General features: G+C 61.7%; 36 protein-coding genes and 2 pseudogenes. 17 read left to right on the top strand and 21 right to left on the bottom strand.

The window, feature by feature from the left end; all coding sequences use genetic code 11:
• Positions 1-232 precede the first annotated feature (232 nt).
• A complete protein-coding gene (locus MOV63_RS22135; RefSeq protein WP_247036833.1) occupies positions 233-1,789 on the bottom strand; it encodes a VOC family protein in 1,557 nt (518 codons plus the stop codon).
• Between the two features lie 341 nt (positions 1,790-2,130).
• Here MOV63_RS22135 and MOV63_RS22130 point away from each other — a divergent pair, with 341 nt between their 5' ends.
• Positions 2,131-3,984 (top strand): ABC transporter ATP-binding protein, encoded by a 1,854-nt coding sequence (locus MOV63_RS22130; protein ID WP_173426749.1) that lies wholly within the window; start codon positions 2,131-2,133, stop codon positions 3,982-3,984.
• 10 nt (positions 3,985-3,994) lie between these two features.
• Complete coding sequence (locus MOV63_RS22125; RefSeq protein ID WP_247036832.1) at positions 3,995-5,893, top strand: ABC transporter ATP-binding protein; 1,899 nt, start codon at positions 3,995-3,997, stop codon at positions 5,891-5,893.
• A 136-nt stretch (positions 5,894-6,029) separates the two neighbouring features.
• Here the strand turns inward: MOV63_RS22125 and mmsB are convergent, their stop codons facing one another.
• From mmsB to araD1, 6 genes are all read right to left on the bottom strand, one after another.
• On the bottom strand, positions 6,030-7,220 hold the full coding sequence (mmsB, locus tag MOV63_RS22120) for a multiple monosaccharide ABC transporter permease (RefSeq protein ID WP_038543709.1): 1,191 nt from the start codon (positions 7,218-7,220) through the stop codon (positions 6,030-6,032).
• The gene (mmsA, locus tag MOV63_RS22115) at positions 7,217-8,779 is read right to left on the bottom strand and encodes a multiple monosaccharide ABC transporter ATP-binding protein (RefSeq protein ID WP_038543711.1); all 1,563 of its coding nucleotides are present in this window, start codon (positions 8,777-8,779) and stop codon (positions 7,217-7,219) included. Before mmsA ends, mmsB begins: the two co-directional genes overlap by 4 nt.
• A 57-nt stretch (positions 8,780-8,836) precedes the next feature.
• The gene (chvE, locus tag MOV63_RS22110; protein ID WP_244446674.1) at positions 8,837-9,868 is read right to left on the bottom strand and encodes a multiple monosaccharide ABC transporter substrate-binding protein; all 1,032 of its coding nucleotides are present in this window, start codon (positions 9,866-9,868) and stop codon (positions 8,837-8,839) included.
• A 118-nt stretch (positions 9,869-9,986) separates the two neighbouring features.
• Positions 9,987-11,831 (bottom strand): IlvD/Edd family dehydratase, encoded by a 1,845-nt coding sequence (locus MOV63_RS22105; protein ID WP_157885240.1) that lies wholly within the window; start codon positions 11,829-11,831, stop codon positions 9,987-9,989.
• Between the two features lie 2 nt (positions 11,832-11,833).
• A complete protein-coding gene (locus MOV63_RS22100; RefSeq protein WP_038543715.1) occupies positions 11,834-12,760 on the bottom strand; it encodes a Gfo/Idh/MocA family protein in 927 nt (308 codons plus the stop codon).
• 7 nt (positions 12,761-12,767) lie between these two features.
• The gene (gene araD1, locus MOV63_RS22095) at positions 12,768-13,760 is read right to left on the bottom strand and encodes an AraD1 family protein (protein WP_247036835.1); all 993 of its coding nucleotides are present in this window, start codon (positions 13,758-13,760) and stop codon (positions 12,768-12,770) included.
• A 330-nt stretch (positions 13,761-14,090) separates the two neighbouring features.
• On the opposite strand from araD1, the gene ytfQ reads away from it, so the two are divergent.
• The 5 genes from ytfQ (at position 14,091) to MOV63_RS22070 (ending at position 19,457) form a co-directional block, all read left to right on the top strand.
• A complete protein-coding gene (ytfQ, locus tag MOV63_RS22090; RefSeq protein WP_038543717.1) occupies positions 14,091-15,050 on the top strand; it encodes a galactofuranose ABC transporter, galactofuranose-binding protein YtfQ in 960 nt (319 codons plus the stop codon).
• A 107-nt stretch (positions 15,051-15,157) separates the two neighbouring features.
• The gene (locus MOV63_RS22085; protein ID WP_247036831.1) at positions 15,158-16,684 is read left to right on the top strand and encodes a sugar ABC transporter ATP-binding protein; all 1,527 of its coding nucleotides are present in this window, start codon (positions 15,158-15,160) and stop codon (positions 16,682-16,684) included.
• Positions 16,681-17,730: an ABC transporter permease gene (locus tag MOV63_RS22080; RefSeq protein WP_247036829.1), complete on the top strand. Its 1,050-nt coding sequence runs from the start codon at positions 16,681-16,683 to the stop codon at positions 17,728-17,730. The genes MOV63_RS22085 and MOV63_RS22080 overlap by 4 nt, the downstream gene beginning before the upstream one ends.
• Positions 17,727-18,713, top strand: coding sequence for a galactofuranose ABC transporter, permease protein YjfF (gene yjfF, locus MOV63_RS22075; protein WP_247036828.1), 987 nt, complete (start codon positions 17,727-17,729; stop codon positions 18,711-18,713). Before MOV63_RS22080 ends, yjfF begins: the two co-directional genes overlap by 4 nt.
• Positions 18,714-19,457 (top strand): FadR/GntR family transcriptional regulator, encoded by a 744-nt coding sequence (locus MOV63_RS22070; RefSeq protein WP_038543725.1) that lies wholly within the window; start codon positions 18,714-18,716, stop codon positions 19,455-19,457.
• Positions 19,458-19,463: 6 nt separating this feature from the next.
• Here MOV63_RS22070 and MOV63_RS22065 read toward each other — a convergent pair whose 3' ends face one another.
• The 5 genes from MOV63_RS22065 to MOV63_RS22045 form a co-directional block, all read right to left on the bottom strand.
• On the bottom strand, positions 19,464-20,612 hold the full coding sequence (locus MOV63_RS22065) for a M20 family metallopeptidase (protein ID WP_247036826.1): 1,149 nt from the start codon (positions 20,610-20,612) through the stop codon (positions 19,464-19,466).
• Positions 20,613-20,830: 218 nt separating this feature from the next.
• The gene (locus MOV63_RS22060) at positions 20,831-21,691 is read right to left on the bottom strand and encodes a shikimate dehydrogenase (protein ID WP_247036823.1); all 861 of its coding nucleotides are present in this window, start codon (positions 21,689-21,691) and stop codon (positions 20,831-20,833) included.
• A 61-nt stretch (positions 21,692-21,752) separates the two neighbouring features.
• Positions 21,753-22,766 carry a TRAP transporter substrate-binding protein gene (locus MOV63_RS22055; RefSeq protein ID WP_038543732.1) on the bottom strand — a complete coding sequence of 338 codons (1,014 nt, stop codon included), beginning with the start codon at positions 22,764-22,766 and terminating at the stop codon, positions 21,753-21,755.
• 70 nt (positions 22,767-22,836) lie between these two features.
• Positions 22,837-24,117 carry a TRAP transporter large permease gene (locus tag MOV63_RS22050; protein WP_247036821.1) on the bottom strand — a complete coding sequence of 427 codons (1,281 nt, stop codon included), beginning with the start codon at positions 24,115-24,117 and terminating at the stop codon, positions 22,837-22,839.
• A 10-nt stretch (positions 24,118-24,127) separates the two neighbouring features.
• Complete coding sequence (locus MOV63_RS22045) at positions 24,128-24,691, bottom strand: TRAP transporter small permease (protein ID WP_247036820.1); 564 nt, start codon at positions 24,689-24,691, stop codon at positions 24,128-24,130.
• Positions 24,692-24,987: 296 nt separating this feature from the next.
• On the opposite strand from MOV63_RS22045, the gene MOV63_RS22040 reads away from it, so the two are divergent.
• A complete protein-coding gene (locus MOV63_RS22040) occupies positions 24,988-25,626 on the top strand; it encodes a TetR family transcriptional regulator (protein WP_247036819.1) in 639 nt (212 codons plus the stop codon).
• On the opposite strand, the gene maiA is transcribed toward MOV63_RS22040, so the two are convergent.
• From maiA to hmgA, 3 genes are all read right to left on the bottom strand, one after another.
• Positions 25,607-26,251, bottom strand: a complete 645-nt coding sequence (maiA, locus tag MOV63_RS22035) for a maleylacetoacetate isomerase (RefSeq protein ID WP_247036817.1) — start codon at positions 26,249-26,251, stop codon at positions 25,607-25,609. The genes MOV63_RS22040 and maiA overlap by 20 nt on opposite strands.
• The gene (locus MOV63_RS22030) at positions 26,248-27,267 is read right to left on the bottom strand and encodes a fumarylacetoacetate hydrolase family protein (RefSeq protein WP_247036814.1); all 1,020 of its coding nucleotides are present in this window, start codon (positions 27,265-27,267) and stop codon (positions 26,248-26,250) included. The genes maiA and MOV63_RS22030 overlap by 4 nt, the downstream gene beginning before the upstream one ends.
• 86 nt (positions 27,268-27,353) lie before the next feature.
• Positions 27,354-28,718 (bottom strand): homogentisate 1,2-dioxygenase, encoded by a 1,365-nt coding sequence (gene hmgA / locus MOV63_RS22025; protein ID WP_405029364.1) that lies wholly within the window; start codon positions 28,716-28,718, stop codon positions 27,354-27,356.
• A 79-nt stretch (positions 28,719-28,797) separates the two neighbouring features.
• Here hmgA and MOV63_RS22020 point away from each other — a divergent pair, with 79 nt between their 5' ends.
• Entirely contained in the window at positions 28,798-29,274 is a 477-nt protein-coding gene (locus MOV63_RS22020) for a MarR family winged helix-turn-helix transcriptional regulator (protein ID WP_038543747.1), read from the top strand.
• Here MOV63_RS22020 and MOV63_RS22015 read toward each other — a convergent pair.
• Positions 29,271-29,750 (bottom strand): Lrp/AsnC family transcriptional regulator, encoded by a 480-nt coding sequence (locus MOV63_RS22015; protein WP_038543748.1) that lies wholly within the window; start codon positions 29,748-29,750, stop codon positions 29,271-29,273. The two genes, MOV63_RS22020 and MOV63_RS22015, sit on opposite strands and share 4 nt — an antisense overlap.
• Positions 29,751-29,874: 124 nt before the next feature.
• On the opposite strand from MOV63_RS22015, the gene hppD reads away from it, so the two are divergent.
• Positions 29,875-30,990: a 4-hydroxyphenylpyruvate dioxygenase gene (gene hppD, locus MOV63_RS22010; protein WP_038543750.1), complete on the top strand. Its 1,116-nt coding sequence runs from the start codon at positions 29,875-29,877 to the stop codon at positions 30,988-30,990.
• Positions 30,991-31,064: 74 nt separating this feature from the next.
• Here the strand turns inward: hppD and MOV63_RS22005 are convergent, their stop codons facing one another.
• The 3 genes from MOV63_RS22005 to MOV63_RS21995 form a co-directional block, all read right to left on the bottom strand.
• Complete coding sequence (locus MOV63_RS22005) at positions 31,065-32,015, bottom strand: isoaspartyl peptidase/L-asparaginase family protein (RefSeq protein WP_247036812.1); 951 nt, start codon at positions 32,013-32,015, stop codon at positions 31,065-31,067.
• 86 nt (positions 32,016-32,101) lie between these two features.
• Positions 32,102-33,694 carry an ABC transporter substrate-binding protein gene (locus tag MOV63_RS22000; protein WP_247036811.1) on the bottom strand — a complete coding sequence of 531 codons (1,593 nt, stop codon included), beginning with the start codon at positions 33,692-33,694 and terminating at the stop codon, positions 32,102-32,104.
• Complete coding sequence (locus MOV63_RS21995; RefSeq protein WP_247036810.1) at positions 33,691-34,251, bottom strand: MarR family winged helix-turn-helix transcriptional regulator; 561 nt, start codon at positions 34,249-34,251, stop codon at positions 33,691-33,693. Before MOV63_RS21995 ends, MOV63_RS22000 begins: the two co-directional genes overlap by 4 nt.
• Before the next feature lie 202 nt (positions 34,252-34,453).
• On the opposite strand from MOV63_RS21995, the gene MOV63_RS21990 reads away from it, so the two are divergent.
• The 6 genes from MOV63_RS21990 (at position 34,454) to MOV63_RS21965 (ending at position 40,435) form a co-directional block, all read left to right on the top strand.
• The gene (locus tag MOV63_RS21990; RefSeq protein ID WP_247036808.1) at positions 34,454-35,155 is read left to right on the top strand and encodes a creatininase family protein; all 702 of its coding nucleotides are present in this window, start codon (positions 34,454-34,456) and stop codon (positions 35,153-35,155) included.
• Positions 35,156-35,227: 72 nt separating this feature from the next.
• Positions 35,228-36,199 carry an ABC transporter permease gene (locus tag MOV63_RS21985; RefSeq protein WP_247036806.1) on the top strand — a complete coding sequence of 324 codons (972 nt, stop codon included), beginning with the start codon at positions 35,228-35,230 and terminating at the stop codon, positions 36,197-36,199.
• Positions 36,199-37,074 (top strand): ABC transporter permease, encoded by an 876-nt coding sequence (locus MOV63_RS21980; RefSeq protein ID WP_247036804.1) that lies wholly within the window; start codon positions 36,199-36,201, stop codon positions 37,072-37,074. The genes MOV63_RS21985 and MOV63_RS21980 overlap by 1 nt, the downstream gene beginning before the upstream one ends.
• Positions 37,071-38,786: an ABC transporter ATP-binding protein gene (locus MOV63_RS21975; RefSeq protein WP_247036802.1), complete on the top strand. Its 1,716-nt coding sequence runs from the start codon at positions 37,071-37,073 to the stop codon at positions 38,784-38,786. The genes MOV63_RS21980 and MOV63_RS21975 overlap by 4 nt, the downstream gene beginning before the upstream one ends.
• 16 nt (positions 38,787-38,802) lie before the next feature.
• Positions 38,803-39,687 (top strand): polysaccharide deacetylase, encoded by an 885-nt coding sequence (locus MOV63_RS21970; protein WP_247036800.1) that lies wholly within the window; start codon positions 38,803-38,805, stop codon positions 39,685-39,687.
• Positions 39,680-40,435, top strand: coding sequence for an SDR family NAD(P)-dependent oxidoreductase (locus MOV63_RS21965; protein WP_247036799.1), 756 nt, complete (start codon positions 39,680-39,682; stop codon positions 40,433-40,435). The genes MOV63_RS21970 and MOV63_RS21965 overlap by 8 nt, the downstream gene beginning before the upstream one ends.
• Positions 40,436-40,439: 4 nt before the next feature.
• On the opposite strand, the gene MOV63_RS21960 is transcribed toward MOV63_RS21965, so the two are convergent.
• Together MOV63_RS21960 and MOV63_RS21955 are read right to left on the bottom strand one after the other, a co-directional pair.
• Entirely contained in the window at positions 40,440-40,757 is a 318-nt protein-coding gene (locus MOV63_RS21960; protein ID WP_247036798.1) for a hypothetical protein, read from the bottom strand.
• An 85-nt stretch (positions 40,758-40,842) separates the two neighbouring features.
• Positions 40,843-41,409: pseudogene (locus MOV63_RS21955) on the bottom strand (LysR substrate-binding domain-containing protein); the annotation flags it as partial.
• Between the two features lie 59 nt (positions 41,410-41,468).
• Here MOV63_RS21955 and MOV63_RS21950 point away from each other — a divergent pair.
• A pseudogene (locus tag MOV63_RS21950) lies at positions 41,469-41,585 on the top strand (IS481 family transposase); the annotation flags it as partial.

Genomic DNA, 41,585 nt, shown 5'->3' with positions numbered 1-41,585 from the left:
GCGCAACATTGTGAGAAGCTGGTTGAGGCGAACCTCATTTTTTAGTCTTTGAACACGTCTTTGAACCTTTCCGGACCTGACGAGCGCTTGAGGCACCCATACAGGCCAGCGCGCCCGTTTCGATATCGTGCTCGGCAACCTGACGGCCTATGGCATGGCGCTTCGAAGGCGTGGGTTCAAGGCAGACATATCCGCCGCCGTCGATGTCATCGCTCTGCATTACGGCGACTAGTTAGAAGCCATTTTCGATCAGCCAGTCACGGGCGATCATCTCGTCCTCGGTGCCGATCCCGTGGTTGGCATCGAGCGTCCTGGCGGTAAGTTCCGCTCCGTCAGCGATAAGCCGCTCTTCGAGTTCCCGGGCCAGCGAACCGTAAAAATCGTCGGTCGCGCTGAGCGACAGGACATGCGTACCGGAAAGATCGACTGCCGGCCGAGCTTCCAGGCAGTTCATCGACCGCAGCAGCACCGCTTTGCGGATCAGGTCCGGATGAAGCTGCATCACCGCGCCGATCATGTTGCCGCCGTTGGACCAGCCGGCAAATGCCGTCCGCGCCGGATCGACGCCATAGGCCGGACCAAGTTCCTCCACGAAGGCGACGAAGGCCTCCGCTTCCGAGACGATCTCCTTCTGATCGAACGTCATCTCCGTGAAACGACGAAAATATCGCGGATGCCCCTCGTCCGTGGACCGCCCGCGCACCCCGATCAGCATGGCGTTCGGAGCCGCCTTGCGGCCGAAGGGCAGCATGGTCGTCTCATTGCCGCCGCTGCCGTGCAGCAGCACTAGCGTCGAACCGTCCCAACTCTCCGGCATGTGGATGCGGTGCACGAAAGGCAGGTCGCGATAGATGATGCGCTCCTCTCCCGGCAGGCCGAACTGCGGCAGCATGACCCGCAGGACATCGTGGTCTTCCTTGAAATGCGTCGGGATAAACAGCTCGGACCCCAGCGTTTCAATCGGCTCGTCCGCCATGAAACCCGGCCCGTCCGTCGCCAGTTCGATCAGCGTACCGGACGGCTCGCGGACGTAGAGCGAGTGGAAATAATGCCGGTCATGCATGTTCATCTCGCCGGCGTCTTCCGCCAACAATCCCGCATGCACCGCCTCGACCTCGGGCCGATCGACGGCGCGAAACGCGATATGGTCGATCGTGCCGGTGCCGGGTGCCGCAGTCCAGAAACCGCCCGCATCGTGGACGTCGACGATATCTCGCGCATCAGACACCAGCCGCTGGATATTGCCGTCCTTCGGCCCGAGCCGAAGCCCCATATGCCGTGTCAGAAACGCCGCGGTCTGCTCCGGCTTTTCGGAAAGGATCGTCGCCCCATGGAGTTTTCGGATCGCATCCGCCTCGCTTATGCCGCCGCCGCTCCACCAGACCCAGGGCGTCGTCTCCTCGACGCCGACGAGCTTGACGATGATCCCGTCCGGGTCGGTCAGCCGCAGCACCGGCTCGCCGAACTCCTGGGCCGGGCCGGCAAGCTTGACATTGAACTGTAGCGCCCGCGTCAACCAGAAGCCGATTGCCTCGGGCGCAATCGCAAAACTGATCTCGCTCGGCGCACCATGCCCAACGCGCCCAAGCGAGCCATCTTCCCAGGCGAGGAAAGTCACCAGCGAGCCCGGTGTCGCCGCACCGTCTCCATAGAACAGATGCAGCTGGCGAGCGTCCTCGAAGCCGGCCGTCCGCTTGACGAGCCGCAGGCCCAGAAAGCCCGTGTAGAAATCGACATTCGCCTGGATCTTGCGGGTGATGGCGGTGATGTGATGCAGGCCGCTGGTCATGCGAAAGCCAAACCTTTCTTGTCAGTTATGGCGCGACGATATCAGGCAGGAACTGACCTTGCGATATGCACGGAGACAAAAGAAAGCGCGGTCAACATCCTGATGGGCATTCTCCCTCCCGCATCCGCATGCTCAGGCATTGGAATACCGACAGGCTCGTTGCCGAAAATTCAGGCGACACACAGGTCAAAAAATCATCACAGGCGGCTCCGTTTTCGGTCCAAATCGGTTGACTGATCAGCGTCAGTATGCAGGCTAGATAAAGGTCCCGAATCTTCATCTCATAATGGCCGTCTTTCCGGATATTTTTCCGGCTCTGTAATTCATTTTGGAATAAAACCGTGAGCAGCGATGCAACAGTTCGCGCTGCGAAGCCGTCGGCTTCGTTGGCGCTGGTGAATGCGGCAGGTTGGGGCAAAGGCTTCTCGATACTGACCCGCATTACCGTCATGGCCTTCCGTCATCCGTGGCAATCGAGCTTCGCGATCGGCGCGACCCTGATCGCCTCCAGCTTTCAGCTGATGATCCCGCGGCTGCTCGGTCAGGCGGTGGACCACACGCAGGTGGCGCTGACCGGCGGCGATGCCGGCCAGGCGGCACAGGATGCGCTGTTGACGACAGCACTGCTCCTGCTCGGCGCCAGCGTGCTGCGCGGCATCTTCACCCTGTTCCAGAACTATTTCAGCGAGGCGGTCGGCCATCATATGGGCTACCGCCTCCGGCTGGCCTGTTACGAGAAGATCCAGCGGCTCTCCTTCAGCTTTCACGACAGCATGCATTCGGGCGACCTGATCACCGTCGGGCTTCTCGATCTCGAAGGCGTGCGCATGTATTTCTCGACCGCGCTGGTGCGCATGGTTCTCCTGACCGTGCTGATCGGTATCGGTGCCTATCTTCTGCTGTCGACCGACGTGGTGCTCGGCCTGCTGGCCTTGAGCTTCGTGCCGTTCGTCGGCTGGCGGTCGTCGGTGACGCAACTGCGGCTGCGCGCCACCTGGCTCGACCTCCAGGAACGGCTTTCGGTTCTGACCCGCGTGATGGAGGAAAACCTCGGCGGCATCCGCGTCGTGCGCGCCTTTGCCGCGCAGGATCACGAGCTCGACAAGTTCGAGGTGGCGTCGAAGAGCGCCGTATCCCTGGCACATCAGCGCGTCGGCATCCGGGTCGCAAATACCAGCGCCATGACACTGTCCTTCTTCGCCTCCATGGGCCTGGTTCTCTGGGTCGGCGGCACCAAGGTGATGGCCGGTGAGATGACCGTCGGCACGCTCACCTCCTTCCTCACCTTCATGACCATCCTGCAGATGCCGGTTCGCCAGCTCGGCCTGATGGTCAACGCCTTTGCCCGCGCCTCCACCTGCGGCGCGCGCCTGTTCGAACTGCTCGACCTCGATATTGCCATCAAGGACGAGAAGGGCGCCAAGGAGCTGAAGGTCACCGACGGCACGCTGCGGTTCGAAAATGTCGACTTCGCCTATCCCGGAGCAGAGAAACATCAGGTCCTGACCGGCGTTTCCTTCGAGGCCAAGCGCGGCGAAACGATCGGCATCGTTGGCCCGCCCGGCAGCGGCAAATCGACCATGGCCCACCTGATACCGCGTTTCTATGATGCGACGGGCGGCAGGATCACAATCGACGGCCAGGATATCCACAGCGCCACGCTGCAATCGCTGCGCCGGTCGGTGGCCGTGGTCCAGCAGGACAGTTTTCTGTTCACGACGACGATCGAAAACAACATCGCCTATGGCGACCCGTGGGCCAAGGAAGGCCGCATCGAGCGTGCCAGCGAAAGCGCCCAGCTGCATAACTACGTGCTCGGCCTGCCGACCGGTTACGGCACGGTCGTCGGCGAACGCGGCGTCTCGCTCTCCGGCGGCCAGCGGCAGCGCCTGTCGATCGCCCGCGCGCTGATGTTGCGCCCGGCAGTGATGGTGTTCGACGATTCGACCGCGGCGATCGATGCCGGCACCGAACAGCGCATTCGTACTGCCATGCGCAGATATGCAGCCGACCGGGTGACGATCATCGTCGCCCATCGCCTGAGCTCGCTGATGCATGCCGACCGGATCCTGTTCATGGAAGAGGGCCGCATCGTCGAAAGCGGCACGCATGACGAGCTGCTGGCGCTCGGCGGCCGCTACAAGGCGCTTTACGATCTGCAGGTACGTCCGGGCGACGACGCGCTCAGCGCCTGAGGGAGGATACATGGCCGAGGAACTGGAAACCGAACGCTCCGACGTTCGTGACGACGGCAGGCGCCCGCCCCGCGCGGTGGTCGGCTCGCATCGCATCGAAGAGGAAATCTTCGGTAAGGTCTTCGACAGCGACATCGTCAGGCGCATCTGGGGCTTCGTGCGGCCTTATCGCACCAAGATCTATTGGGCCGTGCTTGCGGTGCTGACCTTCACGGCCATGCAGCTCCTCATCCCGCTGATCATCCGCTACGCGATCGACCATGGCATGCAGGCTGGCAGCGACAGCCAGTCGATCTTAATCTGGTCGATGGTTGCCTTTCTTGTGGCGATCCTCATCAATTTCGGGGCCAGCTATGCGCAGGAAACGCTGGTTGGCGGCGTGGCCGAAGACGTGCTCTTCGATATCCGCAGGGCGATGTTCACCCATCTGCAACGCGTCTCGCTCTCCTGGATGGACAAGACGGAGGTTGGCCGCCTAATGTCGCGCCTGCAGGGCGACGTCAATTCCATGCAGGAATTCCTCGAAACCTCAGTTCTCTCGGTCGGCGATATCACGCTGCTGTTCGGTATCGTCTTCGTGATGCTGACGCTCGATTTCAAGCTCGGCCTGCTGACGCTCTGCGCCCTGCCCGTCCTCTTCGTCGTCCGCCTGTTCTGGCTGCCACGGGCGCGAAAATCGTTCATGGCCGCGCATGAGACCAACTCGATCGCCAACGGCGCGCTTGCCGAAGCCATCCACGGCGTGCGCGCCGTCCAGAGCATGGACCGCCAGAGCGTCAACTTCACACTCTATGACGACAAGGCCCGCGCCAACCTCAACACGCATCTGAATGCGGCCAAATACGCCCAGGTCATGGTGCCGATCGTCGACTCGTTGACCGGCCTTGCGATGGCGCTGGTCGTCGTGGTCGGCGGCGCCCGCGTGCTCAACCAGGCGCTCGACGTCGGCGTCATGGTCGCCTTCCTGTTCTACATCCAGCGCTTCTTCGACCCGATTCGGTCGCTGACGCTGCAATATTCGGTGATGCAGCGCGCCATGGCATCCGGCCAGCGCCTGACCGAAGTGCTGGATGTACCGGTCGATGTCCAGGATGCGCCGAACGCCAATGTCCTCACATCGGACATGGACGGCTCGGTCGAATTCAAGGACGTGGTGTTCGGCTACAATCCCAAGCACCCGGTCCTGAAACATGTGAGCTTCAAGGTGAACCCGGGCGAAACGGTCGCGCTGGTCGGCCCAACGGGCTCGGGCAAATCCAGCTGTATGTCGCTGATCCATCGTTTCTACGACGTGCAGCAGGGCCAGGTTCTGGTCGGCGGTCACGACGTGCGCGACCTGACCCAGGAATCGCTCGGCCGGCAGATCGCCATGGTATTGCAGGAGCCGTTCCTGTTCACCGGAACGGTGTTCGAGAACATCCGCTACCACAAGACGGACGCGACCCGCGAACAGGTGATCGAGGCGGCCAAGGCAGTCGGCGCCCATGATTTCATCATGCGCATGCAGGATGGTTACGAAAGCATTCTCGGCCAGCGCGGCGGCAATCTCTCGCTCGGCCAGCGCCAACTTCTGAGCTTTGCCCGCGCGCTTGTGGCGGATGCGAAAATCCTGGTGCTCGACGAGGCGACCGCCAATATAGACAGCTATACCGAAATGCTGATCCAGAAGGCTTTGGTGAAGCTGCTCGAAGGCCGCACCGGCCTCGTCATCGCCCATCGCCTGGCAACGATCCGAGAGGCCGACCGCATCATCGTGCTGCAGAACGGCGAGCTGATCGAGAGCGGCAATCACCGCGAGCTGATGAAGAACAAAAAGCTCTATTCGAAACTCTACAATCTTAACTACTCGTCCTTCGATGATATCCCCGAGGATGTGATCGAAGAGGCGGTGACCGAGCAGGCGACGTGAAGCCGGTTTGGACCGTTCCACCCGTCGCGCCTGAAGCCGACGCGACACCAGAGCAGCCCACAAAAAAGCCCGGAGGCGTCTGACGCCTCCGGGCTTTTCAAAGTTTCATCAGGCAATCTTGAAGGAAAGCGGCGCCTCAGCGGCGCTGGTTATAGACATCGACGCAGACGGCGCCGAGTAGGACCAGGCCCTTGATCACCTGCTGGTAGTCGATGCCGATGCCGAGGATCGACATGCCGTTGTTCATCACGCCCATGATGAAGGCGCCGATGACGGCACCCGTCACCTTGCCGACGCCGCCATAGGCCGAGGCGCCGCCGATGAAGCAGGCGGCGATGACGTCGAGTTCGAAGCCGATGCCTGCCTTTGGTTGCGCCGTGTTGAGACGGGCTGCGACGATGAGACCGCCCAGCGCCGCCAGAACGCCCATGTTGACAAATGTCCAGAAGGTCAGCCGCGTCGTCTTGATGCCCGAAAGTTCGGCGGCGCGGATATTGCCGCCGACGGCATAGATCTGCCGGCCGATGATCGTGCGGTTGGTCAGGAAGCCGTAGGCCGCAATGAGCACCGCCATGATGATCAGCACGTTCGGCATGCCGCGATGCGAGGAGATCAGGAAGGCGACGTAGCCGACGCCGGCGAAGATCAGCAGGTTCTTGGCGATGAAGAAACCGAAGGGCTCCGTCTCGACGCCATGCGAAATGCGGCGCTTGCGGCTCGCGATATTCTGCACGATGAGGATCACCGCAAGAACGAGGCCGAGCAGGAGCGAAGTGATGTAGAGACCGCCGGCCGAAGAGATGAGCTCGACGATATAGCCGGACGACAGCTTCTGGAAGATCGGCGGGAACGGCCCGATCGAGCGTCCGTCAAGCACCGAAATCATCAGGCCCTTGAACACGAGCATGCCCGCAAGCGTTACGATGAAGGACGGGATCTTGAAATACGCGACCCAATATCCCTGAACGGCTCCGATCAACCCACCGAGTGCCAGGCACAGGATTGTCGCGACAATGAAGTTGACGTCATACTGAACCATCAGCACCGCGGCGACCGCCCCGATGAAGCCGGCCACCGAACCGACCGACAGGTCGATATGGCCGGTGACGATCACCATCAGCATGCCAAGCGCCATGATGACGATATAGCTGTTCTGCAGCACCACGTTGGTGATGTTGAGCGGCATCAGAAGAACGCCGCCGGTGGCGACCTGGAAGAAGATGACGATGACGACCAGCGAGATCAGCATGCCGAAATCGCGCAGGTTGTCCTTCAGAAAACCGGCCGCGCTCTGCGGCACCGCGATTGTTTCCTGGGGGGTGCTCATACTTCTCTCCCTTTGCGCCGCATGATGGCGCGCATGATATTTTCCTGCGTGGCCTCTTCGCCGGCGACTTCGCCGACGAACGCACCTTCGTGCATGACCACGATACGGTCGCAAATGCCGATCAGCTCAGGCATTTCCGACGAGATGACGATCACAGCCTTGCCCGCATTGGCGAGCTCGTTGATGATCGTATAGATTTCGTATTTCGCGCCGACATCGATGCCGCGCGTCGGTTCGTCGAGGATCAGCACGTCAGGCTCGGTGAACAGCCACTTCGACAATACCACTTTCTGCTGGTTGCCGCCCGAGAGCTTTCCGGTTTCCTGATAGACGTTATGGCTGCGGATGCGCATGCGGGTGCGGAATTCCTGAGCCACCTTCATCTCGGCGATGTCGTCGATCACCCCGCGCGAGGAAACCCCGCCGAGATGGGCGAGCGAGACGTTCTTGCGGATGTCCTCCGGCAGGATGAGGCCGAGCTGCTTGCGGTCTTCGGTGACATACGCAAGTTTGGCCTTGATCGCGCGATGCACGTTGGAAAGGTCCACTTCCTTGCCGTGCAGTTTTGCGGTGCCGGTGATGTCGCGACCCCAGGAGCGGCCAAAAACACTCATCGCGAACTCGGTGCGGCCTGCGCCCATCAGGCCCGAAATGCCGACGATCTCGCCAGCGCGGGCCTTCAGCGACACGTTCTTGACCACCTGACGATCCGAATGCAGCGGGTGGTAGACCGACCAGTTGTCGATCTCGAAAATCACCTCGCCGATCTTCGGCTCGCGCTTCGGATAGCGGCTTTCAAGGTCGCGATCGACCATGCGGCGGATGATCTCGTCTTCTTCGACGGGCCCGGCATGGCAATCGAGGGTGCCCACCGTACGGCCGTCGCGCAGCACCGTGATGCGGTCGGCGACGGCGGAGATTTCGTTGAGCTTGTGGGAAATCAGGATCGACGTGATGCCATGCGCACGAAACTCCTTCAGGAGTTCGAGGAGCGCGGCACTGTCCGTCTCGTTGAGCGACGCGGTCGGCTCGTCGAGAATGAGCAGCCGCACATCCTTCGAAAGCGCCTTGGCGATCTCGACGAGCTGCTGCTTGCCGACGCCGATATTGGTGATCAGCGTATCTGGCCGTTCGGTAAGGCCCACCTTGGCGAGCAGCGTCTTGGTGCGCTCGTGCCGCTCATGCCGCTCGATGACGCCGTAACGCGCCGGCGGATTGGTGAGGAAAATGTTCTCCGCGATCGACATCAGCGGAATAAGCGCCAGTTCCTGATGGATGATGATGATGCCGAGCTTCTCGGAACCGTTGATGTCGCGGAAGTGGCGTTCTTCACCCGCGAAAAGGATCGAGCCTTCATAGGAGCCGTGCGGATACACACCCGACAGGACCTTCATCAGCGTCGACTTGCCGGCACCGTTTTCGCCGACGAGCGCGTGGATCTCACCTTCCTTGACGGTGAAGCTGACATCGGAAAGCGCCTTGATGGCGCCAAAGCTCTTCGAAATGCCCCGCATTTCTAGAATGGGCGGCTTTTCGGGAAGAGAGACAGGATCGAGCATAATGACTCCGGATAACAGGACCGCGCGGCGGGGTTGCCGCCGCGCGGGTGGAAAGACTTACTTGATCTGCGATTCCTTGTAGTAACCGCTGTCGACCAGAACCTGTTTCCAGTTGGACTTGTCAACCACGACTGGCTTCAGCAGGTAGGAAGGAACGACCTTCTTGCCGTTATCATAGGTCTTGGTATCGTTCACGGTCGGCTCCTTGCCGCTCATGGCCGCATCAACCATATCGACAGTCACCTTGGCAAGATCACGAGTATCCTTGAAGATGGTGGAATACTGTTCGCCGGCAAGGATCGACTTGACCGAAGGCACTTCGGCATCCTGGCCGCTCACGAGCGGCATCGCCATGTTGCCGCTTCCGTAGCCGACGCCCTTCAGGGACGAAAGGATACCGATCGAGATGCCGTCATAAGGCGACAGGACTGCATCCAGCTTCTTGTTGGAATAGGTGGAGGAGAGGATCGCGTCCATACGGGCCTGGGCGGTTGCGCCGTCCCAGCGAAGCGTTGCGACCTTGTCCATGCCGACCTGTCCGCTGCCGACCTTCAGCACGCCCTTGTCGATCAGCGGCTGCAGAACGCTCATCGCGCCGTTGTAGAAGAAGAAGGCGTTGTTGTCGTCCGGCGAGCCGCCGAAGAGCTCGATGTTGAACGGGCCCTTCTCGGTGTCTGCCTTGAGGCCCTTCACCAGCGAGGTAGCCTGCTGGACGCCGACCTGGAAGTTGTCGAACGTGGCGTAGTAGTCGACGTTGGCGCTGTTGCGGATCAGGCGGTCATAGGCGATGACCTTGATCTTCTTGTCGGCAGCCTGCTGCAGCACGTCGGTCAGCGTCGTGCCGTCGATCGAGGCAATCACCAGCACCTTGGCGCCCTTGGTGATCATGTTCTCGATCTGCGAGAGCTGGTTCGGGATATCGTCTTCAGCGTACTGAAGATCGGTCTTGTAACCGCGCTCTTTCAGAACCTTGACCATGTTGTCGCCGTCGGCGATCCAGCGGGCGGAAGACTTGGTCGGCATGGCGACGCCGACGAGGCCCTTTTCCTGGGCACTGGCCGGAGCCGCGACGACCAGACCGGCCAACATGGCCGCTGTCGCGAGATATTTGAACATTCGCATGGATTACTCCTCCTTTGGAGCGGCTCCCTTCGAGCCGCCAATCTTGTTGAAGGGCGGCCCCTCGCCGCCCTGAGAACCGAAACGGTCAGTGATTGTCGCGCGGAATGCCATTGGTCTGGGCAATCCGCTGGTATTTGACGGCCGGCTCCAGCACTGCGCCGGTTTCGAGCTGGCCGACATAGTGGCGCTGGATTTCCTGCCAGGGCGTCTGATGCTCCGGATAACGGTATCCCCCGTCGGCTTCCAAAGCCTTGCGGCGCTCGGCCATCTCCTCGTCGGAGATCAGAATGTCCGCGGTGCCGCGACCGACGTCGATGCGCACGCGATCGCCGGTCCGCAGGATCGCGAGACCACCACCGGCGGCGGCTTCCGGCGAGGCATTGAGGATCGACGGGCTGCCCGAGGTTCCCGACTGGCGGCCGTCGCCGATGCAGGCGAGCGACGAGATGCCCTGCTTCAGAAGATAATCCGGAGCGCGCATGTTGACGACTTCCGCCGCACCCGGATACCCGATCGGGCCGGCGCCGCGCATGAACAGGACCGTATGCGCGTCGATCTTGAGGGACGGATCGTCGATCCGGTGATGATAATCCTCCGGCCCGTCGAACACGACCGCCCTGCCTTCGAAGGCTTCCGGATCGTTCGGGTTGGAGAGATAACGCTGACGGAATTCCGGCGAGATGACGCTGGTCTTCATGATCGCCGAAGAGAACAGATTGCCGCGCAGCACCCGGAAACCGGCATGGGGCTTCAAAGGCTCGTCATAGCGGCGGATGACCTTCTCGTCCTCGATGATCGCGCCACGGCAGTTCTCGCCGATCGTCTTGCCGTTGACCGTCATGGCATCCTCATGGATGAGGCCCTGGGTCATCAGCTGGTTGACAACCGCCGGGACGCCACCTGCATGATAATAGTCCTCGCCGAGATATTCGCCGGCCGGCTGCAGGTTGACGAGCAGCGGCACTTCCTCGCCATAGGTCTGCCAGTCGTCGACGGTGAGCTCCACGCCGATATGCCGGGCGAGCGCGTTCAGATGGATCGGCGCGTTGGTCGAGCCGCCGATCGCCGAATTGACGCGAATGGCGTTGATGAAGGCTTCCTTGGTCAGGATTTCGGAAGGCTTCAGGTCTTCCTTGACCATCTCGACGATGCGAAGCCCGGTCAGATAGGAGACCTCCTGCCGGTCGCGATAAGGCGCCGGGATCGCGGCAGAGCCCGGAAGCTGCATGCCGAGCGCTTCGGCGAGCGAATTCATCGTCGTCGCGGTGCCCATCGTGTTGCAATAGCCGGTGGACGGCGCCGAGGAGGCAACGAGCTTCACGAAGCCCGCATAATCGATCTCGCCCTTGGCCAGCAGTTCGCGTGCCTTCCAGACGATGGTACCGGAGCCCGTGCGCTCGCCGCGGAACCAGCCGTTCAGCATCGGGCCGACGGAGAGCGCGATCGCTGGAATGTTGACGGTTGCCGCCGCCATGAGACAGGCCGGGGTGGTCTTGTCACAGCCGATCGTCAGCACGACGCCATCGAGCGGATAACCGTAAAGCACTTCCACGAGGCCAAGATAGGCAAGGTTGCGGTCAAGGCCGGCGGTCGGGCGCTTGCCCGTTTCTTGGATGGGATGGACCGGGAATTCGATGGCAATCCCGCCTGCTTCGCGAATGCCCTCGCGCAGACGATGTGCCAGCTCCAGATGGTGCCGATTGCACGGCGAAAGGTCGGAACCCGTCTGGGCGATACCGATGATCGGTCGGTCGGACTGCAGTTCCGCCTGGCTGAGACCGAAATTCATGTAGCGCTCAAGATAGAGCGCCGTCATATCGACATTCGACGGGTTGTCGAACCACGCGCGAGAGCGGAGCTTTCTGGCCACCTGGCCACCCTTGCCGGTTTCGGCGATCTCGTTCGAAGTTACGTTTTCCGAATTGGTCATCATCAGTCCTCAAATACGTCTGTTTCAATGCGCCGGCCCAGCATAAAGGCATCGGCGACATGCACCAGCGGCGAGAAATCGGCATCGCTGCGGCTTTCGGCCACCAGCGCGACGAAATCACGATAGAGATTGCGGTATTCACGGTCTTCTTCAACGATCGCGCTTTTGCCATCGACGAAAAGACGACTGCCGCCATGGGTCAGAACGATCGGACCCTCGTCGGTCTCCGCACGGATATCCCAGGTCTGCGGTCCGGTCTGGCGCCAGTCGAATTCAGCCGAAACCGGCACGCCGCCATCCGTTTCGAAAGACAGGCTTGCCGCAATCGGCGCCGCCCTGTTGGCCGGGAAGGTCAATTCGGAACGGGTGAGATGAAAGCTCTCCGGCAGGATGCGCGTGACGATCGACAGCGCGTTGATGCCGGGGTCGAAGACGCCGAGGCCGCCCGGCTCCCAGATCCAGGCCTGGCCCGGATGCCAGTGGCGGACATCTTCCTTCCATTCCACCGCAACGCTGCGAATCCTGCGTTTGGCAAGCAGCGCCCGTGCCGGCTCGACAGCTGCGGCCGCGCGCGAATGCCAGGTCGAGAACAGCGAAACACCCTTCGCCTTAGCGAGTTTTTCCAGCGCGTAGACCTCAGAAAGCGTCGCACCCGGCGGCTTTTCGAGCATCACATGCTTGCCGGCATCGAGTGCTGCCTTTGCCTGCTCGAAACGGCCCACGGGCGGCGTACAGAGAGAGACGGCATCGAACTCGACGTCCGAGGCGAGCAGGTCGCCGATTTCGTGGAAACAGGCGATGTCATCGAGTTTTGCGTGACGGCTGGCGACGGCGACGAGCTCGATGCCGTCGGTCGCTTCGATCGCGCCGAGATGCTGATCCCTTGCGATCTTTCCAAGCCCGACAATGGCGACGCGAATGGGAGCCATGGCCGCCTCAGAGCTTCTTGATCGTCACGGGCGCATCCGCCGCGACGGTCAGCCGGTTGACGACCGGCAGCTTGAAGGGAGCAGCGGAAATCTCGAAAACGTCGCCGGGCTCCGTCTTGATCCCTTCCGAGAACGACAGCGTCGCCGTGCCGAAGAAATGCACATGCAGATCGCCCGGCTGACGGAAGATGTCGTATTTGAAATTATGATGCTCAAGATTGGCGATCGTGTGCGACATGTTCGCCTCGCCGGACAGGAACGGCTTTTCGAAGATCACCTCGTCGCCGCGCCGCACGCGTGATGTGCCTTCCACGTGGTCCGGCAGGTCGCCGACCAGAAGTTCCGCGCCGAGGGCCGCCTGGCGCAGCTTGGAATGGGCGAGCCAGAGATAGTTGCCCTTCTCGGTCACATGGTCGGAAAATTCGTTGGCGAGACAGAAGCCCAGCCGGAAGGGCGTGCCGTCCGGGCCGATCAGATAGATGCCCGCCAGTTCCGGCTCCTCGCCGCCGTCGAGCGCGAAGGCCGGCGACACGAGATCGCTGCCGGTGGCGCGAAGCTGTGAGCCGTTGCCCTTATAGAACCATTCCGGCTGCACGCCGGCCTCGCCGGGTTTCGGCTTGCCGCCTTCGACGCCCATCAGGAACATGCGCATGGAATCGGTCGGCTTTTCCGACGCCTGCGCCGCCTTGTGCATCTTGTCACGACCATCGGCCGAGCCGAGATGGGTCAATCCGGTGCCGGCAACGATGAAATGCGCCGGGTCCGGATGGGTGATCGGCAGGCCAAGGCGACCTTCGCCCGCAGCCTTTTCAAGATCGACGACATCGCCGAGACCGACCGCGTCGATACGCTGAGCCAAGGTCTGGCCGGCGGCAATCGCCTGGGAGGCGAGGTCATAGGTTGACGAAACGCCGTTGACCGCACGGGCAGCACCTTCGCCATCCCATGCGACGACAATAGACGCACCAGCGCCATTCACGACCTGAAGAACCCGCAACATCGATTTCATCACCCAAATGCTTCCAATATCAACATGGCGTCTCCTGTCGCCATGCCACTCCTCCCATCAGAACCGTCTGGCCCGATGTAGTCATTAATACGACTATTGGATTGGCGGCGGGCTTGTCAAGGATAAGAAAAAGCGCGTTCGCCAATTCCGATATTTTTCAGAAACCCCATTTATCCTGCAGATTCAAACGATTGTTTCCCTCAAAGGTAGAGGGGACGTCGCTCTTTTCAAAATTCGTTCGAAAATAGCGCTTGAAAAAGTAATATTATATGCCAAACCTTGCAGCGTCAGTTCGCTTTCTCATCTCTGGGAGGATTTAAGATGAAAAGAGCTCTCGCGGCAGCTGCAGCCGCTCTCACCCTGTCTTTGGCATCCGGCGTTTCCGCCGCGTCTCTAACGATCGGTTTCTCGCAAATCGGTTCGGAGTCCGGCTGGCGTGCCGCCGAAACCACGGTCACCAAGCAGGAAGCCGAAAAACGCGGCGTCACCCTGAAATTCGCCGACGCCCAGCAGAAGCAGGAAAACCAGATCAAGGCGATCCGTGGCTTCATCGCCCAAAAGGTCGACGCGATCTTCATCGCACCGGTGGTCGCCACCGGCTGGGATGCGGTTCTCAAGGAAGCCAAGGAAGAGAAAATCCCGGTCATCCTGCTCGACCGCGACATCGAATCGCCGAAGGACCTCTATCTGACCGCCGTCACGTCCGACCAGGTGTTCGAAGGCAAGGTCGCCGGCGATTGGCTGGTCAAGGAAATCGGTTCCAAGAACTGCAAGGTCGTGGAACTTCAGGGCACGACCGGCTCTTCGCCCGCCATCAACCGCAAGAAGGGTTTTGAACAGGCGATCGCCGGACATTCCAACATCAAGATCGCCCGCTCGCAGACCGGCGACTTCACCCGCACCAAGGGCAAGGAAGTCATGGAAAGCTTCATCAAGGCCGAGGGCGGCGGCAAGGACATCTGCGCGGTCTATGCCCATAACGACGACATGGCGGTCGGCGCCATCCAGGCGATCAAGGAAGCCGGCTTGAAGCCCGGTTCCGACATCAAGGTCGTCTCGATCGACGCCGTGCCGGACATCTTCCAGGCGATGGCCAAGGGCGAAGCCAATGCGACGGTCGAGCTGACCCCGAACATGGCCGGCCCCGCCTTCGAAGCCCTCAATGCCTATCTCAAGGATAAGAAGGCTCCGCCGAAGTGGATTCAGACGGAATCGAAACTCTATACCGCCAAGGATGACCCGATGAAGGTCTACGAAGCCAAGAAGGGCCTCGGTTACTGACCTCCCGCCGCCCGGCTCTACCCTTACCCCTTAGAGCCGGGCGACTGCAGCAACCGGAGCGGTGCACCTCGCCGCTCCGGTTCTTCGATAGATGCGGGACTTTAGGCATGTCGGATACGAATTCACTTTTGGAAGCCCGGGGCATCGGCAAGGCCTTCCTCGGCATCACGGCGCTCGAGGGCGTGGATTTCACCCTCGAACGCGGCGAGATTCATGCTCTCCTCGGCGAAAACGGCGCCGGTAAATCAACGTTGATCAAGATTCTGACCGGGGTCTATAGCCGCGATCACGGCACCATGCGCCTCGATGGCGCCGAGGTGACCCCGTCGAGCGTCGCGGAAGCACAAGGCCTCGGTATCGGCACCGTTTATCAGGAAGTCAACCTCCTCGAAAACCTGACGGTCGCGGAGAACCTTTTCCTGGGCCGCCAGCCGCGCCGGTTCGGTCTGATCGACCGCCGCGAAATGCGCCGCCGGTCGAAGGCGCTTCTGGAGCGTTACGGCCTCGACATCGATGTCGACGCCCTGCTCTCGTCCTATTCCGTTGCCATCCGCCAGCTTGTCGCCATCGCCCGCGCCGTCGACCTGTCAGGCAAGGTTCTGGTGCTCGACGAACCGACCGCCAGCCTCGATGGCCACGAGGTGGAGATGCTGTTTACCGTCCTTCGCCGGCTGCGCGAGGAAGGCCTCGGCATCATCATCATCACCCATTTTCTCAACCAGGTTTATGCGGTCGCCGACCGTGTCACGGTCTTGCGCAACGGCCGGCTCGTCGGTACCCGCAAGCTCGCCGAACTGCCGCGGCTGGAGCTGATCTCGATGATGCTCGGCCGCGAGCTGCAGCACATCACCCGCGAGCATCAGGCGCAGGAAGAAACCATCGCCTCGACCGCCGAAGCGCCGATCCGCTTCTCGGGCTACGGCAAGCGCGGCAGCGTCGCACCTTTCGATCTGGACATCCGACCCGGCGAAGTGGTCGGCGTCGCGGGCCTGCTCGGCTCCGGCCGCACCGAGACCGCCTTCCTGCTTTTCGGCATCGACCGTGCCGACAGCGGCACCGCGACCGTCGACAACCAGCAGGTCGCCCTCTCCTCCCCGGAAGCGGCGATTGCCAGCGGCTTCGGCTTCTGCCCGGAAGAACGCAAGACCGACGGCATTATCGGCGATTTTTCGGTCGCCGATAACATCGCGCTCGCCGTCCAGGCCCGGCAGGGCTGGGCAAAGCCGATCTCCTCGCGGGAAAAGGCAGCGCTCGCGGAAAACTTCATCAAGTCGCTGGACATCCGGCCGGCCGACCCCAACAGGCAGATGAAATTCCTCTCCGGCGGCAATCAGCAGAAGGCGATCCTCGCCCGCTGGCTGGCGACCGAACCCCGTCTGCTGATATTAGACGAACCGACGCGCGGCATCGATATTGGCGCGCATGCGGAAATCCTGAAAATGATCGAAAAACTCTGTGCCGAAGGCATGTCGCTGGTGGTCATCTCCTCGGAACTGGAGGAACTGACCGCCATCGCCCATCGCGTCATCGTGCTCTCCGATCGCAAACATATCGCCGAACTCAAGGGCGATCGGGTGACTGCCGACAACATCATGCAGGCGATCGCAGCGCCGGCCCACACGGAGGCCGCATGATGGACCGCTTCACCCGCCGGCTGAAACGGCTGGCACCCCAGATCGTCGCGCTTGCAGTCATCCTTGCCCTTATCACGGCAGTCGCACCCGGCTTCCTCAACGTTTCGTTCCAGAACGGCCGGCTCTACGGCAGTTTGATCGATATCCTGGTGCGCGCCGCCCCCGTCGCGCTGCTGACGATTGGCATGACGCTGGTCATCGCCACTCGCGGCATCGATCTCTCGATCGGTGCGGTGATCGCCATCTGCGGTGCAGTCGCCGCGACGCTGATCGCACACGAATATCCGCTGCCGGTCGTGATCCTGATCTCGCTCGGCGTCGGCCTCGCCTGCGGCCTCTGGAACGGCGTGCTGGTCGCCCTGCTCGACATCCAGCCGATCATCGCCACGCTGATCCTGATGGTCGCCGGCCGCGGCATCGCCCAGCTGATCACCGAAGGCGTCATCCTCACCTTCAACAATGACAGCTTTGCAGCGCTCGGTTCCGGTTCGCTCGGCGGCATTCCGATCCCGATCCTTATCTGGGTCTGCGCCGCCCTGATCATCGGTCTGCTGGTCCGCCGCTCGGCGCTCGGCTTCCTGATCGAGGCAACCGGCATCAACCGCCGCGCTGCGACCCTTGCCGGCGTACGCGCCCGCTTCCTGCTGTTCTTCGTCTATGCGATCTCCGGCCTCTGCGCCGCCATCGCCGGCCTGATCGTCACCGCCGATATCCGCGGCGCAGATGCCAACAACGCCGGCCTCTGGCTTGAACTCGACGCCATCCTCGCCGTCGTCATCGGCGGCACCTCGCTGAACGGCGGGCGTTTCTCGATCACCGCATCGCTGATCGGCGCGCTGATCATCCAGTCGATCAACACCGGAATCCTCGTTTCCGGCTTCCCGCCGGAATTCAACCTGATCATCAAGGCCGGCATCATCATGATCGTTCTGACCCTGCAGTCGCCGGCGATCATGGCGTTGCTCGGCTTCGTCAAGGCTCCACGGCGCCGCGACGAAACTGCATCCCGCGAGACATCCCACAAGGCGGAGGGAACGGTCCGATGATCCACACCCGCAACCTGCCCTTCGTCACCACGCTCGGCATCTTCGTCATCGCCTATGCCCTCTGCGTTCTGCAGTTCCCGAACATGCTGTCGACCCGGGTGATCGGCAACCTTTTGACCGACAACGCCTTTCTCGGCATCGCCGCGGTCGGCATGACCTTCGTCATCCTGTCGGGTGGTATCGACCTGTCGATCGGCTCGGTGATCGCCTTTACCAGCGTCTTCGTCGCCGTCCTGGTCGGCTCGCTCGGTATCCACCCGCTCGTCGCTTTCGCTGCAGTGCTGGTCGTCTCGACATTGTTCGGCAGTCTGATGGGCGCCATGATCCGCTATCTGGGCATACCGCCCTTCGTGGTGACGCTTGCCGGCATGTTCCTGGCCCGAGGCGCTGCCTATCTGATCTCGACGGAATCCGTGCCGATCAGCCACCAGATGATCGACACGATCCAGGGCTTCTATTTCCGCTTCCCGGGTGGCGGCAGGCTGACCGCGCTTGCCCTGCTGATGCTGCTGGTGTTCATCGTCGGAGCTTTCATCGCTGGCCGCACCCGCTTCGGCGCCAATGTCTATGCCATCGGCGGCAGCCAGCAATCCGCCGAGCTGATGGGGGTTCCGGTCGGCTCCACGACGGTCGGCATCTATGCGCTGTCCGGCTTCCTCTCGGGCCTCGCGGGCATTGCCTACACGCTCTACACCTCGTCCGGCTATTCGCTGGCGACGGTCGGCGTCGAGCTCGATGCGATCGCAGCCGTCGTCATCGGCGGCACGCTGCTCACCGGCGGCGTCGGCCTGGTCGCGGGAACGTTCATCGGCATTTTGATCCAGGGGCTGATCCAGACCTACATCGTCTTCGACGGTACGCTGTCGTCCTGGTGGACGAAAATCGTCATCGGCATCCTGCTCTTCGTCTTCATTGTATTGCAGCGCGGAATCATCTGGTATTCAAACCGGCGACTGGCCGAGAGCCGGCTGAAGGAGATCTGAGTGGGACTTCTGGAAACGACGATCAGTGGGCGAAAGCGCCGCAGCAACCACGCGCATGTGGTGGCGGAGCTCGGCCGGGGGATCGTTTCCGGCAAGATCCCGGAAGGTTCCCTGCTGCCTGGCGATACCGAGCTCTCCGCCCGTTTCGGCGTCTCCCGCACGGTGTTGCGCGAATCCATGAAGACGCTCTCGGCCAAGAGACTGGTCGAAGCCAAGGCCAAAGTCGGCACCCGCGTGCTCGACAAGGCCAGCTGGAACTTCTTCGATTCGGACGTGCTCGGCTGGCGCTTCGAATCAGGGCTGGATTACGAATTCATCGAGCATCTGGCGGAAATGCGCATGGCGTTGGAACCGGCAGCAGCAGCCGCCGCCGCGCTACGTGCCTCCAGCGATGATATCGTCGCGCTCTACGCGATCGCCGCGAAATTCGACGACCTGTCCCACACGCCGGAAACCATCGCCAAGGTGGACCTGGAATTCCACCTTGCTATCGCCCGGATGTCGGGCAATCCGTTCATGCGCTCGGCAAGCGCGCTGATCGAGGCGGCGCTTGCCATCTCCTTCCAGCTCTCCTCGCCCGCCGCCTCGCCGGAAAAGATCGATGAGGTCGCCACCAACCACCTGCGGATCGCCCATGCGGTCGCCTCGCGTGATCCTGACAGGGCGATCTCCGCCATGCGGCACGTCATCGAGGTCGGCAAGGTCCGCATCGCCAACTCGTTCGAAGTGACCTTGCCGGCCTGAGATAGGTTATCTCGCTTCGAGCGAGATCATCAGGTTGGCGAGCAGGGCGGTGCGCGGCGCAACGCTGCTGACGAAGATATGCTCGTTGAACGTATGGGCGCCGGCACCGTCTGCACCGAGCCCGTCGAGCGTCGGCACACCGAGCGCTGCGGTGAAATTGCCGTCCGAGCCGCCGCCCGTCGCCATTCCTTCGAGCTTGATGCCGAGGCCGTCGGCGATCTCAGCGGCAACATCGAAAAGGCGCTTGCCCTCGTCGGACTGCGCGAACGGCGGACGGTTCATCCGGCCATCGATTTCGAAAGTGATGTCCGGATCGACAGGTTTCATCGCCTCAATCTTGCCCGTGATCTCCCTGGCGATCACGTCGTCGGGAACACGAACGTCAACCTGCAGACGGCATTCCGCCGGCACCGTGTTGCGGCCGGTTCCACCCGCTATCGTCCCGACCGTGACGGTGACGCCGCGTTCGGTATCGTTGAGCGCCTCAAGCTCCAGAACCAGCCGGGCAGCTGCGCGAATGGCACTGCGGCCATCCTGCGGCCTCGTTCCGGCGTGTGAAGCATGCCCCCGCACGGTGACATCGTACATGGCGACCCCTTTGCGGGCGACGACGATCTTGCCGCCGTCGCGGGCGGGCTCGACCACCAGCGTGTAACCGGCGCTTTTCGCCGCCTCTTCCATGAACGCGCGCGACGACAGGCTGCCCATCTCCTCGTCCGGAACGAAGATCAGGTCGATCGGCATCTTGCTGCCGTGCCTGACGGCGAGCTTCATCGCCTCGAGCGCCATCAGCGCGCCGGACTTCATGTCGTAGATGCCGGGGCCATAGAATCTGTCCCCCTCCTGACGCAGCGGCAACTGATTGTCGATCACGCCGACCGCATGCACGGTGTCGAGATGCGCCAGTATCAAAACGGTCTTTTCGTTACTGCCGGCCGGGCGCGGCGAGCGGATCGCCAGGATATCGCCGAAACCGAGCGTGCCCGGCAGCCGTTCAGTCTCCAGACCAGCCGCCTTGCCGATTGCCTCGACCCGATCCGCCAATACATTGACCGCAACCGCATCGAGCGTCGGCGTCTCGATCTCGACCCACTGCTTCAGCTCGTCGATAAGAGCCTTGTCGTCGATGTCTTTGGCGGAAATGGCAAGCGTCATGAGAAATTACCTTGGGCGTTCTTCGGCAGGCGGGGGTGATGCCGCAGAAGGTGCGGCCCGGCCACTATAGTCGGCCAAGCCAGGATCGCCAGACCCGTTGCCGGGATAACCGGCAAAAATCGCAGGCGCCTAAAAAGAGGCACCTCGATCCCAAATCCGGGACCGAACGGCGTATCGTCGCGCGCGACTATGTGACGAGCAGGCTTTGAGGATTTCGCTCAGGCCGTCAGTGCCTTGAAATGCTGGAGCATGCGGGCCGCATCCGGTTCCCGGCCGGTGAACAGCTGAAAAGCGCCGACCGCCTGGAAGACGGCCATGCCGCCGCCATTCAGCACCCGGCAGCCCCGCTCCCTGGCCACTTTCAAAAGCTCGGTATCGAGCGGGAAATAGACGATCTCCGCGACCCAGTGATGCGGCTGGAGAAGCTCCGGCGGCAGCGGCACACCTGGATATTTGGCCATTCCAGTCGGCGTCGCATGGATGATGCCCGAGACATCCCGCATCGCCGAAGCAATATCCGGTGACGCCGTTATGGATGCCTCCGGAAAAAGAACCGACATCGTTTGCACAAGCTGCTCCGCCCGATCGGGCTCGCGGTCGAACACCGTGAGCGCCGTGAGGCCAAGCGACAGGATCGCATAAGCCGTCGCAACGCCCGCGCCCCCGGCGCCGATCTGAACCGCCGCACTCAGATCGGCGCCCGGCAGGCCGCGCCGGAAACTTTCCGCAAATCCCCACCAGTCGGTATTGTGGCCAAACCGCTTGCCGTCCTTCAGCACCACCGTGTTGACGGCGCCGAGCGCCCGCGCCTCGTCGGAGAGTTCGTCGAGATAGGGAATGACCACCTGCTTGCAGGGATGGGTGATGTTCAGACCAATCAGCCCGCGCGCTTCCGCATCGTCCAGGAGATCAGGCAGGCTGCTGGGCGTCAGGCCGAGCAGATTGAGATCGATCAGCTCATACTCGTAGCGGAAGCCTTGAGCTGCACCTTCCTTCATATGCATGGCCGGCGTCAGCGAGGCCTGGATGCCGGCGCCGATCAGCCCGGCCTTCAAGGGTTTCAGCAATGTCTCGGCCATGGGTGTAACGCCTCATTGGATGGAAAAGCCGGTCCGCCTGAAAGACGGACCGGCAGGCATGTTACTTCTTGCGGGCGGCGTCCAGTTCCTTGAAGAGCAGCGACACGGTATCGGCACCCACGTCGGCGCTGAACTTGTCGATCAGCGGCTTCACGGCATCGCGGATCTTCTGGGTTTCAGCGGCGTTGAGCTCGGTGACCTGCATGCCGGTCTTCTTGATCTCGTCGAGCGCTTTGGCATCCGCTTCGCGGGAAACCTTGCGTTGGAAATCGCGTGCTTCCGTCGCAGCCGACTGCAGAATGCCCTTCTCCTCATCGTTGAGGCCGTCCCAGAACTTCTTGCTGATCAGCACGATCTGAGGATTGTACTGATGACGGGTGACCGTCAGGTACTTCTGCACTTCGTAGAACTTGGCGTTGATGATGTTGGCGAACGGATTTTCCTGCCCATCGACCGTGCCGGTCTCAAGCGCGGTATAGAGTTCCGTGTAGGGCAGCGGCACGGCATTGGCACCGAGGCTGTTGAACAGCTCGATCGGGATCGGCGACTGCAGCGTACGGATTTTCAAGCCCTTGATGTCTTCGAGCTTGGTGACCGGGCGGCGGTTGTTGGTGAGGTTGCGGAAGCCGAGTTCCCAATAGGCGAGACCGACGAGGCCTGTCGCCGGCAGCTTGTCGGAAAGGCTCTTGCCGAAGGCACCATCCATCACCTTGTCGGCTTCCTCGCCGCTGTTGAACAGGAACGGCAGGTCGACCGCACCGAACGCCTTGACGTTGCTCGACAGGATGCCCGCGTTCAGCACCAGCATCTCGACCACGCCGCCCTGCAGGGCGGAGACGGTCTGCACGTCGCCGCCGAGCACGCCGCCGGGAAACAACTTGATCTCGATCTTGCCGCCGCTCTTCGCCTTGACGATCTCGGCGAATTTTTCCATGCCGGTGACCTGCGGATGGCCCTTGTTGTTGGCCGCCGCGAATTTCAGCGTATGCGCACGGACTTCGGCGGATGCCGTGCCGGCAAACAGCATCACTGGCAGGGCGATCCCGAGCGCCAGTTTCATCATCGTGTTGAACATGTTTTCCTCCCACTGGATGGCCGGGTCCCCCACGGCCGGTTGATATGCACTTGGCAGAAACTCCCCGGCCTCAATGCCCGAACCAGGCGACCGGCACGGTCACCAGTTGCGGGAAGAGGACGAGAAGGAAGAGAACGATCAGCTCGGCGATCATGAAGGGCATCACGCCCTTCATCAGGTCTTCCATCGACAGCTTGGAGACGCCGCAGATGACGTTGAGGACGGTGCCGACCGGCGGCGTGATCAGGCCGATCGAGTTGTTGATGATGAACAGCACGCCGAAATAGACCGGGTCGATACCGGCCTGCTTGATAATCGGCATCAGCACTGGCGTCATCACCAGAATGGTCGGCGTCATGTCCATGGCGGTGCCGACGACGACGATCAGCACCATGATGGCAAGCAGCAGCAGCGTTTGGTTGTCCATCAGCGGTTCGATGAGCTTGACGAGATCGCCGGGCACGTCGGCAACCGTGATCAGCCAGGCGGAGACCGCCGCGCATGCGACCAAGAACATCACCACCGCGGTGATCTTCGCTGCCGCCACGAAGACGTTGAAGAGTTCGGATGGCGCCAGTTCGCGATAGACGACCATCGATACGAACAGCGAATAGACGGCAGCCACGACGCCCGCTTCGGTCGGCGTGAACACACCGAACTTCAGGCCGACGATGATGATGACAGGCAGCATCAGCGCCCAGATGCTGTCGACGAAGGCCTTCATTCGGAGTTCGCGACTCTGGCGCTTCGGCAGTTCGAACTGCTCCTTGCGGGCGACGATCAGCCAGGCGATGCAGAGTGCCACCGCGATCAGCAGCCCCGGAACGATACCGGCGAGGAAGAGCTTGGTGATCGAGACGCCGCCGACGACGCCGTAGAGGATGAAACCGATCGACGGCGGAATGATCGGGCCGATGACCGAAGCCGATGCCAGAAGACCGCCGGTCCGTGCCGGGTCATGGCCCGATTTGATCATCATCGGATAGAGAAGCGCGCCAAGTGCGGCCGCATCCGCCACTGCCGAGCCGGACAGGCTCGACAACACGCAGGCGGCGAAGATCGCCACGAAACCGAGACCGCCGCGCACATGGCCGACCAGCGCCATGGCGAGATTGACGATACGCTTCGAAAGGCCGCCGGTATTCATCACCTCGCCGGCCAGCAGGAAGAAGGGAACCGCCATCAGCGGAAAGCTGTCGGCGCCGTTCAGCACGTTCTGGGCGACGATCTGGGCGTCGAAAATGTCCATGTACATCATCAGCGCAACGCCGCTGAGGATGAGCGCGAAGGCAATCGGCACGCCGAGCGCCATGGGGCCGAGAAGGGCGCCGAGGAAAATGGTGAGCGTCATCGGTCTCTCCTCAGGCCTTGGTGATGCCGGCGGCGACCGCGGCTTCCGGATGATTGTCGAGAGCCACTTCCTCCTCGCTGTCGCGCACCAGCTGAGCGGTTGCGATATCGATGCGGCCGGTCGCCACCTGGAAGGCATCCCAGAGAATGATGAGGAAGGTCGGAACCCCGAACGCGAGGCCGGCGCCGTAGAACCAGCCCATCGAAATGCCGGTCGCCGGCATGGTCGCTGGCAGGTTGATCAGCGTCTGCGTCCAGCTTCCGCTGATCATCAGCCAGGTGGCGACGAGCATCAGCCCCTGCCCCATCAGTACTGCAATCCTGGCACCTGTCGGCGGTAACCGCTTCAGAAGCGAATCGACGCCGAGATGGCCATGTTCGCGCATCGCGACAACCCCACCAAGGAAGGTAAGCCAGATGAAGAAGACCCGCGACAGCTCTTCTGAAACGGTAATGCCCTGATTGAAGGCATAACGCAGTACGACATTGCCGAAGACCAGCACCACCATGCCTGCCAGAAGCAGGGCTATGACGACCTTCAGCACAAGGAATAAGAAATCGATGATCCGTGTCATTTCCAGTCCTCCCCAGGCTCCGTCATCGGATAGCGACGGTAGCGACTGCAAATACAGTCACCCGTCCAATTCGTTTGACAAGATAGCCTCCGCCGGGACCGCCTCCTCAGGGATCGATCGGCAGAACAATAAAATGTACGAACTAGTGAGTATGTCAAGCGCGATCTATTGAAAGCGACGCGCAAGCCCGTTATGACTTTGGAAAAAATGCGGAAATTCGATGTGAACGATCGAGCGTCCACAATGCCCGCTTCTCTAAGCACGGGCAGTACGCAACGGCAAAGGCGGCTTTGAGGATGGCGGCGAAACGCGAAAACGGCAGGAAAAACGATCCGCAGCGCACCCAGGAAAACATCCTGGACGTGGCGACGGAGGAGTTTGCGACTCACGGGCTTGCCGGCGGCCGCGTCGACGCGATCGCGGAGAAGACCCGCACCTCGAAGCGGATGATCTATTATTATTTCGGCAGCAAGGAAGGGCTTTACCTTGCCGTCCTCGAACGCGCCTACCGCAAGATCCGCACGCTCGAAGAGGACCTGCAGCTTTCCAACCTGCCGCCGGAACAGGCGCTGCGCGTGCTGATCTCGACCACGTTCGACCATGACGAAGCCAACCCGGATTTCGTCCGGCTGGTCAGCATCGAGAACATCCACCACGCCGCCCACATGCTGCGCTCGGACGCGATCCGCGACCTGAACGTCTCGGTCATCGAGACGATTGCCGCGATCCTGGCGCGGGGCGTTACGGGGGGTGTCTTTGCTCGCACGGCCGACCCGATCGACATTCACATGTTGATCAGCGCCTTCTGCTTCTTCCGCGTCTCCAACCGCTACACGTTCGGCACCATCTTCCGCCGAGACCTTTCGGAGCCAGCGACCATGGAGCGCCACAAGGGCATGATCGCCGACGCGGTGATCAGCTACCTGAAGGCTTAGCCTGGTCCGGATGGGCTTTTGCGAAGGGCTTCAATTCGACGCAGCGATCGGCGATCGCGACGAGCCTGGGGCAGGCAGAGAGATCGACGCCCCATCGCCGCGCGTTGTAGACCTGCGGCACGAGACAGATATCCGCCATGCTCGGCCGGTCGCCATGACAGAACGCGCCGGTCGAGGGTGAGTCGAGCAACACTTCGAACGCCGCCAGTCCCTCGCCGATGAACTTCCGCATCCAGGCAACGCGTGCCTCTTCTCCGCCGCCGGTGATCGACATGACATGGGCGCCGACATGCGAATTGCAGACGGGGTGGATTTCCATGGCGATGACATAGGAAAGCGCCCTCACCCGCTGCCGGCCGACAGAATCACCCGGCAGGAAGGCGCCGCCGCGCGTTTCGTCGAGATATTCGATCACCGCCAGCGACTGGGTGAATGTATGCCCGTCGATCTCCAGAACCGGCACCAGCCCCTGCGGATTGCGGGCGAGATGCTTCTCGGCTCGGTGCTCTTTGGCGATGATATCGACCGGGACGGTGCGGAATATTTCGGCGACCATATTGAGGGCGATCCTCAGCCGATAGCTCGCCGAGGACCGCCAGTAATCGTAGAGAACCGTATCGCTCATCCCGCCTTCTCGTATTTCGTCACGGTCTGCTCGATTGCACCGAAGATCGAATGACCCTTGTCGTCCTTCATCTCGATCCGCACCGTATCCCCGAAATGCAGGAACGGCGTCTTTGGAACGCCGAGGTTGATCGTTTCGATGGTGCGGATCTCGGCGATGCAGGAATAACCGGCGCCGCCATCGGCGACCGGCCTGCCGGGTCCTCCATCGAGCTTGTTGGAGACCGTGCCCGAACCGATGATCGTGCCGGCGACCAACGGCCGTGTCTTGGCCGCATGGACGATAAGCTGCGGGAAATCGAACGTCATATCGACGCCGGCATTGGCCCGGCCGAACGGCTTGCCATTCAGGTCGACCTTGAGCGGTAGCGAAAGCTTGCTGCCATCCCAGGCGGAACCCAGCTCGTCCGGAGAGACCGCGACCGGCGAGAAGGCGGAAGACGGTTTCGACTGGAAGAAGCCGAAACCCTTGGCGAGTTCGGAGGGGATGAGCCCGCGCAGAGACACGTCATTGACGAGGAGCACGAGACGGATCGCCTCCCGCGCTTCATCCAGGGAAGCCCCCATCGGCACGTCGCCGACGATCACCGCGATCTCGCCTTCCATATCGGCGCCCCAGGCCTCGTCACCGAGCGGGATCGGATCGCGCGGCCCGAGAAAACTGTCGGATCCGCCCTGGTAGATCAGCGGATCGGTCCAGAAGTTCTCCGGCATGTCGGCATTGCGCGCCCGGCGTACCAGCTCGACGTGATTGACGTAAGCCGATCCGTCCGCCCATTGATAGGCGCGCGGCAGCGGCGATGCCACATCATGTTCATGGAAACGGATGGTCGGCTGCGCACCGGTCTCGATACCGTCCGCCACCCGTTCGAGCCGGGGACCGACATACGCCCAGTCGTCGAGTGCCGCCTGGAGGGTCCGGGCGATGTGACCGACCTCCGAGCACTGGGTGAGGTCTTTCGAGACGACGACCAGACGGCCATCGCGGGTGGAATCCTTCATTGTCGCGAGCTTCATGAATGAGTGTTTCCCGTTTTATCGTTGGTATTGCTCCCAGAATGTGAGCAGATCGCGCAAGAAGGCAACCGTAATGTCGCGCCGCCTCACTTGATCCCCGGCGTACCGTCGAACTTTCGTTCAAGCCCGGACCAGCAATCCACGTAATTGTCCTGCAGCGTCTCCAGTTCGGCTGCGAATTTGGTGAGCTGCTGCGGGAAACGGGTCTCGAACATGAAGGCCATGGTATTCTCAAGCTTGACGGGTTTCAGCTCGCCGTTCGAGGCCTTTTCGAAGCCGGTGAAATCCGGTCCGTGCGGCAGCATCATGTTGTGCAGGCTCATCCCGCCGGGCACGAACCCCTCCTCCTTGGCGTCATAACGGCCATAGATCAGGCCCATGAACTCACTCATGATGTTGCGGTGATACCAGGGCGGTCGGAACGTGTGCTCGGCTACCAGCCAGCGCGGCGGGAAAATCACGAAGTCCACATTAGCTGTGCCCTCTTCTCCAGAGGGTGCTGTGAGAACCGTGAAGATCGACGGATCGGGATGGTCGAAGAGAATAGCGCCGACCGGCGAAAAGGTGCGCAGGTCGTATTTGTAAGGCGTGTAATTGCCGTGCCAGGCCACCACGTCGAGCGGCGAATGGCCGATTTCGGTGACATGGAAGGAGGCACACCATTTTACATGCACCCGGCAGGGCGTTTCCTTGTCCTCGTAGGCCGCCACCGGCGTCTTGAAATCACGCGGATTGGCAAGGCAATTGGCGCCGATCGGCCCACGATCCGGCAGTGTGAACTTGGCGCCGTAATTCTCGCAGATATACCCGCGCCAGACTTTTTCCTCACCGAGCCGGGTCACCTTGAACATCGTGCCCCGTGGGATGATGCAGATCTCCGAAGGCTCCAGGTCCATCTTGCCGAGTTCGGTGAAAACGCGGATCGACCCCGTCTCCGGCACGATCATCATTTCGCCGTCGGCATTGAAGAAATAATCGTCCACCATGTCGGTGTTGAAGACATAGACATGCGCCGCCATGCCTGACTGGGAGAGCGCATCGCCCGCCGTCGTCATCGTGCGGATACCTTCGAGGAAGTTCAGCGTCTCCGTCGGCGCCGGCACAGGGCTCCAGCGAAGCTGGCCGAGCGCCAGCGAATGTTCCGCGATGTGAGGTGCCGTCTTCCACAACGGATAGTCGATCTTCCTGAACCGGCCGGTATGGCGCACGCTCGGGCGGATGCGATAGAGCCAGGAACGCTCGTTGGTGCCGCGCGGCGCGGTGAAAGGCGAACCGGAGAGCTGTTCCGCGTAAAGCCCGTAATTGCATTTTTGCGGGCTGTTCTGCCCCTGCGGCAGGGCACCGGGCAGGCTCTCGGTTTCGAAATCGTTGCCGAAGCCGGGCATATAGGCGAGCGTTTCGACATTCGCCCCGGTGAATTGCGTGGCGTTCGGATCGATCTTGTCCAGCATGGCTTGTTTCCTCCCATGATGACGATATGGTTGCAAACGTAACCATTATTTTTGTAACCATCAACGCCCGATCAACGTCATGACGACTGATAGTTTCGCCCTCGAACAGTTTCTCCCCTACAGGCTCAACCGCGCCGCCGAATTCGTCGGCCTGCGTTTTGCCGCCCATTACAAAGCGAAATACGGCATGACTCGGCCGGAATGGCGCACGCTTGCAGCACTCGGCAGTTCGGGCCGCATGACCTCGAAAGCTGTCGGCAGTCATTCCTCCATGCACAAAACCAAGGTCAGCCGCGCCGTCTTCGCGCTCGAACAACGCCGCTGGCTGAAGCGCAGTCAGGACGATGCAGACCGGCGGGTCGAGCATCTGGAACTGACCGCCGCCGGGCAGCAAGCCTATCGGGAGCTGATCGAGCTCGCCCGCCGCTATCAGACCGAACTGGAGGCGGAATTCGGCGAGAGCGGCATCGAGGCTTTGTCGAACGGCCTTGCCGCAATCGAGCAGGTCATCCGCCGCTCGGGCAAGGGAAAGCCGTCGGAGCCGGACGATCTTTAAGACTTGGCGGGCTTTTGAATCGGAATCCCACCAAAATCCTTCAACACGCTGAGAACGATCGATGTTTTGACATGCTGCACGCTCTCGTGCGGCAACAATATGTCGTTGACGAAATGGGAGAGGCCCGCCAGATCGCGCGTCACCACCTTCAGGTGATAGTCCATCTCGCCGGTCAGCGAGAAACATTCGAGCACTTCCGGCAGGTCCTCGACAAGGCGCGCGAACCGCTTGGCATTGTCCCGGTTATGGGTGGCGAGCGTCACGGCGATCACGACCAGAAGGTCCAGGCCGAGTTTCTGGCGGTTTAGGTGTGCACGATAGGTCTGGATGAACCCCTCGCCCTCGAGCCGCGCCCGGCGGCGCGAACATTGCGACGGCGACAGCGCGACGAGTTCCGACAATTCGTTATTGGTCAGCCGCCCATCAGTCTGCAGATGGCTCAAGATCTTCAGGTCATATCCGTCCAGCGCGTCCATCGTGCATGCAACTCCTCAAATCCGCACACTTCATGCACAAATCGAGCAGAACATCGCCAAGATTGCAAGCACAATGCGTCCGTCCTGCATCATCATGATGATCGAATGACAGGAGGAGTTTGCCATGGGTCCTTTCCCGCACGACGCACCGGTTTCGCAGATTACCGCCGATAACCCGGCCGGCACCGACGGTTTCGAATTCGTCGAATTCGCCCATCCCGAACCGCAGAAGCTGGAAGAGCTGTTCACCCGCATGGGCTACAGGCCGGTGGCGAAACACAGGACGAAGAACATCACCGTCTGGCGCCAGGGCGACATCAATTACATCGTCAATGCCGAGCCGGGCAGCCACGCCATGCGCTTCGTCGATGAGCACGGCCCCTGCGCGCCGGCGATGGCCTGGCGCGTCGTCGATGCCAAACACGCCTTCGACCACGCGGTCGCCAAGGGTGCCACGCCTTATGAGGGGAAGGACAAGACGCTCGACGTGCCGGCCATCGTCGGCATCGGCGGTTCGCTGCTCTATTTCATCGAAACCTATGGCGAGAAGGGGTCGGCCTATGAGGCCGAATTCGAGTGGCTGGGCGAACGCAATCCCAGGCCCGAAGGCGTCGGTTTCTATTATCTCGACCACCTGACCCACAACGTCTATCGCGGCAACATGGACAAGTGGTGGGATTTCTACCGCGAACTCTTCAATTTCAAGCAGATCCACTTCTTCAACATCGACGGCCGCATCACCGGCCTCGTCAGCCGGGCGATCACCTCGCCCTGCGGCAAGATCCGCATCCCGCTGAACGAGTCGAAGGACGAGACTAGCCAGATCGAGGAATTCCTGAAGAAGTACAAGGGCGAAGGCATCCAGCACATCGCGGTCGGCACCGACGGCATCTACGAAGCGACCGACAAGCTCGCCGAAAACGGGCTCAAATTCATGCCCGGCCCGCCGGATACCTACTATGAAAAGTCCGGCGCCCGCGTGCACGGCCATGACGAACCCATCGACCGCATGAAGAAACACGGCATCCTGATCGATGGCGAAGGCGTGGTCGATGGCGGCATGACCAAGATCCTGCTGCAGATCTTCTCGAAAACGGTGATCGGCCCGATCTTCTTCGAATTCATCCAGCGCAAGGGCGACGAAGGGTTTGGCGAAGGCAATTTCCGCGCCCTGTTCGAATCCATCGAGGAAGACCAGATCCGCCGCGGCGTCCTGAAGCCGCAGCAAGCTGCCGAATAACAAGAGCAGTTCCAGAGGGTGCGAAAGCCCGGCGGTCATTCTGCCGGGCTCCTCGTGCCAGAAGCTCTGCCGGTTCAGGGATTGATCGGGAAAACCTCGCCATGGGTGGCAACGTAGAATTCGCCTTCCGGCGTCACCCAGCCGCGGAACATGCCGTCCGTATTGTAAGGCGCGGTGATCGAGCCGTCGGCGCCGACCGCCACCAGACCAGCCCCGATATCGTGCTGCTTCAGGTCCTCCTGGATGACCTTTGCGGCCGCCTTCTCAAGGCTCTCGCCGAGATAGGAGACGCGGGCCGCCACTTCATGGCCGACGGCGTAACGCATGAAATATTCGCCCTTGCCGGTGCCGGAAACGGCGCAGGCCCCGTCCCGTGCGTAAGTTCCGGCGCCGATGATCGGCGTGTCCCCAATGCGGCCTTCCGGCTTGTTGTTATAGCCGCCGGTCGAGGTCGCCGCCGCCAGATGCCCGGCCCCGTCGAGCGCCACGGCACCGACGGTGCCGTGCTTTTCAGACTCGCTGGCTTTCGCCGCCGTGCCCGCAGCGGCATGCACCTTCATCGCCGCCAGCGCCTTGACGCGGCGCTCGGTGGTGAAATAGTCCGGCTCGACCATATCGAGCCCCGCCTCGCGGGCGAAATCGTCGGCCGCTTCGCCGCCGAGCAGGATCGCATCGCCCTTTTCCATGATCTTGCGCGCCGCCTTGATCGGATTGCGGATGCGTCGCACCAGCGTCACCGCGCCGGCCTCGAGCGTGCGGCCATCCATGATCGAAGCGTCGAGTTCATGCTTGCCGTTGGTGTTGAGGGCCGCGCCATAACCGGCGTTGAAATGCGGCGAATCTTCCATGACAACCACAGCCGCCTGCACCGCGTCGAGCGCCGCGCCACCTGCGGTCAGGATTGCCCAGCCGGCTTTCAGCGACCGTCCGAGATCGACCCGGGCCGCCGCCCATTCCTCGTCGCTCAGGTCGAGCTTCGCCATGACGCCGCAGCCGCCGTGGATCGCCAGCGCAATCTTTCCCATCGATCCTTCTCCCCGTCTGAACTTGAAGGCTTTCAGAAAAACGGCCGGGCGAGAGGCCCGGCCGGTAGCTCGCAGATTGGGATGGCTTATTTCGCCGGGCGGATGTTCATCGCCAGCGTGTCCTCGTCGGAACGGGGAACGATGGTAATGCCCTTCTTCATGCCCCAGGCCGAGACGGTCGAGGCGATAGCCAGGTAGGGCCGATCGGTCGATACCAGCGCATTGGCATCCATCAGGAACTTTTCACGCTTCTTTGGGTCCATCTCGACGGCGGCGTCTTCGATCAGCTTGTCCATCGTCTTGTTGGCATAACCGCGCAGATTGAAGGCACCAAGCTTTGTATTCGGGTCGTTGCTATGGGCGAGCGACGACAGCGTGTAGTTCGATTCACCCGTCAGCGTGCCCCAGCCCGACATGGTCATTGAGTAGTCGCCGCGTGTGTTGGCCGGGAAGAACACGGCGCCCGGCTGAGAGTTCGCTTCCACCTGGATGCCGACTGCGGTCAGCATCTGGGCGATCGTCGTGCCGACATCCTTGTCGCCCGGCAGGCGGTCGTTGGTGAACGAGAAGGTCACCTTGAAACCGTTCGGATAACCCGCTTCGGCCAGCAGCTTCTTAGCCTTTGCCGGATCGGCCTTGGTGGATTTGACGGCCGGGTTCCAGCCGAAGATGTTCGGCGTCACGAGTTGGGACTGGACGGTGCCCATGCCCTCCATGGCGATCTCGGTGATCGTTTCGCGGTCGATCGCAAGATCGAAGGCTTCGCGCACCTTGGGATCGAGGAAGGGGTTCTTCGGCAGCGGCGAGCCGTCCTTGGCGCTCACCTGCGGCGGCTTCTCACGAAAGTCGAAGGCGATATTGAAGAGGTAGACGCTGTTCTGGCGCACGACTGTGAGCTTGGAATCCTTTTCCAGCGTCGGGACGTCGGAGGCAGGGATGCGCGAGATCAGGTCGACCTGGCCGGCTTTCAGCTGCGCAACGCGGGCCGCATCGTTCGGGATCTCCTTGCGGGTGACCTTGTCCCAGGGTTCCTTCTCGCCCCAGTAGCCGTCGAACTTCTGCAGCACGAGCTGTTCTTTCGGCGTCCAGGAGACGAACTTGTAGGGGCCGGTCCCAATCGCCGCCTTGCCGGAATTGAAGCCTTCCGAAGCCTTGTCGGCGTTGGCGGAAAAATCCTTGGCAGCCGTGTGCGACACGATGAAGAGGCGAATGAAATCGTTCGGCAGGTTTGGCGCAGGACCGTCTGTCTTGATCCGGATCGTCAGCGGGTCGACGATCTCGATGCCCCGCACGCGGCGGACATAGATGGTGGTCGGGTTCGGGCCGGTAACGGCCGGAATACGCTCGATCGAGAATTTCACGTCCTCGGCCGTGAAATCGGAACCGTCATGGAATTTGACGCCCGGGCGAAGCTTGAACTCCCAGGTCGTGCTGTCGACGGCCGTCCAGCTGGTTGCAAGGCCCGGCTCGAGTTCGAGGTTGTTGCCGGATTTCACCAGCGAGTCGTAGATATGCTTGACCGCTTCGGCATGGGTGCCGGCCGCAGTGAAATGCGGGTCGACCGACAATGGGCCGGCGCGCACACCGATCGTCAGGTCGGCGGCAAGTGCCGCACCCGAAACGCTGCCGAGCAATACGGCGGCGAGAGCCGCCGTGCGGAATGTCTTCAAAATCGTCATTGTTCGTTCTCCTCTATATTTATCATTGGGGGCCAGTTGGGTGAGTCCACGACGACTTTCGCCAGCAGTTCGGAGAGCATCAGCTTTTCGGCAGGCGTCAGCCCTGACAGCATGACCTTTTCGCGCTCCACCATCGGCTGCATGGTTTCGTCGACAATGCGCTTTCCTTCGTCGGTGATGTAAAGGACGAAGCTTCGAAGATCCGCCGCATCGACCTCGCGCCGGATGATGTTCTTGTCGACGAGCTTCTGGATCGCCCGGCTCATCGTATTCTTGGGGAAACCGGAGGAGCTGCTGATGGCGCTTGCCGTCAGTCCGTCGGAAAGGCCGAGCGAATAGAGAACCACGAATTCCGGCCGGGCGAGCCCGTACTCTTTTTCGATCCAGCGATAGATCGGCTCGTTGAACAGCAGCGCCAGGAAATTGATGCGGAAGGAAAGCCAGCAGGGGTTCTGCCACAGCTTCACGGATACCAGATCATCGACGCCGTGACTGCCGGCCGCGGCCTTGCCACCCTGCCTGAGGAGCGCATCGAAGGATGAGATTTCCAATTGCAATGCCGTCAGCTCCTGAAGAAATCCTACCCGGATTTTGTTCCGTATGGAACTTGACGATAGCTTATTTGGCTGTCAATCTCTTTTTTTAGTTCCGTATGGAACTTTGCACTTGATCGGCGCAGCGCCTGTCAAGGCACATTTTTTGTGCGCAAGCGTGAGATCTTGGTCAAATTTTGCGCAGTAGGGATGCAGGTGGAAATTTATGAAGATCGCGGACATGAACTGGATGCAGGTGGAGGAACGGACGGTCGAGGATGACCGCTGCATACTTCCGATCGGCAGCGTCGAGCAGCACGCCTATCTCAGCCTCGCGACAGACATGATCCTTGCCGAAAAGGTCTCGCTCGATGCGGCAGCCCCGCTCGGCATTCCGGTTTTCCCGGTCCTCCCCTACGGCCTCGCCTCGTCGTTTGCGACCTTTCCCGGCACGCTGACGCTGACGCTCTCCACTTATATCGGCGTGATCCGCGACCTGATGGACAGCATCCATCGCTCCGGCTTCCGCCGCATCCTGATCGTCAATGGCCATGGCGGCAATACCCCAGTGACAGCCGTCATCTCCGAATGGCTGAATGCGCATCCTGATGCCTCTGTGAAACTCCATGACTGGTGGCGGGCGCCCAAAACCTGGGCAAAGGTGCAGGAAATCGATCCGGCCGCCTCGCACGCCTCCTGGATGGAAAATTTCCCCTGGACGCGCACGACCGACCAGCGTCAGCCGACCAACGCCAAACCGAAGGTGGATTTCGCCGGCCTCGCCCGCGTCGACGCGGCCCGCAAGCGCGCACTCCTCGGCGACGGAAACTATCACGGCCTCTATCAGCGGCCCGACGAGGACATGCTGGCGATCTGGGACGTGGCCGTCGCGGAAACCCGCGAACTTCTCGAAAACGACTGGCACTGACGTCCAGGCCCTTCGGCGCTTGGCTCCACGAAACCCGCAGAAGACGGGACAGAGGGATAAGACGGGGAACATATGTTAGGTTTCATCTTGCAGCGTGTGTGGCAGGCGGCGATCGTGGTCATCGCCATGTCGGCGCTGGTCTTCTGCGGCGTCTATGCCGTCGGCAATCCCATCGACGTGCTGATCTCTCCGGATGCGACGCAGGATATTCGCGCCGCGGTGATCGCCCAATACGGGCTGGACCAGCCGCTCTGGCGTCAATATTTCGCCTTTCTCGGCAGGCTGATCGAAGGCGATTTCGGCCGCTCGCTCGTCTACAGCATGCCGGTCAGCCAGCTCATCCTCACCCGCCTGCCGGCGACGCTGGAACTGACGCTCGCAGCCGTTCTTTTTGCCAGCCTCGTCGGCATCCCGATCGGCATGTATGCCGGCTACCGGCCGCACAGCCTGGTTTCCCGTGCCATCATGGCGATCTCGATCCTCGGCTTCTCGGTGCCGACCTTCTGGTTCGGCCTGATGCTGATCATGGTGTTTGCCGTGCAATGCGGCTGCATGCCGGCCGGCGGACGCGGCGAGACGGTGAGCCTGTTCGGCGTCGATTTCAGTTTCCTCACCGGCGACGGGCTTTCGCATCTCGTGCTGCCGGCGCTGAACCTCGCACTTTTCAAGTTCTCGCTGATGATCCGGCTCGCCCGTGCCGGTACCCGCGAACTGATGCTGAGCGACACGGTGAAATTCGCCCGCGCCGCCGGCCTGTCGGAATTCACGGTGCTGAGCCGGCATGTGCTGCGGCTGATCTCCATTCCGCTCGTCACCGTCTTCGGTCTGGAACTCGGCTCGACGCTCGCCTTTGCGGTCGTCACCGAAACCATCTTTTCCTGGCCCGGCCTCGGCAAGCTGATCATCGACAGCATCACCTCGCTCGACCGGCCGGTCATGGTCGCCTACCTGATGCTCGTCGCCTTCCTGTTCATCGTCATCAACCTGATCGTCGATCTCACCTACGCGCTGCTCGATCCGCGCCTGCGAAAGGGACGTGCCTGATGCGCGACACTCTGCTTGGCCGCTTCCTCGAGGAATTTTTTCGCAACAAGATCGCGACGGGCGCCGCGATCGTCGTTTTCCTGATCGTCCTGACCGCGATCATCGCGCCGCTAGTCACCCCGCAGGACCCGTATGACCTGACCAGCCTGGTGCTGCGCGATGCCCGGCGTGCGCCGGGTTATGTCGGCATCGGCGGCTACACCCATTGGCTCGGCACGGATTCGCAAGGCCGCGACCTCCTGTCGGCGATCATCTACGGCCTGCGCATCTCGCTGCAGATGGGCGTGATTGCCGGCGGTATCGCCTTCGTCATCGGCGCGGTGGTCGGCTGCTCGGCGGCCTATATCGGCGGCCGGTTCGAAAGTCTGGTGATGCGCATCGTCGACCTGCAGCTGTCCTTCCCGGCAATCCTGCTCGCCTTCGTGATCGCAGCCCTTCTCGGACAAGGGCGTTACCAGCTGATCATGGCACTGATCTTCGCGCAGTATGCCTATTTCGCCCGCACCGCTCATGGCGCGGCGTCAGCCGAACGGCAGAAGGATTATGTCGAGGCCGCGCTCTCCATACCGCTGTCGCCCTGGCGCGTCGTGGTCAAGCACATCCTGCCGAACTCGCTGCCACCGCTGATCGTCGTTGCAACGGTGCAGGTGGCGAGCGCTATTTCGCTCGAAGCCACCCTCTCCTTCCTGGGCGTCGGTCTGCCGCCGACCGAACCGTCGCTCGGCATGCTGATCGCCAACGGGTTCCAGTACCTACTCTCCGGCCGCTACTGGATCTCGATCTATCCCGGCGTGGCGCTGATCCTGTTCATCGTTTCGCTCAACCTCGTCGGCGACCAGATCCGCGACCAGCTCAACCCGAGGCTCCGCCGATGACCGAAACGACGAGTGCTCCGCTTCTCGAAGTCACCAACCTCAGGACCTGGTTTCCGAGCGGCCGCGGTGAAATCAAGGCGGTCGACGGCGTCTCGTTCTCGCTGACGCCGGGCGAAGTCCTCGGTCTGGTCGGCGAATCCGGTTCCGGCAAGTCGATCACCGGCTTCTCGATCATCGGCCTGATCGACGAACCCGGCCGCATCGTCGAAGGGTCGATCAAGCTCGAAGGCCGCGAACTCATCGGCCTGCCCGCTCATGAACTGCGCGCCATCCGCGGCAAGACCATTTCGATGGTGTTCCAGGACCCGATGATGACCCTCAACCCTGTCCTGAGCATCGGCACCCAGATCAGGCTGGCGCTCGAAGCGCATGAAAACATCAGCGCATCGGATGCGCGGGAACGAGCGATCAAGGCGCTCGCCCAGGTCCGGATCAGCGAGCCGGAACGCAAGGTGGATTTTTTCCCGCACCAGTTTTCCGGAGGCATGCGCCAGCGCGTGGCGATCGCCATCGCCCTGCTGCACCGGCCGAAACTCATCATTTGCGACGAACCGACGACGGCGCTCGACGTGTCGATCCAGGCGGAAATCCTTGCCGAGATGAAGGAATTGGTGGCCGAACTCGGCACCGCGCTGATCTGGATCAGCCATGATCTCGCGATCGTCTCGTCGATCGCCGACCGCGTCGCGGTGATGAGGTTCGGTAATATCGTCGAAATCGGCCCGGCGCTCGGCGTGCTCACCCGCCCGCAGCACGACTACACCAAGGCGCTGCTCGACGCGCTGCCGTCGCGCGCCAAGCCCGGCCAGTTGCTGCTGCGCGGCAGCGGCATTGCGGATGCGGCCCCGCCGCCGCGCAAGTCGGCGACGTTGAACCTGCCGCCGCTCGGAAGCCCTTATCTGGTCATCGACAACGCGATGAAGCGCTTCGAAAAACCAACGGGCCTTTTTAGAAACCTCGCGATCAAGTCCGGCATTTCCCAGCCGATGCCGGTCGTCCAGGCGGTCGACGGCGTCTCGATCACGCTGAAGCGCGGCGAGGTGCTCGGCCTCGTCGGCGAATCCGGTTCCGGAAAATCGACACTCGGCCGCATGGCGGCAGGCATCACGATTCCAACCTCCGGCACGATCCGTCTGAACGGCAAGCCGGTCATGAGTGACGGCCGCAATGCGCGAAAAATCACCACCCGCATCCAGACGATCTTTCAGGATCCGTTCGCCTCGCTCAACGGCCGCATGCGGATCGGCGATATCATCGCCGAAGGTCCGCTCGCCCATAAGCTGGTGACGCGAGCCGAAGCGTCGGTCTACGTCAAGGAATGGCTGGCAGCGGTCGGGCTCGATCCCACCTTTGCCAACCGTTTCCCGCACCAGTTCTCCGGTGGCCAGCGGCAGCGCATCGCGATCGCCCGTGCTCTCGCCATGCAGCCGGATGTGGTCGTCTGTGACGAGCCGGTTGCGTCGCTCGACGTGTCGATCCAGGCGCAGATCATCAACCTGTTGATCCGCCTGCGCGCCGAGCTCGACCTTTCGCTGATCTTCATCAGCCATGACCTGTCCGTCGTCCGGCATCTCTGCGACCGCGTCGCGATCATGTATCGCGGCAAAATCGTCGAGGAAGGCGTGGCCTCTACGATCTATGCCGATCCGCAGCACGATTATACCAAGCGGCTGCTCGCCGCCGTGCCGGTCCTGCCGGAGGCGGCCGAATAAAAAGGGAGAACGGGATATGGAACCCTGGGAGTGGGACGAGGCCACCTGGCGCGGCAAGGTCAACAAGGTGCGCGCCGGCCGCTCGCTGAAGCCGAAAGCCTGGAAGGACGGCGCGCGCTGCGCGGTCGCCCTTTCCTTCGACAGCGACCATGAGACCAACGAACTTCGCGACGGCGGCGAATCGATCGGCCGCATGTCCCAGGGGCAATACGGCAACCGCATGGGCGTGCCGCGCATCCTCGAAACGCTGAAGAATGCCGATGTCCGGGCGACCTTCTTCGTGCCGGCGGTCGCGGCCCTCCTCTATCCCGACGAACAGCGGCGCGTCATCGCCGAGGGCCACGAGATCGGCCTGCACGGCTGGATTCACGAGGTGAACACCAAGGTGCCCGCCGACAAGGAACGCGAGTTGCATTTCCGCGCCGCCGATACGCTCGAAAAGATCACCGGCATCCGCCCCGTCGGCATGCGCACGCCCTCCTGGGACTTTTCCTACGAGACGCTGAAGATCGAGCGTGAACTCGGGCTGATCTACGATTCCTCGCTGATGGCCGACGACGATCCGTACGAACTGGTCGAGGACGGCGAGCCGACCGGTCTGGTCGAACTGCCGGTCGAATGGATCCGCGACGACGCGGTCTATTTCAACATGAACCGGTTTACCGCGCTGCGCCCCTATACCCCGCCGACCTCGGTGCTCGATATCTTCAAGCGGGAATTCGACCGCGCCTATATCGAGGGCGGGCTGTTCCTTCTGACCATGCACCCGCACGTGTCCGGTTACCGCTCGCGCATCTTCGTGCTGGAGGAGCTGATCAAGCATATCCAGGCCCACGAGGGCGTCTGGTTCGGCACCCATGCGGATATCGCCCGTTTCGCGAAGGAGAATGGTGGTGCGTGATGTGTCCCGCAAGGTTGCTCTGATAACCGGCGGCGGACGCGGGATCGGACGGGGCTGCGCGCTTGATCTTGCCCGTCACGGCTTCGATATCGTCCTCGTCGACCTGATCGAAGAAGACCTTGCCCGCACGGCGCACGAAATCCGCGACCTCTCCTGCGACGTCCTGACATTCATCGCCGATGTCCGTGACCATAAGCGCGCGGCGGAAATCGTACGCGAGGTGGATGAGAAATGGGGCCGGATCGACGTCCTGTTCAACAATGCCGGCCGGTCTATGGCGAAAGGCATCGAGGAGATTTCCGAGGAGGAATTCGACGCGACGATCGGCATCAACCTCAAGGGCGCCTTCAACTATATCCAGCCGACGGTGCCCGTCATGCGCCGCAACGGCGGCGGACGGATCGTCAACATGTCATCGATGAACGCCCATACCGGCGGCGTCACCAGTGCGGTCAGCAAGTTTTCCTATACGGCAGCCAAGGCCGGCATTCTCGGCATGACAAAGGCACTCGCCAAGGAACTCGGCCCGGAGATCGTCGTCAACGCGATCTGCCCCGGCGTCATCAAGACCGAGCGCTCGAACGCGATGATCGAAGCCCGCGAGGCGCAACTCGCAGCCGGCATCACGCTGAAGCGAGTCGGAACGCCGCAGGACGTCGCAAGCGTCGTCACCTTCCTCGCAACATCCGAACCGAACTTCCTGACGGGTCAGGACATCCAGATCGACGGGTTCCAGTGGGTCCGCTGATCCCTTAGTTCCGATCGATGAGGATTTTCATGATCGCCACCCGCTCGGGCAGTTCAACGAGATAATGCGGATCTCGGTCGAGATGATGCACCTTGTTCGGATCGCCGCCGGTGAACGCCGCCATGGATTGGAAGTCCGGCCAGTAGGATGTCGTCACGAACTCCGTTTCGTCGCCGAGGTCCTCTCGGAAGAGCTGGACCGCAAGCGCGGTCTTGACGAGCGGTGGAATGCCTGTTTCGAGTAGATAAGCCTCGTATTCGTCGGCAATTGTGGTGCGTGTACGCCCCCGCCAGATCCTCGCAATCGTCGCCTTTGTGCTCATGGGATGCTCCTCATATCTGGGATGCTTCTCATATCCAATTTTCGGAGCAACTAGAGCCGGAGCAGCATTTGCCAATGGGGCCGCGCTAACCCCTTCCCCGCCCAGGCGCGATGAAGGCGGCGATGGCCGCCTCGTCTAATCCGGCCTCCAGCAGGAAGCGCTGGGAAAACTCGGCAGCGGAAGCTTTCATCGCGTCGTTCGGGCGGATCAGGTGGAAGGCGACGTGGTGGTCGATGGCTCTCTCGGATACGACGACGACCCGGCCGGAGGCAAGTGCTGCGTCCGCGAGCGGCGGCCGGGCGAGCGCGATGCCGAGGCCATGCGCGCAGGCGTCGATCACCAGGTTATAATCCTCGAACCGCCGGTCCTGCCCGCGCGGCACGTAATCGAGATTTTCGACGGCCAGCCAGCGCCGCCAGGCCTCGACATTGGAATCGTGCAGGATCGGCAGCTCCAGCAGAGATTTTGCATCTGACCTCCCACGGAGACGTTCGGCGATGACCGGAGCGGCGATCGGCACCAGCTTCTCCTGCCAGAGCGGCAGGCTGCGCACGCCGGCCCATGGCCCCTTGCCGCAACGGATTGCCAGGTCGATGCCCTCGCTGAAATCCGCCAGCCGATGTTCCAGAACGAGCTCCAAATGGATGTCGCTAGCTGTTTGATCCCGGCATTTGATGGTGCATCATTTTCCTTGGCATGGAGGGAAGCACTATGGGCCAGGTTTTACATGGGAGCGCCACGACGACAGAGGCAGTCCGTCGAGCAATACAGAATAGTGAAGAGAGCCTGAGAGCGCTTTCGAAGCGGTATGGGATCAACCAGAAGACG

The sequence above is a fragment of the Neorhizobium sp. SHOUNA12A genome (assembly GCF_023006505.1).
Lineage (GTDB): Bacteria > Pseudomonadota > Alphaproteobacteria > Rhizobiales > Rhizobiaceae > Neorhizobium.
This window is presented reverse-complemented; position numbering and strand designations above follow the sequence as displayed.

What these genes read in the sequence shown, in the direction of transcription:
- MOV63_RS22050 (WP_247036821.1), bottom strand. Translation starts at nt 24,117, where the DNA reads ATGACGCTCACCATTTTCCTCGGCGCCCTTCTCGGCCCCATGGCGCTC.
- MOV63_RS22065 (WP_247036826.1), bottom strand. Translation starts at nt 20,612, where the DNA reads ATGACGCTTGCCATTTCCGCCAAAGACATCGACGACAAGGCTCTTATC.
- MOV63_RS21980 (WP_247036804.1), top strand. Translation starts at nt 36,199, where the DNA reads ATGCGCGACACTCTGCTTGGCCGCTTCCTCGAGGAATTTTTTCGCAAC.
- MOV63_RS22020 (WP_038543747.1), top strand. Translation starts at nt 28,798, where the DNA reads ATGACGACTGATAGTTTCGCCCTCGAACAGTTTCTCCCCTACAGGCTC.
- araD1 (WP_247036835.1), bottom strand. Translation starts at nt 13,760, where the DNA reads ATGTTGCGGGTTCTTCAGGTCGTGAATGGCGCTGGTGCGTCTATTGTC.
- MOV63_RS21960 (WP_247036798.1), bottom strand. Translation starts at nt 40,757, where the DNA reads ATGAGCACAAAGGCGACGATTGCGAGGATCTGGCGGGGGCGTACACGC.
- MOV63_RS22005 (WP_247036812.1), bottom strand. Translation starts at nt 32,015, where the DNA reads ATGGGAAAGATTGCGCTGGCGATCCACGGCGGCTGCGGCGTCATGGCG.
- MOV63_RS22000 (WP_247036811.1), bottom strand. Translation starts at nt 33,694, where the DNA reads ATGACGATTTTGAAGACATTCCGCACGGCGGCTCTCGCCGCCGTATTG.
- MOV63_RS21985 (WP_247036806.1), top strand. Translation starts at nt 35,228, where the DNA reads ATGTTAGGTTTCATCTTGCAGCGTGTGTGGCAGGCGGCGATCGTGGTC.
- MOV63_RS22105 (WP_157885240.1), bottom strand. Translation starts at nt 11,831, where the DNA reads ATGACCAATTCGGAAAACGTAACTTCGAACGAGATCGCCGAAACCGGC.
- ytfQ (WP_038543717.1), top strand. Translation starts at nt 14,091, where the DNA reads ATGAAAAGAGCTCTCGCGGCAGCTGCAGCCGCTCTCACCCTGTCTTTG.
- MOV63_RS22135 (WP_247036833.1), bottom strand. Translation starts at nt 1,789, where the DNA reads ATGACCAGCGGCCTGCATCACATCACCGCCATCACCCGCAAGATCCAG.
- MOV63_RS22060 (WP_247036823.1), bottom strand. Translation starts at nt 21,691, where the DNA reads ATGGCCGAGACATTGCTGAAACCCTTGAAGGCCGGGCTGATCGGCGCC.
- MOV63_RS22125 (WP_247036832.1), top strand. Translation starts at nt 3,995, where the DNA reads ATGGCCGAGGAACTGGAAACCGAACGCTCCGACGTTCGTGACGACGGC.
- mmsB (WP_038543709.1), bottom strand. Translation starts at nt 7,220, where the DNA reads ATGAGCACCCCCCAGGAAACAATCGCGGTGCCGCAGAGCGCGGCCGGT.
- MOV63_RS22100 (WP_038543715.1), bottom strand. Translation starts at nt 12,760, where the DNA reads ATGGCTCCCATTCGCGTCGCCATTGTCGGGCTTGGAAAGATCGCAAGG.
- MOV63_RS21975 (WP_247036802.1), top strand. Translation starts at nt 37,071, where the DNA reads ATGACCGAAACGACGAGTGCTCCGCTTCTCGAAGTCACCAACCTCAGG.
- hmgA (WP_405029364.1), bottom strand. Translation starts at nt 28,718, where the DNA reads ATGCTGGACAAGATCGATCCGAACGCCACGCAATTCACCGGGGCGAAT.
- mmsA (WP_038543711.1), bottom strand. Translation starts at nt 8,779, where the DNA reads ATGCTCGATCCTGTCTCTCTTCCCGAAAAGCCGCCCATTCTAGAAATG.
- MOV63_RS22045 (WP_247036820.1), bottom strand. Translation starts at nt 24,691, where the DNA reads ATGACACGGATCATCGATTTCTTATTCCTTGTGCTGAAGGTCGTCATA.
- MOV63_RS22030 (WP_247036814.1), bottom strand. Translation starts at nt 27,267, where the DNA reads ATGAAGCTCGCGACAATGAAGGATTCCACCCGCGATGGCCGTCTGGTC.
- chvE (WP_244446674.1), bottom strand. Translation starts at nt 9,868, where the DNA reads ATGTTGGCCGGTCTGGTCGTCGCGGCTCCGGCCAGTGCCCAGGAAAAG.
- MOV63_RS22055 (WP_038543732.1), bottom strand. Translation starts at nt 22,766, where the DNA reads ATGTTCAACACGATGATGAAACTGGCGCTCGGGATCGCCCTGCCAGTG.
- MOV63_RS21990 (WP_247036808.1), top strand. Translation starts at nt 34,454, where the DNA reads ATGAAGATCGCGGACATGAACTGGATGCAGGTGGAGGAACGGACGGTC.
- MOV63_RS22040 (WP_247036819.1), top strand. Translation starts at nt 24,988, where the DNA reads ATGGCGGCGAAACGCGAAAACGGCAGGAAAAACGATCCGCAGCGCACC.
- hppD (WP_038543750.1), top strand. Translation starts at nt 29,875, where the DNA reads ATGGGTCCTTTCCCGCACGACGCACCGGTTTCGCAGATTACCGCCGAT.
- maiA (WP_247036817.1), bottom strand. Translation starts at nt 26,251, where the DNA reads ATGAGCGATACGGTTCTCTACGATTACTGGCGGTCCTCGGCGAGCTAT.
- MOV63_RS22015 (WP_038543748.1), bottom strand. Translation starts at nt 29,750, where the DNA reads ATGGACGCGCTGGACGGATATGACCTGAAGATCTTGAGCCATCTGCAG.
- yjfF (WP_247036828.1), top strand. Translation starts at nt 17,727, where the DNA reads ATGATCCACACCCGCAACCTGCCCTTCGTCACCACGCTCGGCATCTTC.
- MOV63_RS22080 (WP_247036829.1), top strand. Translation starts at nt 16,681, where the DNA reads ATGATGGACCGCTTCACCCGCCGGCTGAAACGGCTGGCACCCCAGATC.
- MOV63_RS22085 (WP_247036831.1), top strand. Translation starts at nt 15,158, where the DNA reads ATGTCGGATACGAATTCACTTTTGGAAGCCCGGGGCATCGGCAAGGCC.
- MOV63_RS21970 (WP_247036800.1), top strand. Translation starts at nt 38,803, where the DNA reads ATGGAACCCTGGGAGTGGGACGAGGCCACCTGGCGCGGCAAGGTCAAC.